This window comes from Variovorax sp. FW301-JW7, from assembly GCF_058788795.1.
The window spans coordinates 1-53,712 of the sequence record NZ_JBYTBC010000020.1 but is presented as its reverse complement, the minus strand read 5'-3'; the positions used below and the strand labels follow the sequence as shown (position 1 = coordinate 53,712).

General features: G+C 67.9%; 56 protein-coding genes and 1 pseudogene (1 of these 57 only partly in view). 34 read left to right on the top strand and 23 right to left on the bottom strand.

The features are described from left to right. Positions 1-554, top strand: the 3' portion of a protein-coding gene (locus AC3WQM_RS30565) for a flavin-nucleotide-binding protein (protein ID WP_492683667.1). It extends 412 nt beyond the left edge of the window; 554 of the gene's 966 nt are visible here — the last part of the coding sequence; its start codon lies beyond the left edge, outside the window; it ends in the stop codon at positions 552-554. Between the two features lies 1 nt (position 555). Here AC3WQM_RS30565 and AC3WQM_RS30560 read toward each other — a convergent pair whose 3' ends face one another. Further along, a complete protein-coding gene (locus AC3WQM_RS30560; RefSeq protein ID WP_492683666.1) occupies positions 556-1,719 on the bottom strand; it encodes a cytochrome P450 in 1,164 nt (387 codons plus the stop codon). A gap of 83 nt (positions 1,720-1,802) precedes the next feature. Between AC3WQM_RS30560 and AC3WQM_RS30555 the strand changes: the two genes are divergently transcribed. Then, the gene (locus AC3WQM_RS30555; RefSeq protein WP_492683665.1) at positions 1,803-2,498 is read left to right on the top strand and encodes an ArsR/SmtB family transcription factor; all 696 of its coding nucleotides are present in this window, start codon (positions 1,803-1,805) and stop codon (positions 2,496-2,498) included. A 154-nt stretch (positions 2,499-2,652) separates the two neighbouring features. Here AC3WQM_RS30555 and AC3WQM_RS30550 read toward each other — a convergent pair whose 3' ends face one another. From AC3WQM_RS30550 to AC3WQM_RS30520, 7 genes are all read right to left on the bottom strand, one after another. Next, on the bottom strand, positions 2,653-3,675 hold the full coding sequence (locus tag AC3WQM_RS30550; RefSeq protein WP_492683664.1) for a Bug family tripartite tricarboxylate transporter substrate binding protein: 1,023 nt from the start codon (positions 3,673-3,675) through the stop codon (positions 2,653-2,655). 124 nt (positions 3,676-3,799) lie between these two features. Further along, entirely contained in the window at positions 3,800-5,317 is a 1,518-nt protein-coding gene (locus AC3WQM_RS30545; protein WP_489061101.1) for an AMP nucleosidase, read from the bottom strand. A gap of 45 nt (positions 5,318-5,362) precedes the next feature. Then, on the bottom strand, positions 5,363-5,911 hold the full coding sequence (locus tag AC3WQM_RS30540; RefSeq protein ID WP_492683663.1) for a TIGR00725 family protein: 549 nt from the start codon (positions 5,909-5,911) through the stop codon (positions 5,363-5,365). Further along, positions 5,862-6,683 carry an ABC transporter permease gene (locus AC3WQM_RS30535; protein ID WP_062481405.1) on the bottom strand — a complete coding sequence of 274 codons (822 nt, stop codon included), beginning with the start codon at positions 6,681-6,683 and terminating at the stop codon, positions 5,862-5,864. The genes AC3WQM_RS30540 and AC3WQM_RS30535 overlap by 50 nt, the downstream gene beginning before the upstream one ends. Positions 6,684-6,692: 9 nt before the next feature. Next, positions 6,693-7,769: an extracellular solute-binding protein gene (locus AC3WQM_RS30530; RefSeq protein WP_062481407.1), complete on the bottom strand. Its 1,077-nt coding sequence runs from the start codon at positions 7,767-7,769 to the stop codon at positions 6,693-6,695. 22 nt (positions 7,770-7,791) lie between these two features. Further along, positions 7,792-8,820, bottom strand: a complete 1,029-nt coding sequence (locus tag AC3WQM_RS30525; protein ID WP_492683662.1) for an ABC transporter ATP-binding protein — start codon at positions 8,818-8,820, stop codon at positions 7,792-7,794. Beyond that, entirely contained in the window at positions 8,817-9,584 is a 768-nt protein-coding gene (locus AC3WQM_RS30520; protein WP_070061918.1) for an ABC transporter permease, read from the bottom strand. Before AC3WQM_RS30520 ends, AC3WQM_RS30525 begins: the two co-directional genes overlap by 4 nt. 187 nt (positions 9,585-9,771) lie before the next feature. On the opposite strand from AC3WQM_RS30520, the gene AC3WQM_RS30515 reads away from it, so the two are divergent. Both AC3WQM_RS30515 and AC3WQM_RS30510 read left to right on the top strand, forming a co-directional pair. Continuing rightward, positions 9,772-10,686: a LysR substrate-binding domain-containing protein gene (locus tag AC3WQM_RS30515; RefSeq protein WP_492683661.1), complete on the top strand. Its 915-nt coding sequence runs from the start codon at positions 9,772-9,774 to the stop codon at positions 10,684-10,686. Between the two features lie 52 nt (positions 10,687-10,738). Then, positions 10,739-11,647, top strand: a complete 909-nt coding sequence (locus AC3WQM_RS30510) for a ketopantoate reductase family protein (protein WP_492683660.1) — start codon at positions 10,739-10,741, stop codon at positions 11,645-11,647. Here AC3WQM_RS30510 and gorA read toward each other — a convergent pair. Next, the gene (gorA, locus tag AC3WQM_RS30505) at positions 11,644-13,002 is read right to left on the bottom strand and encodes a glutathione-disulfide reductase (protein ID WP_492683659.1); all 1,359 of its coding nucleotides are present in this window, start codon (positions 13,000-13,002) and stop codon (positions 11,644-11,646) included. The genes AC3WQM_RS30510 and gorA overlap by 4 nt on opposite strands. A gap of 223 nt (positions 13,003-13,225) precedes the next feature. On the opposite strand from gorA, the gene AC3WQM_RS30500 reads away from it, so the two are divergent. Beyond that, complete coding sequence (locus AC3WQM_RS30500) at positions 13,226-13,507, top strand: double zinc ribbon domain-containing protein (RefSeq protein WP_492683658.1); 282 nt, start codon at positions 13,226-13,228, stop codon at positions 13,505-13,507. A 74-nt stretch (positions 13,508-13,581) separates the two neighbouring features. Then, complete coding sequence (locus AC3WQM_RS30495) at positions 13,582-15,612, top strand: PEP/pyruvate-binding domain-containing protein (protein WP_492683657.1); 2,031 nt, start codon at positions 13,582-13,584, stop codon at positions 15,610-15,612. A 12-nt stretch (positions 15,613-15,624) separates the two neighbouring features. Here AC3WQM_RS30495 and AC3WQM_RS30490 read toward each other — a convergent pair whose 3' ends face one another. Next, positions 15,625-16,536: an MBL fold metallo-hydrolase gene (locus tag AC3WQM_RS30490; protein ID WP_492683656.1), complete on the bottom strand. Its 912-nt coding sequence runs from the start codon at positions 16,534-16,536 to the stop codon at positions 15,625-15,627. Between the two features lie 106 nt (positions 16,537-16,642). Between AC3WQM_RS30490 and AC3WQM_RS30485 the strand changes: the two genes are divergently transcribed. From AC3WQM_RS30485 to AC3WQM_RS30475, 3 genes are read left to right on the top strand one after another with little or no spacing between them, the layout of a single operon-like run. Beyond that, the gene (locus AC3WQM_RS30485; protein ID WP_492683655.1) at positions 16,643-16,966 is read left to right on the top strand and encodes an ArsR/SmtB family transcription factor; all 324 of its coding nucleotides are present in this window, start codon (positions 16,643-16,645) and stop codon (positions 16,964-16,966) included. Positions 16,967-16,968: 2 nt separating this feature from the next. Continuing rightward, positions 16,969-17,406 carry a YeeE/YedE family protein gene (locus tag AC3WQM_RS30480; RefSeq protein WP_489061081.1) on the top strand — a complete coding sequence of 146 codons (438 nt, stop codon included), beginning with the start codon at positions 16,969-16,971 and terminating at the stop codon, positions 17,404-17,406. Positions 17,407-17,421: 15 nt separating this feature from the next. Continuing rightward, positions 17,422-17,862, top strand: a complete 441-nt coding sequence (locus AC3WQM_RS30475; protein ID WP_492683654.1) for a DUF6691 family protein — start codon at positions 17,422-17,424, stop codon at positions 17,860-17,862. Between the two features lie 2 nt (positions 17,863-17,864). Here AC3WQM_RS30475 and AC3WQM_RS30470 read toward each other — a convergent pair whose 3' ends face one another. The 3 genes from AC3WQM_RS30470 to AC3WQM_RS30460 form a co-directional block, all read right to left on the bottom strand. Beyond that, complete coding sequence (locus tag AC3WQM_RS30470) at positions 17,865-19,802, bottom strand: TRAP transporter large permease (RefSeq protein ID WP_492683653.1); 1,938 nt, start codon at positions 19,800-19,802, stop codon at positions 17,865-17,867. After that, a complete protein-coding gene (locus AC3WQM_RS30465; protein ID WP_492683652.1) occupies positions 19,799-20,470 on the bottom strand; it encodes a TRAP transporter small permease subunit in 672 nt (223 codons plus the stop codon). The genes AC3WQM_RS30470 and AC3WQM_RS30465 overlap by 4 nt, the downstream gene beginning before the upstream one ends. 127 nt (positions 20,471-20,597) lie before the next feature. Continuing rightward, the gene (locus AC3WQM_RS30460) at positions 20,598-21,707 is read right to left on the bottom strand and encodes a TRAP transporter substrate-binding protein (protein WP_489061077.1); all 1,110 of its coding nucleotides are present in this window, start codon (positions 21,705-21,707) and stop codon (positions 20,598-20,600) included. A 220-nt stretch (positions 21,708-21,927) separates the two neighbouring features. Between AC3WQM_RS30460 and AC3WQM_RS30455 the strand changes: the two genes are divergently transcribed. Continuing rightward, a complete protein-coding gene (locus AC3WQM_RS30455; protein ID WP_492683651.1) occupies positions 21,928-22,338 on the top strand; it encodes a rhodanese-like domain-containing protein in 411 nt (136 codons plus the stop codon). Positions 22,339-22,362: 24 nt separating this feature from the next. Here the strand turns inward: AC3WQM_RS30455 and AC3WQM_RS30450 are convergent, their stop codons facing one another. After that, on the bottom strand, positions 22,363-22,635 hold the full coding sequence (locus AC3WQM_RS30450; protein WP_489061074.1) for a DUF4242 domain-containing protein: 273 nt from the start codon (positions 22,633-22,635) through the stop codon (positions 22,363-22,365). Positions 22,636-22,764: 129 nt separating this feature from the next. Here AC3WQM_RS30450 and AC3WQM_RS30445 point away from each other — a divergent pair, with 129 nt between their 5' ends. Then, a complete protein-coding gene (locus tag AC3WQM_RS30445; protein WP_492683650.1) occupies positions 22,765-23,718 on the top strand; it encodes an AraC family transcriptional regulator in 954 nt (317 codons plus the stop codon). 19 nt (positions 23,719-23,737) lie between these two features. Here the strand turns inward: AC3WQM_RS30445 and lysM are convergent, their stop codons facing one another. Continuing rightward, positions 23,738-24,199 carry a peptidoglycan-binding protein LysM gene (gene lysM / locus AC3WQM_RS30440; RefSeq protein ID WP_139700443.1) on the bottom strand — a complete coding sequence of 154 codons (462 nt, stop codon included), beginning with the start codon at positions 24,197-24,199 and terminating at the stop codon, positions 23,738-23,740. A gap of 134 nt (positions 24,200-24,333) precedes the next feature. Between lysM and AC3WQM_RS30435 the strand changes: the two genes are divergently transcribed. Then, positions 24,334-25,107 carry a type III pantothenate kinase gene (locus AC3WQM_RS30435; RefSeq protein WP_492683649.1) on the top strand — a complete coding sequence of 258 codons (774 nt, stop codon included), beginning with the start codon at positions 24,334-24,336 and terminating at the stop codon, positions 25,105-25,107. A 3-nt stretch (positions 25,108-25,110) separates the two neighbouring features. Here the strand turns inward: AC3WQM_RS30435 and AC3WQM_RS30430 are convergent, their stop codons facing one another. Genes AC3WQM_RS30430 through AC3WQM_RS30420 form a run of 3 tightly spaced genes read right to left on the bottom strand, consistent with a single transcriptional unit; the run spans position 25,111 to position 28,219 of the window. Further along, the gene (locus AC3WQM_RS30430; RefSeq protein WP_489061070.1) at positions 25,111-26,463 is read right to left on the bottom strand and encodes a serine hydrolase domain-containing protein; all 1,353 of its coding nucleotides are present in this window, start codon (positions 26,461-26,463) and stop codon (positions 25,111-25,113) included. A gap of 50 nt (positions 26,464-26,513) precedes the next feature. Continuing rightward, a complete protein-coding gene (locus AC3WQM_RS30425; protein ID WP_390348147.1) occupies positions 26,514-27,329 on the bottom strand; it encodes a crotonase/enoyl-CoA hydratase family protein in 816 nt (271 codons plus the stop codon). 41 nt (positions 27,330-27,370) lie between these two features. After that, complete coding sequence (locus AC3WQM_RS30420; RefSeq protein ID WP_390348149.1) at positions 27,371-28,219, bottom strand: 3-hydroxybutyryl-CoA dehydrogenase; 849 nt, start codon at positions 28,217-28,219, stop codon at positions 27,371-27,373. 180 nt (positions 28,220-28,399) lie between these two features. Here AC3WQM_RS30420 and purT point away from each other — a divergent pair, with 180 nt between their 5' ends. The 10 genes from purT to AC3WQM_RS30370 all read left to right on the top strand — a co-directional run bounded on the left by purT (position 28,400) and on the right by AC3WQM_RS30370 (position 39,105). Further along, positions 28,400-29,602, top strand: coding sequence for a formate-dependent phosphoribosylglycinamide formyltransferase (gene purT, locus AC3WQM_RS30415; RefSeq protein WP_369645466.1), 1,203 nt, complete (start codon positions 28,400-28,402; stop codon positions 29,600-29,602). 189 nt (positions 29,603-29,791) lie between these two features. Beyond that, a complete protein-coding gene (lipP1, locus tag AC3WQM_RS30410) occupies positions 29,792-30,733 on the top strand; it encodes a LipP1 family hormone-sensitive lipase (RefSeq protein WP_062478799.1) in 942 nt (313 codons plus the stop codon). 113 nt (positions 30,734-30,846) lie between these two features. Beyond that, positions 30,847-31,677, top strand: coding sequence for a helix-turn-helix domain-containing protein (locus AC3WQM_RS30405; RefSeq protein WP_492683648.1), 831 nt, complete (start codon positions 30,847-30,849; stop codon positions 31,675-31,677). Positions 31,678-31,698: 21 nt separating this feature from the next. Next, positions 31,699-32,574 (top strand): branched-chain amino acid ABC transporter permease, encoded by an 876-nt coding sequence (locus AC3WQM_RS30400; RefSeq protein WP_153281760.1) that lies wholly within the window; start codon positions 31,699-31,701, stop codon positions 32,572-32,574. Positions 32,575-32,581: 7 nt separating this feature from the next. Next, positions 32,582-33,658 (top strand): branched-chain amino acid ABC transporter permease, encoded by a 1,077-nt coding sequence (locus tag AC3WQM_RS30395; RefSeq protein WP_139700436.1) that lies wholly within the window; start codon positions 32,582-32,584, stop codon positions 33,656-33,658. After that, positions 33,655-34,473, top strand: a complete 819-nt coding sequence (locus tag AC3WQM_RS30390) for an ABC transporter ATP-binding protein (protein ID WP_095747054.1) — start codon at positions 33,655-33,657, stop codon at positions 34,471-34,473. The genes AC3WQM_RS30395 and AC3WQM_RS30390 overlap by 4 nt, the downstream gene beginning before the upstream one ends. Before the next feature lie 268 nt (positions 34,474-34,741). After that, positions 34,742-35,515: an ABC transporter ATP-binding protein gene (locus AC3WQM_RS30385; RefSeq protein ID WP_056576626.1), complete on the top strand. Its 774-nt coding sequence runs from the start codon at positions 34,742-34,744 to the stop codon at positions 35,513-35,515. A gap of 8 nt (positions 35,516-35,523) precedes the next feature. Then, positions 35,524-37,380 carry an AMP-dependent synthetase/ligase gene (locus AC3WQM_RS30380; RefSeq protein WP_095950252.1) on the top strand — a complete coding sequence of 619 codons (1,857 nt, stop codon included), beginning with the start codon at positions 35,524-35,526 and terminating at the stop codon, positions 37,378-37,380. Positions 37,381-37,412: 32 nt separating this feature from the next. Continuing rightward, on the top strand, positions 37,413-38,576 hold the full coding sequence (locus AC3WQM_RS30375) for an ABC transporter substrate-binding protein (RefSeq protein WP_095950251.1): 1,164 nt from the start codon (positions 37,413-37,415) through the stop codon (positions 38,574-38,576). A gap of 67 nt (positions 38,577-38,643) precedes the next feature. Next, positions 38,644-39,105: an EVE domain-containing protein gene (locus AC3WQM_RS30370; protein WP_492683647.1), complete on the top strand. Its 462-nt coding sequence runs from the start codon at positions 38,644-38,646 to the stop codon at positions 39,103-39,105. A gap of 10 nt (positions 39,106-39,115) precedes the next feature. Here the strand turns inward: AC3WQM_RS30370 and AC3WQM_RS30365 are convergent, their stop codons facing one another. Both AC3WQM_RS30365 and AC3WQM_RS30360 read right to left on the bottom strand, forming a co-directional pair. Further along, positions 39,116-39,769, bottom strand: a complete 654-nt coding sequence (locus tag AC3WQM_RS30365) for a MarC family protein (protein ID WP_489061063.1) — start codon at positions 39,767-39,769, stop codon at positions 39,116-39,118. A gap of 2 nt (positions 39,770-39,771) precedes the next feature. After that, positions 39,772-40,518: an SDR family oxidoreductase gene (locus AC3WQM_RS30360; RefSeq protein WP_492683646.1), complete on the bottom strand. Its 747-nt coding sequence runs from the start codon at positions 40,516-40,518 to the stop codon at positions 39,772-39,774. A 139-nt stretch (positions 40,519-40,657) separates the two neighbouring features. Between AC3WQM_RS30360 and AC3WQM_RS30355 the strand changes: the two genes are divergently transcribed. Both AC3WQM_RS30355 and AC3WQM_RS30350 read left to right on the top strand, forming a co-directional pair. Further along, a complete protein-coding gene (locus AC3WQM_RS30355; RefSeq protein ID WP_139700430.1) occupies positions 40,658-41,257 on the top strand; it encodes a 2-hydroxychromene-2-carboxylate isomerase in 600 nt (199 codons plus the stop codon). A 48-nt stretch (positions 41,258-41,305) separates the two neighbouring features. Continuing rightward, positions 41,306-41,989, top strand: coding sequence for a dienelactone hydrolase family protein (locus tag AC3WQM_RS30350; RefSeq protein WP_492683645.1), 684 nt, complete (start codon positions 41,306-41,308; stop codon positions 41,987-41,989). A 50-nt stretch (positions 41,990-42,039) separates the two neighbouring features. On the opposite strand, the gene AC3WQM_RS30345 is transcribed toward AC3WQM_RS30350, so the two are convergent. Continuing rightward, complete coding sequence (locus AC3WQM_RS30345) at positions 42,040-42,930, bottom strand: LysR family transcriptional regulator (RefSeq protein WP_139700428.1); 891 nt, start codon at positions 42,928-42,930, stop codon at positions 42,040-42,042. A gap of 287 nt (positions 42,931-43,217) precedes the next feature. Here AC3WQM_RS30345 and AC3WQM_RS30340 point away from each other — a divergent pair, with 287 nt between their 5' ends. Beyond that, a complete protein-coding gene (locus AC3WQM_RS30340) occupies positions 43,218-43,586 on the top strand; it encodes a hypothetical protein (protein ID WP_062478764.1) in 369 nt (122 codons plus the stop codon). 84 nt (positions 43,587-43,670) lie between these two features. Here AC3WQM_RS30340 and AC3WQM_RS30335 read toward each other — a convergent pair whose 3' ends face one another. Both AC3WQM_RS30335 and hemB read right to left on the bottom strand, forming a co-directional pair. After that, complete coding sequence (locus AC3WQM_RS30335; RefSeq protein WP_492683644.1) at positions 43,671-44,807, bottom strand: magnesium transporter CorA family protein; 1,137 nt, start codon at positions 44,805-44,807, stop codon at positions 43,671-43,673. A gap of 75 nt (positions 44,808-44,882) precedes the next feature. Next, positions 44,883-45,896 carry a porphobilinogen synthase gene (gene hemB / locus AC3WQM_RS30330; RefSeq protein WP_492683643.1) on the bottom strand — a complete coding sequence of 338 codons (1,014 nt, stop codon included), beginning with the start codon at positions 45,894-45,896 and terminating at the stop codon, positions 44,883-44,885. A gap of 336 nt (positions 45,897-46,232) precedes the next feature. Here hemB and AC3WQM_RS30325 point away from each other — a divergent pair, with 336 nt between their 5' ends. The 9 genes and pseudogenes from AC3WQM_RS30325 to AC3WQM_RS30285 form a co-directional block, all read left to right on the top strand. Next, positions 46,233-46,661 carry a CopD family protein gene (locus AC3WQM_RS30325; RefSeq protein ID WP_062478845.1) on the top strand — a complete coding sequence of 143 codons (429 nt, stop codon included), beginning with the start codon at positions 46,233-46,235 and terminating at the stop codon, positions 46,659-46,661. Between the two features lie 19 nt (positions 46,662-46,680). Beyond that, complete coding sequence (locus tag AC3WQM_RS30320) at positions 46,681-47,805, top strand: VanZ family protein (RefSeq protein WP_492683642.1); 1,125 nt, start codon at positions 46,681-46,683, stop codon at positions 47,803-47,805. Between the two features lie 21 nt (positions 47,806-47,826). After that, positions 47,827-48,180 carry a (2Fe-2S) ferredoxin domain-containing protein gene (locus AC3WQM_RS30315; RefSeq protein WP_489061054.1) on the top strand — a complete coding sequence of 118 codons (354 nt, stop codon included), beginning with the start codon at positions 47,827-47,829 and terminating at the stop codon, positions 48,178-48,180. Between the two features lie 70 nt (positions 48,181-48,250). Then, complete coding sequence (locus AC3WQM_RS30310; protein ID WP_492683671.1) at positions 48,251-48,883, top strand: alpha/beta hydrolase; 633 nt, start codon at positions 48,251-48,253, stop codon at positions 48,881-48,883. Between the two features lie 40 nt (positions 48,884-48,923). After that, positions 48,924-50,093, top strand: coding sequence for a D-alanyl-D-alanine carboxypeptidase family protein (locus tag AC3WQM_RS30305; protein ID WP_492683641.1), 1,170 nt, complete (start codon positions 48,924-48,926; stop codon positions 50,091-50,093). A 203-nt stretch (positions 50,094-50,296) separates the two neighbouring features. Further along, positions 50,297-50,674, top strand: a complete 378-nt coding sequence (gene rpsL / locus AC3WQM_RS30300; RefSeq protein ID WP_013543948.1) for a 30S ribosomal protein S12 — start codon at positions 50,297-50,299, stop codon at positions 50,672-50,674. A 151-nt stretch (positions 50,675-50,825) separates the two neighbouring features. Next, on the top strand, positions 50,826-51,299 hold the full coding sequence (rpsG, locus tag AC3WQM_RS30295) for a 30S ribosomal protein S7 (RefSeq protein ID WP_007829591.1): 474 nt from the start codon (positions 50,826-50,828) through the stop codon (positions 51,297-51,299). A 97-nt stretch (positions 51,300-51,396) separates the two neighbouring features. Further along, on the top strand, positions 51,397-53,499 hold the full coding sequence (gene fusA / locus AC3WQM_RS30290) for an elongation factor G (protein WP_489061049.1): 2,103 nt from the start codon (positions 51,397-51,399) through the stop codon (positions 53,497-53,499). 141 nt (positions 53,500-53,640) lie between these two features. Beyond that, positions 53,641-53,712, top strand: a pseudogene (locus AC3WQM_RS30285) (GTP-binding protein); the annotation flags it as partial.

Below are 53,712 nucleotides of genomic sequence, written 5' to 3'. Positions count from 1 at the left end.
GCAACTGCCCGCGCTACATCCAGGCGCGCGAGCCGGTGTTCGCCGCGCCGCCCGCCAACGAGCCCGCCGTGCAGTGGCTCGACACGCTCGACCTCGCGGCCGAACGGCTCATCGGCGCGGCCGACACGCTGTTCATCGCCACAGCGTATCCCGACGCGGTGGCGGCGGGCGACGCGGCCGATGCGCGCTCGCACGGCGTCGATGTGTCGCACCGCGGCGGACGGCCGGGCTTCGTGCGCGTCGACGCGGGCGGCGTGCTCACGGTGCCCGACTTCAACGGCAACCGCTTCTTCAACACGCTGGGCAACCTGCAGGCGCACCCGCGCGCGGGCCTGCTGTTCGTCGACTTCGACACCGGTGAGTTGCTGCACCTGAGCGCCACGGCGGAGATCGTCACGGAGGGGCCCGAGGTGGCGGCGTTCGAGGGCGCTGAGCGGCTGATGCGCTTTCATGTCACGCGCGCGCTGCGCCGGTCGGCCGCGCTGCCGCTGCGTTGGGGCGAGGCTGCGTTGTCGCCGCACCTGGCGGGCACGGGGCGCTGGGCCGCGCACTGACTCAGTCGAAGACGGGAATGCGCCCGTTGACTGACGGGCGGTAGTGCCAACTGAGCGCATCGAGATCGGGTGCACTTCGTTGGCGCAACAGCGCTTCAAGGCCAGCAGCTGCCAGCGTGCAGGCCAGCGCCTGCCCAGGGCACGCATGCATGCCATGGCCGAAGCCAAGCACGCGGCGCTGGGCGCGGACGGGCATGAAGCGGTCGGGCTCGGGATTGAACGCCGGATCGCGGTGCGCCGAGGCCAGCAGCACCAGCACCGCATCGCCCGCCGCCAGCGAGGTGCCGGCGATCGCGACGGGCTCGATCGCGAAGCGGCGCGTGTTCTGCACCGACGGATCGTGGCGCGACGTCTCCTCGACGATGGCGAGCAGCCCGTCGCGCGTGCGTGCCAGCGGGCGCAGCGCGGGCTCGCGCGCCAGCGCAATGAGGCTGTTGCCCAGCAGGCCCGCCGTGGCATCGCAGGTCTGCGAGAGCAGGCCCACGAGGTTCGCCAGCAGCGCGCGCGAGAGCGGTGCGCTCGCGGCGCTTTCGGCCAGCACCGCCGCCAGCAGCGTGCCGTCGCGTGGCGAGGCGTTCGTGCTCAGGGCTTCGAAGCGGTTCATCAGTTCGCCGGCCGCCACGCTCGCCGCCTGCAGCTGGTCGGCGTTCGACAGCGGCGAAAGGCAGGCGACGAAATCGCGCATCCAGCGGTCCACCTGCGGTAACGCCGCGTCGTCGAAACCCAGCAGGTGCGCCATCGCCCGCACGGGCAGCGAGAACAGCGCGTCTGACAGCGGCGCCTGCGCAGGCAGCTGCCGCGCGACGTCGAGCGCGGCGGCATGCGCCGCATGCGGGTCGAGCCCGGCCAGCGCGCGCTGCAGTGCCGGCCGATGCGCCTGGTGCGCGGGGCCGTCGTTCATGCGCACGAGGTGGCCGAACACCTCGCCCGCCGGGCTGCCCACGATCGCGCGCGGCACGGGCTCGGCGGCGGGGCGCACGCGCAGCGCGCCGTGGGCCTGCAGCACCTGCATGACCACATCGGCGCGACTCGCGACCCACACGCGCAAGCCGGCGTGCCACGCGAGCGGCGGGCCGTCGCGCAACGTGGCGTAGTACGGGTACGGGTCGGCATGCGTGGCGGCGGCGACCGGGTCGGCGGGATGAGTGAGCGTGGCGGTAGTCATGGCGCGCAGTGTGCGTTCGCAGGCGCCGGCACACTTCGGTCGCGAACGAAGTGTGGGATGCGCCGCCGCTTTAGGATGCCCGCATGGACGACACCACTGCTTCCGACTTCCAGCTCGCCCGCCTCGCCGGCGCCATCGCCGAGCCGGCGCGCGCCCGCATGCTGAACTGCCTGATGGACGGCCACGCCCGCACGGCGACCGAGCTCGCCACCGTGGCAGAGGTGGCGGCCTCGACCGCGAGCGCGCACCTCGCGCGCCTGAAAGAAGAGCGGCTGGTCGAGGTGCTCGTGCAAGGCAAGCACCGCTACTTCCGCCTGGCCAGCGACGACGTGGCCGCCGCGCTCGAAAGCCTCATGGTCGTGGCCGGCGCGCCGCGCCCCTCGGCCACCGCCTTCCAGTCCAACACGCCGAGCCGACTGCGCAGCGCCCGCACCTGTTACGACCACATGGCCGGCACCGCGGGCGTCGCGCTGCACGACCGGCTGCATGCGCAGGGCTGGCTCAGCGGCCTTGCGAGCGGCTCGTACGAACTCACGCCCGACGGCGCCATCGCGCTGGAGAGCCTGGGCGTCGAGGTCGACGCCGTGCGCCGCTCGCGCCGCCGCTTCGCCTGCGCCTGCCTCGACTGGAGCGAACGCCGCCCGCACCTGGGCGGCGCGCTCGGGGCCGCGTGGCTGCAGCTGTCGCTGCGGCGCGGCTGGGTGCGGCAGGAACTCGACGGGCGTGCGCTCACGCTGACGCCGAAGGCGCAGCGCGAGATGCCGGAGCTCTTCGCTTGAACGCGTACGGTTGATTCGCCACATGGCTTCGTGCTGGCGCGGCCCAAGAGGCCAGGGACGACGCGGAACCGGCTTTGCCGGGCCGCAGGCGTCGCCCCCGGAAGGGGGTTGGCGCAGCGACACGAAGTGCGCGAAGCCTGGGGGTGAGCCTGTTTCAGGCTTTCAGCTTGAGCAGATAGATCAGCGGCCCGGCCATCGCAATGTCGAGTTCGAGAAAGCTCTCGAAGTCCTTGCCCGCCATCCAGTACGGGTCCCAGTTGTTGCGCTTGATGGTCTTCTGCCAGAGGTCGTGCGTGGTGGCGCGCTGCACGGCGTCGAGCAGCTGGCCGCGGCGGTAGGGCGGCACCTTCTTGCCGGTCATCACGCCGCGCCAGTTGGCCAGGTCGGCGTCCACGCCCTGCTGGCGCACCGACGAAATGCCCTGGAACGGGTGCTTGGACGACACGCCGATGGCGCGCAGCTTGCCGTTCGCGATGTTCTCGGCGAACTCGCTGTAGCCCGAGATGCCGACCGCCGCCTTGCCCGTGTCGAGCGCTTCGACCACCTGCGCGCCGCCCGGGTGCGGCTGGTAGTTCAGCGACGCCGAGGCGCCGGCCACGCGCGCCAGCATGCCGGCGAACATGTGGTCCACGCCGCCGGCCGAGCCGCCCGCGATGACCGTGTTGGCGGCATCGGCGCGCAGTTGGGCAATGAGGTCCTTGGGGGTCTTGATGGGCGAGTCGGCCTTGACGGCGACCACCTCGTAGTCGCTGGTGAGGCGCGCCACGGGCGACACGTGCGCCAGCGTGACGGCGGGCTTTTGCAGCGCCACCGCGCCGACCATCACCATGCCGCTGACCAGCAGCGCCTCGGGGTCGGCGTCGTACTTCTCGACGTACTTGGCCAGCCCGATGGTGCCGCCCTTGCCGCCGATGTTCTCGTAGGTGACGTTGCCCACGGCGCCCGAGGCCAGCAGGGCGGCGCCGAGGGCGCGGCCGGTCTGGTCCCAGCCGCCGCCTTCGTTCGCGGGAATGACGATGCGCAGCTTGCTGCTCAGCGGCGCGTCGGCCGCGCGGGCGTTGCCGGCCCACAGCGCGGCCTGGCCCGCACCGGCGGCAGCGGCCGAGGCTGCCAGCCAGGTGCCGAAACGGCGGCGGGACAGGGGAAGGGCGGCGGCAGGCAGCGAAGACGGGCGCATCGTGTTTCCAGTTGTGTACGTGACAGCCAATGATGTCCGCGAAACATGGCCATCACACCCTCGCCCTCACAGGGAGAAACCCTGAGGGGAAAGCAAAGGAAAAGCAAACGAAACGCGTCGGAGCCTACTGGAAAGCCACTTCCGCGAAGCTTCGCAGCTTGCGGCTGTGCAGCCGGGTCGTGCCTTCCTCGCGCAGGATCTCGATGGCGCGCATGCCGATGCGCAGGTGCTGCTCCACGCGCTCGCGGTAGAAGTGGTTGGCCATGCCGGGCAGCTTGATCTCGCCGTGCAGCGGCTTGTCGCTCACGCACAGCAGCGTGCCGTAGGGCACCCGGAAGCGGAAACCGTTGGCCGCGATGGTGGCGCTTTCCATGTCCAGCGCCACGGCGCGGCTCTGGCTGAAGCGGCGCTGCGGCTGGTTGCCGGGCAGCAGTTCCCAGTTGCGGTTGTCGGTGCTGGCCACGGTGCCGGTGCGCATGATCTTCTTCAGGTCGGGGCCTTCGCACTTCGTGACGTCGGCCACCGCCTGTTCGAGTGCCAGCTGGATTTCCGACAGCGCCGGAATCGGCACCCACAGCGGCAGCTCCTCGTCGAGCACGTGGTCCTCGCGCACGTAGGCGTGGGCCAGCACGTAGTCGCCCAGCTGCTGCGTGTTGCGCAGGCCCGCGCAGTGGCCCAGCATCATCCAGGCGTGCGGGCGCAGCACGGCGATGTGGTCGGTGATGGTCTTGGCGTTGGCCGGGCCGACGCCGATGTTGGTCATGGTGATGCCGCTGTAGTCCTCGCGCACGAGGTGGTAGGCCGGCATCTGCGGCAGGCGCGGCGGCGCGGTGCCCTGGCTGCCGTCCAGCAGGTGGGCGAAGGTGTCGCTGTGGCCCGCGGCCAGCCCGCGCCGGCGCGTGATCACGTTGCCGGGCTCGATGAAGGCGATGTACTCGCTGTTCTCGTCGGCCATGGCCTCGTGGCCCAGGCGCACGAACTCGTCGATGTAGAACTGGTAGTTGGTGAACAGCACGAAGTTCTGGAACCACTCGGGCGCCGTGCCCGTGTAGTGGCGCAGGCGGTGCAGCGAATAGTCGACGCGCGCCGCCGTGAACAGCGACAGCGGCTGCGGCTCGCCGGGCAGCGCCTCGAAGGTGCCGTTGGCAATGCCGTCGTCCATGGCGCCCAGGTCGGGCAGGTCGAACACGTCGCGCATGAGGGCGCGGCGCTCGGCGCTCATGGTGCCTTCGATGTGGTCGTTCTCGGCGAACGAGAAGTGGATCGGAATGGGCTGCGTGCTGGTGCCCACCTCGATCTCGACCTGGTGGTTTTCCAGCAGCAGGCGGAACTGGTCGAGGTAGTAGCGCGAGAACAGGTCGGGCCGCGTCAGCGTGGTCTCGTAGCGGCCCGGGCCGGCCACGAAGCCGTAGCTCAGGCCGGCGTTGGCCGGCGGCGTGTGGCGCGAGACGGTGTGCGTGTGCACCCGCACGAACGGGTAGCAGGCCCGCACCCGGCCCGGCAGCGCCTCGCCGGCGACGAAGCGCAGCATCGATTCGCGCAGGTGGGCCAGGCCGCCCTGGTAGATGGCTTTGACCTGGTCGAGCGCCTCGGCGGCGTCGGTGAAGCGGGCGGGAGCGACAAAGGTGGGCATGTAGGGCATGCCGTCATTGTGCAATGCGCCCGTGTCGGCGGGGAGGCCAGTCGGTCAGTCCAAGAGGCAGGCCAGCACCTTGGCCAGCATGTCGTCCACGTCCGTGGCCTGCACCGCGCCGGGCAGGGCGACGTCGCCGTGCATCACGAACACCGGCTTGCCCCATTTCAGGCCCATGGCCATCTCCGACAGCGTGCCCATGTTGCCGCCGATGGCGACCAGGCACACGCCGCTGCGCGCGATGATGCCGTTGCGCATCTCGCCCATGCCGGTGGGAATGGCCACGCTGAGCCATTCGTTGGCATGGCGGTCGTCGTCCTCGGGCAGGATGCCCACGGCGATGCCGCCGGCCTCCACCGCGCCGCGCGAGGCCGCGGCCATCACGCCGCCGCGCCCGCCGCAGACCACCGTCATGCCCGCGCCGGCCAGCGCATGCGCCACCGCGTAGGCGGCCTCGCATTCGGCCGGGCCGCCGTCGCCCGGGCCGAGCATCGCCACCGGCTGGCGGTGGCGCTGCGGCCCCCACTGCCGTTGCGCCAGGCGCGTCAGCGCCTCAGTGACCGGCGCCGACAGCACCGCGCTCGCGCCTTCGTGTAAAGACATCGCCCACTCCCATCACGACCACACACACCACCATCAGCACCAGCGACAGGGCCGCCGCCACCGCGAAATCAGAACCGCCGTCGCCCACCTGCGCGAGCAGCATCAGCGGCAGGATGTTCAGCTGCGTGCCCACCAGCGCCAGCGCCGTGCCGTAGGTGCCCATGGCAATCGCGGCCACCATGCAGGCGTTCGACAGCACCGAGGGCAGCACCTCGGGCAGCACCGTGTCCCGGAAGGCGCGCGCCTTCGACGCACCCAGCGTGCGCGCCGCCTGCGCCGGGCGCAGGTCGAGGTTGGCGAACACGGGGTACAGCGACAGCGCCACGCGCGGGATCAGGTAGTAGGCATAGGCCAAACCCAGGCCCGACACGCTGTAGATCCAGCTGCCGATCACGGCCGGGTCGGCGCCCAGCCCCGCGAGCAGCTGCGTCACGAAGCCCGCGCGGCCGAAGGCGAGGATGAAGCCGTAGGCGATCACCAGCCCCGAGAACGCGAGCGGCAGGCCCAGCAGCGTCATCATCCATTGGCGCCGGCCTTCGGGCTGGCGCGCCAGTTCGATGGCGATGCAGGTGCCCACCAGCGCCGAGATCGCGCCCGCCGCCAGGCCCAGGCCCAGCGTGTTGCGCAGTGCGCCCAGGAACAGCGGGTTGCCGAACAGCCGCCCGAAGGCACTGCCGCCCTCGCCGAAGGCCTCGGGCAGCAGCGCCGCCAGCGGCACCGCGAAGAAGAGCGCCATGAAGGCCCAGGCGGGCCAGGCGCCAAAGCGTCGCATCACGGCCTCTTACTTGCCCAGCGCGGCCTGCGCCCAGAGCTTGTCGACCTCGGCCTTGCGCTCCGAGGCCTTCACCACGTCGAGCGGCTTGATCTGCGGCGCGGCCGGCATCTTGGCCGCGACATCGGCCGAGAGCGGCGTGCCCGGCACGGCGGGCCGCACGAAGCCCTGCGCGAACAGCGACTGGCCGGCCTCGCTCATGATGAAGTTGAGCCACAGCTTGCCGGCGTTCGGGTTCGGGCCGTTCTTCACCAGGCTGATGGCGTACGGTGCGGCCACGCTGGCTTCCTTCGGGATCACGACCTCGACCGCATCGCCCATGCCGTCGACATGCTTGGCCTTGAGGCCGTCGTTCTCGTAGCTGATCCACACCGGGATCTCGCCCTTGAGGAACTTGGCATACGGCGTGGTGCCTTCCACGCGCAGCACGTTGCCGGCCGCATGCAGCTTGCCCAGGTAGTCGGTGCCGGGCTGCACGTTGTCGACGCTGCCGCCGTTGGCGTAGGCCGCCGCGAAGGTCAGCACCTGGCCGATGCCGGTGGAGCGCGGGTCGAGGTAGACCACCGTGCTCTTGAACTCGGGCTTGAGCAGGTCGGCCCAGCCCGTGGGCACGTTCTTCACCAGCTTCTTGTTCACGAGGAACGCGATGTTGAGCGTGTGGATGGTGAACCAGCGGCCCTCGGCCTCGCGGAACACGGCGGGCAGCTTGTCGAAGTTGACGGGCTTGAAGGGCGCGACCACGTCCTTCTTCGCGGCGTCGACGGCGGAGGCGGCGAAGTAGTAGGCGGTGTCGGCCTGCGGGCGGCGCTTGGTTTTTTCGAGCGCGACCACGGTGGCGGCCGAGCCGATGTCGTTGTAGGTCAGCTCGATCTCGGGGTAGCGCTTCTTGAAGTCGCGGAACAGCGACTTCCAGTTGGCCCATTCGGGGCCGGTGTCGAAGGAGACGCACAGGCCTTCCTTCTGCGCCTCGGCGTACAGCGCCTTTTCACCCGCGTAGAGCTCGGGGCCGTCGAAGGCAAAGGCGGTGCGGGCCAATGACAGCACGGGCAGTGCGCCGGCGGCCTGGATCAGATGTCTGCGTTGCATGGTGGCTCCTTGAGAGGAAAGGTCAGTGGTCGAGCAGGCGAAGGTGTTCGGGGGCGATGGCGATCGCTTGGGCCGCCGGCGCGGCGGACTCGGCGAGGAAGGGCTTGCCCGCGCCCGCCACGTCGAAGTCGTAGCGCGTGAGCGCGCCCAGGTAGCGCTGCGCGCCGGTGCGGCCGGCCAGGCGGTTGACGCTGTCGGGCGCCGGGTCGGGCCGGATGTGTTCGGGCCGCACCAGCACATGCACCGGCGTGCCGAAGGGCCGGCTGCCGGTCTCGGCGAAGAGCTCGGCAAAGCCCATGTCGAGCCGGCCCGGCGAGGCCACCTTGGCGGGCAGGATGGTCGAGAGCCCGACGAACTCGGCCACTGCGCGGCTGGCAGGGTGCTCGTAGATCTCGCGCGGCGTGGCGATCTGCAGCAGCCGGCCGTCTTTCAGCATGGCCACGCGGTCGGCCATCACCAGCGCTTCTTCCTGGTCGTGCGTGACCAGCAGCGTGGTCGCGTTGAAGCGCTGCTGGATCGAGCGGATCTGGTCGCGCAGATGGCCGCGCACGCTGGCGTCGAGGGCCGACAGCGGTTCGTCGAGCAGCAGCGCACGCGGGTCGATGGCGAGCGCACGGGCCAGTGCCACGCGCTGCTGCTGCCCGCCGGAGAGCTGCGCCACGGCGCGCTGCGCGTGGTCGCCCAGCCCCACGATGTCGAGCAGTTCCTGCGCGCGCTGGCGGCGTGGGGCCGTGTCCACCTTGCGCAGCTTGAGCCCGTAGGCCACGTTGTCCAGCACGCTCAGGTGCGGAAAGAGCGCATAGCTCTGGAACACCATGCCGATGTGGCGTTGGTGCACCGGTGTGCGCGACATGTCGTCGCCGCCGAGCACGATGCGGCCCGTGTGGCCGGTCTCCAGCCCCGCCACCAGCTTGAGCAGCGTCGACTTGCCCGAACCGCTGGGCCCGATCACCGCGACGAGCTCGCCCGTGCGCACGTCGAGCGACACGTCGTGCAGGCCGTGCGCGCTGCCGGGGTAGTTGTAGCTGACGTTGTCGAGTAAGAGGCTCATGCGCGCTGCTTCACCAAAGAGGAAGAAAGAAGGGCCGACGCGCTCGCCAGCACGAGAAGGATGACGGTCGCCGCGCAGGCAAAGCCCGTCGCGCCGTAGAAGGCCTGCAGCAGCACCACCGGGTAGGTGCGGTTCTGGAAGCTCGTGAGCAGGTTCGACAGCCCGAACTCGCCCACCGAGATGGCCGCCACCATCACCAGCCCGCTGATCAGGCTCTGGCGCAGGCTGGGCAGCACGATGCCGGTGAACTGCTGCCAGCCCGAGGCGCCGAGCGTGGCCGCGGCCTGCTCGAGCCGCCCGAGGTCCAGGTGGCGCAGGTCGGTCAGCAGCGTGTTGGTGAGGTAGGGCAGTGTGAGGATCGCGTGCGCCGCGATCAGCAGCGGCATCGAGCCCAGCCACGGTGCGAGGTCGGTGTTGAACACGATCATGTAGCCGAAGGCCAGCGTGATGGTCGGCACCGCGACCGGCGTGGCGCTCACGATGCGCGCCGCGATGCTGCTGCCGCGCCGGGCGCCGTGGTACAGCGCATAGGCCAGTGGCAGCGCCAGCACCGTGTTGATCGCGCAGGCCGCCATCGCCACCACGAGGCTGCTCACGAAGGCCTTGCGGAACGAGGTGTCCAGCCACAGGTCGACATACCACTGCCCGGTGACGCCCGTGGGCAGCAGCGTGTTGGTCCAGTTGCCGCCGAAGCTGCCGATCGCCAGCAGGGCGATGGGCAGCAGCAGGTACAGGCCGTAGACGAGCGAGATGCCGCGAATCAAGGGGGTGTCTCCGAAGGTCTTGCGCACCCGGCATACTTTCCGGATGCTCTACTTTTTGCCCACGGCGGATTGCCGCGTTCCAGCGAATTCTAGGAAGCAGATGCACACTTATGGGTGAAAGTTGGATGACGACACTTGAGCAATCGGCAAGTGTTTTTCACACGACTTTCATCAACCGGAGCCAGGCATGAAACGCGACTGCCCCACCATCCAGGAACTGCTGGCCTTCGACGCCGTGGCGCGCCAGCAGAGCATCACGCTCGCGGCCGGTGCCCTGTGCATCACTGTGAGCGCCGTCAGCAAGCAGATCGCGGGGCTCGAGGCTTTCCTGGGCCGCGAGCTGCTGCAGAAGAACGGCCGCGGCGTGCAGCTCACGCCGCAGGGGCGCGTGTACTGGCAGAAGATCTCGGGCGGCCTGCGCGCCATCGAGACCGCGACCTTCGAGGCGCGCTCGGGCGATGCCGGCGCCGGCCTGCTCACGCTGGCCAGCGTGCCCACCTTCCTCACCAAATGGCTCATTCCGCGCCTGCCGGCCTTCAGCCAGAAAAGCCGTCACGTGATGCTGAGCTTCAGCCGCCATCTGGAGCCCAGCGACGGCATCCCGGCCGGCGTCGATGCGGCCATCCGCTACGGCCCTGATGGCTGGCCCGGCGTGGTGTCCGAATACATCGCGGGGCGCGAGTTCGTGCTGATCGTGGCGCGCGCGCTGGTCGAGGGGCGCCACCGCATCGTGCAGCCCATCGACATCGTCGGCCACACCTTGCTGCACCACGAGGGCGCGCCCACCGCCTGGCGCCAGTGGGCCGCGCAGCACGGCGTGCCCGAGGTGCAGACCGTGGCCGGCCCGCGCTTCGCGCAGTACTCGGCGCTGATCCAGGCGGCGCTCAACGGGCTGGGCATCGGCCTCGTGCCCAGGCTGCTGGTGCAGGAAGAACTGGCCGAAGGCGCGCTGCTGAGCCCCTGCGGCACGCCGGTGCGCGTGGACCAGGGCCACTACCTGTGCTACCGGCCCGACCGCCTCGACCTGCCGGCCTTCGCGGCGTTTCGCGAGTGGATCATGGACGAAGGGCAGAAGTCGCGCGGTGTGGAGACCGAGGCATGAAACGGCCGTCTTCGCTACGCTCTGGCCACGGAACAACCAAGGAATCGAATCGATGAAAGTCGCAGTCATGGGTGCCGGCGCGGTCGGCTGTTACTACGGCGCCATGCTGGCGCGCGCAGGCCACGAAGTCGTGCTGATCGGCCGGCCTTCGCATGTGGAGGCGGTGCGTGCGAACGGCTTGCGGCTGGAGACCCAGGCCTTCGATGAACAGGTGCGCCTCGAGGCCAGCACCGAAGCGGGTGCCGTGCAGGGCGCCGACCTGGTGCTGTTCTGCGTGAAGTCCACCGACACCGAATCGGCCGCCGCGCAGATCGGGCCGCACCTCGTGCCCGGCGCGCTGGTGCTCACGCTGCAGAACGGCGTCGACAACGACGCGCGCGTGCGCGCGGCGCTGCCGTCGCACGACGTGGCCGCCGCCGTGGTCTACGTGGCGACCGAGATGGCGGGGCCGGGCCATGTGAAGCATCATGGTCGCGGCGAGCTGGTGATCGCACCCTCGCGCCGCAGCGACGAGGTCGCGCAGGCACTGATCGCCGCCGGCGTGCCCACGCAGATTTCCGACAACGTGCGCGGCGCGCTGTGGGCCAAGCTGGTGCTCAACTGCGCCTACAACGCGCTGTCGGCCGTGTCGCAGCTGCCCTACGGCGAGCTCGTGCAGGGCACGGGCGTGACCGACGTGATCCGCGACGTGGTCGCCGAATGCCTCGCGGTGGCGAAGGCCGAGGGCGTGGTGATTCCGGGCGATGTCGACGCGGCGGTGCGCGGCATCGCGCAGTCGATGCCCTCGCAGTACTCGTCGACCGCGCAAGACCTCGCACGCGGCAAGCGCAGCGAGATCGACCACCTCAACGGGCTGGTCGTGCGGCGCGGCGAGGCCCTGGGCGTGCCGACGCCGGCGAACCGGGTGTTGTTCGTGATGGTGAAGCTGCTCGAAGGCAAGCAGCCCCAGGCCGGCGTCTAGCCGGGCATCGGCTCGCGCATCGTCACGAACTCTTCGGCAGCCGTCGGATGGATGCCGATGGTGCTGTCGAACAGCGCCTTCGTCGCGCCCGCGCGCATCGCCACCGCGAAGCCCTGCACCACCTCGCCCGCGTCCGCGCCCACCATGTGCAGGCCGACAACGCGGTCGCTTTTCTTGTCGACCACGAGCTTCATGAAGGTGCGCTCGCTGCGGCCCGAGAGGGTGTGGCGCAGGGACTTGAATTCGCTGGAGAACACGGTCACTTCGCCGAACTTCGCGCGCGCGTCGATCTCGCTGTAGCCGCAGGTGCCGATGTTGGGGTGGGTGAAGACGGCGGTGGGAATGAACTCGTAGTCCATGCCGCGCTTGCCCTTGCCGAACAGCGCATCGACCACGACCATCGCCTCGGCCAGTGCCACGGGCGTGAGCTGCACGCGGGTCGACACGTCGCCCACCGCGTAGATCGACGGCACCGAGGTGCGGTAATGCGCATCGACCGCGATGGCGCCCTTGTCGTCGAGCTTCACGCCCGCGGCCTCGAGGCCGAGGCCCTGCGTGTTGGGCACGCGGCCGGTGGCGAAGAGCACGGTGTCGGCCTCGATCTGCTGGCCGCGCGCGAGCGTGACCACGAGGCCGTCGGGCCCGCGTGCGATCGACGAGGCTTCGCAGTTCAGCCGCACGTCGACGCCGGCCTTGCCCATCTCGTTCGCGAGGAACTGGCGCACGTCGTCGTCGAAGCCGGTGAGCAGGTGGGCGCGGCGGTGCAGCTGCGTCACCTTGGAACCCAGGCCGTTGAAGATCGACGCGAACTCGCAGGCGATGTAGCCGCCGCCCACCACCAGCAGGCGCTTGGGGAACGGGTCGAGGTCGAACATCGCGTCGGAGGTCACGATGTGTTCGCGGCCTGGAATGTCGGGCACGAAGGGCGTGCCGCCGGTGGCCACCAGCAGGTGGCGCGCGGTGTGGCGCCTGCCTTCGATTTCCACCGTGTGCGCATCGACCAGCTGGGCCCAGCCGGTGACGAGCGTGACGCCCGAGTTCTTCAGCAGCGAGCCGTAGATGCCGTTGAGCCGGCTGATCTCCTTGGCGCGCTGCGCCTTGAGGTGGGCCCAGTCGAACTGCGGCGCCGCGGGCAGCTTCCAGCCGTAGCCTTCGGCTTCCTCGAACGACTCGGCATAGCCGGCCGCATAGCTGTAGAGCTTCTTCGGGATGCAGCCCACGTTGACGCAGGTGCCGCCGAGCTCGGCGGCCTCGGCCAGCGCGACGCGCGCACCGGTCTGCGCCGCCATGCGCGCGGCGCGCACGCCGCCGCTGCCGCCGCCAATGACGAAGAGGTCGAAATCGAATGGTTGCATGTGAAAGACGCTCCTTGCGGCCGACTGTAGCGGCGGGGCGATGGCGGCGCTTCGCGCGCGGGCATGGCCGTGAAGCACCGCGGCCTGCGAGGGTCTTTGCCGGGGGGCGCTTGACCCTGAAGCTGCTTCAGGGAATCCACTGCAGTCAGGCCCGCGGGAATTCATCGCCATCGGCGACGTTGCCACCGGCCTGTTGCACGACGCAAGGGAGAAACACATGGGCATGCTGGAACGACTCTTCGGTGGACATGGCGGCGCGCGCCACGGCGGTGGTGGCGGGCACCATGGTTCGCAAGGTGGCCATGGGTACGGCCGCGACGCACCGCCGCCGCCACCCGGCGGCAGCGCCTGCCCGGCCTGCCGCGCGGTGAACACGGCCGGTGCGCGCTTCTGCCAGCAATGCGGCACGTCGATGCTGCCCGCGGCCTGCCGGCAGTGCGGCACGGCGATGGCGCCCGGCGCGAAGTTCTGCGCGCAATGCGGCCAGTCGACGCAGGCGACGTAGCGCGTCTGACGCGCGAAAAATGGGGCGGACCGCCAGCGAGAATCCGCGCTTGTCGGCAATGAAGGAGGAGCCCCATGAAGAACGATTCCAACAGGCAGAAGAAAAAGGACGGCACGGCACTGGCGTGGCTGCCGGTCCTGGCGCTGTGCGCGATGGCCGTCGCGCCGGCCGGTGCGCAGCTCGCGCGCAAGCCGTCGTACTACCAGCAGCAGAACCAGCCACAGCCCGAAGGGCCCGCCGCGCAGCTCGTGCCGCGCCCCACCGTGCCCGCCTCGCTGCCGGCACTGCGCAGCCAGGGCGATTTCGACACGCTGGCGCGCGTCTACGACGCCGGCACGCCGATGCAGCTGGCCCATGTGCTGTTCGCGATCGACCGGCAGGCGAAGCCGGCGCGCATGCACTACATCGACACGCCGCGCTTCCAGCTGCATGTGCGCTTTTTGCGCGACACGCGGCTCACGCCGAACACGGTCAAGCGCGAGATCGACCGCAACTACCTCGTGCCCGACCGCCGCTTCCTGTTCGGCACGCTGAGCTGGCAGCAGAACATCGGCACCTTCACCTACGAGTTCTGGGAAGGCGACCGGCTCACGGTGCCGCTGCTGCGCGAGGCCGAGGCACAGGTGAAGGCCAGCTTCTTCGCACCGGTGAAGTTCAAGACCAACTCGACGCTGCACGAGCGCATCGCGAAGGAGGCCGGCATCGACTTCGTGAGCCAGGAGGCGCTGATCCGCGAGCAGCCCTTCCTGCCGATGAACCTGGGCACCGCCACCGGCCGCGTGCGCATCGTGAACGACGCCTCGGGCCTGAACGCGCTGCTGCCCGACGACATCGCCGTGCTGCGCGAGGTGCCGATCAACCTGCCGCCGGTGGCCGGCGTGCTCACAGAGCGGCCGTCCACGGCGCTGTCGCACGTCAACCTGCTGGCCAAGGGCTGGGGCATTCCGAACGCCTACGTGCGCGATGCCGCCACGGTGCTGAAGGCGCAGGCGGGCCAGTGGGTGGCGCTGAAGGTGGCGGCCTCGGGCTACCAGCTGCGTCGCCTCACGCCGGAAGAAATCGCCGCGCTGCCGCCGCGCGCCGTGCGTGCCGCCGCCACCGGCGCGCTGCCCGGCAGCAAGGCCGCGAAGCCCGACCTGCGCGAAACGCGCCTGCTGCCCTTGGCCTCGCTGCGTGCGCGCCACAGCGTGCAATGCGGCTCGAAGGCGGCCAACCTCGGCGCCGTGCTGGCCGCGCGCATTCCCTCGACCACCGTGCCCGACGGCTTCTGCATTCCGTTCGCGCACTACGACCGCTTCATGCGATCGAACGGGCTGGCCGAGCGCATTGCGCGCATGCAGCAGCAGCCCGGCTTCGCGGGCGACCCGCAGGTGCGGCAGAAGGCGTTGGCGCAGCTGCGCGACGAGATCGTGCAATGGCCCGTCGAGCCCGCCACCGCGGCGGCCTGGCGCGCGGCGTGGCAGGCGCAGCTGGGCGGGGGCGGCGTGTTCGTGCGCAGCTCGTCCAACTCGGAAGACCTGCCGGGCTTCAGCGGTGCGGGGCTTTACACGACGGTGCCCAACGTGAAGACTGGCGACGCGCTCGAGCTCGCGGTGAAGAAAGTCTGGGCCTCGGTGTTCAACCCCGAGGCCTGGGAGGCGCGCAGCGCCGCGGGCTTCGGTGCCGAGTCGGTGCTGATGGGCGTGTTCGTGCAGACCGCCATCGACTCGACCAACGCCGGCGTGATGATCACGCGCGACCCCTTCGACGCGGGCCACCCGCACGTCACCTACATCTCGGCCAAGCGCGGCATCGGCATCCGCGTGGTCGAGGGCAAGCGCGTGGCGGAGCAGGTGATGTACTCGAGCTGGTCGAAAGCCATCCAGGTGCTCAGCCGCTCGGCCGAAGAGACGGCGCTGCAACTTGACAAGGACGGCGGCGTGAAGGAAGTGCCCGTGGAAGTGGGCCGCCACGTGCTGACCGACGAGCTGGTGGTGCGGCTCGCCAACGTGGGCGCGGCGGTGAAGCGCACCTTCAACGCGGTCGACCAGGACATCGAGTGGGCGACCGTGGGCGACAAGATCGTGCTGCTGCAGGCGCGGCCGTATGTGGAGCGGCGGCGCTAGTTCACAGCGCCCTCAGCCCGGCATGGCACGCGGGCGGTGGCCCGGCAGCGTGTTCAGTGGAATGCGCAGGTAGGCCACGCCGTTGTCGTCGGGCGGCGGCAGGCGGCCGCCGCGCACGTTGACCTGCATGGACGGCAGGATCAGCGTCGGCACTTCGAGCGTGGCGTCGCGCGCGGTGCGCATGCGCACGAACGCGTCTTCGCCGATGCCGTCGCGCACGTGGATGTTGTGGGCGCGCTGCTGCGCCACCGTGCTCTGCCAGCGCGGCTCGCGCGTGGCGGGCGGGTAGTCGTGGCAGACGTACAGCGTGGTCTCGGGCGGCAGCGCGAGCAGCCGGCGCATCGAGCGGTAGAGCTCGCGCGCGTCGCCGCCCGGAAAGTCGGCGCGCGCGCTGCCCAGATCGGGCATGAAGAGCGTGTCGCCCACGAAGACCGCGTCGTCCACGAGGTAGGCCATGTCGGCCGGCGTGTGGCCGGGCACGCGCAGCGCCTGCGCCTCGATCTCGCCGATGTGAAAGCGCTCGCCGTCCTTGAAGAGGTGATCGAACTGGCTGCCGTCGGGCAGGAAGTCGCGCTCCAGGTTGTAGAGGCTGCGGAAGGTGGCCTGCACCGTGCGGATGTGCTCGCCGATGGCGATGCGCCCGCCGGCCTGCGACTGCACATGGCGCGCGCCCGAGAGGTGGTCGGCGTGCGCGTGGGTCTCCAGGACCCAGTCGACCTGCAGCGCCTGCGCGCGCACGTACGCCAGCAGGCGGTCGGCCGAGGCGGTGTCGGTGTGGCCGGAGCGGAAGTCGTAGTCGAGCACCGGGTCGATGACGGCGGCGCGCTTCGTGGCGCGGTCCCAAGTCACGTAGGACACCGTGCCCGTCGCGGGATCGAAGAAGGCCTGGGTGGTGGCGCGTGGGGGCATGGCGGTCGGGGTCATTGGCGCTCCTTCTGCGGTGCCTGGAGATCAGGCCGTCGTTCAATCAATCAAGCGACAAATATTATATGAATTAATATAATGTTATTTCGCTAATTGTCATTTCCCCATGAAGACCTCGACCCCCGCCATCGACCCCGAACGGCTGCGCAGCGCCGCCGGCCAGGCCGTCGCCGTGCTCAAGCTGCTGGCCCACGAGGCCCGGCTGCTGCTGCTGTGCCAGCTCTCGCAGGGCGAGATGTGCGTGAGCGACCTTGAAAGCACGCTGGGCATCCGCCAGCCCACGCTGTCGCAGCAGCTGTCGGTGCTGCGCACCGAAGGCGTGGTGGACACCCGCCGCGAGGGCAAGAACATCTACTACCGCGTGGCCGACCCGGCCCTGCTCGAGATCCTGGCGGTGCTGTACCGCCTCTACTGCCCGAAGGAGAACTGAAGATGCCCACCATCGACTGGCCTCATTTCACGCCGTGGGCCGCACTGGCCGGCGGCGTGCTCATCGGCCTGGCCGCCGCGATGTTCGTGCTGCTCAACGGGCGCGTCGCCGGCATCAGCGGCGTGCTGGGCGGCCTGCTGCGTCCCGCGAAAGGCGACGTGGCCTGGCGCGCGGCCTTCGTGCTCGGGCTGGTCGGCGCGCCGCTCGTGTATGGGCTCTTCGCCGTGCTGCCCGCGGCGCAGATCGACGCGGGCTACGGCACGCTCGCGCTGGCCGGCCTGCTGGTGGGCGTGGGCACGCGCTACGGCGCGGGCTGCACCAGCGGCCACGGCGTGTGCGGGCTGGCGCGGCGCTCGCCGCGTTCGCTGGTCGCCACGCTGGCGTTCATGGCCGCGGGGTTCGCCACGGTGTTCGCGGTGCGCCACCTGTTGAACTTCTGAACCGGGAGACCTGCCATGTGGACCGCCATTGCTTCCTTGCTCGCCGGCCTTGTCTTCGGGCTCGGCCTCATCGTCTCCGGCATGGCCAATCCGGCCAAGGTGCTGGGCTTTCTCGACCTGGGCGGGGCCTGGGACCCGTCGCTCGCCTTCGTGATGGCCGGCGCGGTGGCTGTGAGCACCGTCGGCTTCCTGCTCGCGGGCCGTCGCAAGGCCTCGCTGCTCGGCGGGCCGCTCGCGCTGCCCAGCCTGCGCCACATCGACCGCCGCCTGGTCGGCGGCAGCCTGCTGTTCGGCGTCGGCTGGGGCATCGCGGGCTTCTGCCCCGGCCCCGCGCTGGTCTCGCTGGGCACGGGCCAGGTCAAGGCGCTGGTCTTCGTGGGCGCCATGCTGCTGGGCATGGGCCTGTTCGAGCTGCTGGAGCGCCGCCGTTTCGCGCGGCACCCGGCCTCAGCCTGAGATCAACCGTACAGGTACTGCGGCAGCCACAGCGTCAGCCCCGGCCAGATGTACATGAACACCATGCACAGGATGACGATCAGCATGTACGGCATCATCCCCGCGAAGATCTGGTTGATCGTCACGTGCGGCGGTGACACCCCCTTCAGGTAGAAGGCCGACATCGCCACCGGCGGCGACAGGAACGCCGCCTGCAGGTTCACGAACACCAGCACGCCGAACAGCAGCGGGTCGATCTGGAAGTGCGCCAGCAGCGGCAGGAAGATGGGCACGAAGATCACGATGATCTCGGTCCACTCCAGCGGCCAGCCCAGCACGAAGATGATCGCCTGCGACAGCAGCAGGAACTGCAGCGGCGACAGGTTCATGCTCAGCACCCACTCCTCGACGATGCGCTGGCCGCCCAGCAGCGCGAACACCGCCGAGAACAGCGCCGAGCCCACGAACAGCCAGCAGACCATCGAGGTGGTCTTGAGCGTGAGGAACACCGCCTCCTTGATCTTCTTGAAGTTCAGCGTGCCGGCCTGCCACGCCATCAGGAAAGCGCCGGCCGCGCCGACCGCCGCCGACTCGGTGGCGGTCGTGATGCCGAACAGGATCACGCCCAGCACCACCAGCGTGAGCGTGGCCAGCGGCATCACCGACGACACCAGCATGCGCAGGATCTCGAACTGCTCCGCGTCCATGCGCCAGTAGTACCAGCCCAGCAGCGCGAGCGTGAAGAGGCAGGCCACCCAGAAGCCGGTGTAGAAGGCCTCGGGCACCGCGGCGGTCTTGGGTGCCTCGACCGCGTCGCCCAGCTGCTGCAGGCCGTCTTCACTGGCAGGGGCGGCGGCCGGTTCGCTGCCGGGAGGTTCCTCGACGCCGCCGGGGGGCTCCTGCAGGCCGCTGCTTTCCGTGTTGTTCGCAGGTTCGTCGGTGCTCGGCGGCTCGGCCAGACCGGTGCCGGACGGTTCGGCAGCAGCCGGCGCGGCGGCTGCGGGCTCGCCGGTCTTCTGCGTCGCCTGCTGCGTGGCCACCGGGGCCGCCGCGTTGTTGTCCTTCTGCGAGTAGATGGTCACGTACCACCACACCGAGCCCAGCGTGACGGCGGCCAGCGCCAGCGGCACCAGCGCGCTCAGCAGGCCGCGCAGCAGCATCCACCAGGTGAGGCGCACGCCCTCGACCGCGCCGCGCAAGGCACGCCCCGGCGACACCACGGCCGCGGCGAGCGCGGGCAGCATGCGTGGCGAGTAGCTGGCCGCGATATGGGCCACCCACGACGTGATGGGCGCGCGCTGCTGGTCGATCGGCAGCTTGGGCGCCACCTTCGGTTGCAGCATGGCCCAGCCGATCACGTAGATCAGATAGAGAAACGCCAGGAAGAAGCCCGGGAACATCGCCGCCGCATAGAGCTTGACCACCGACTGCCCGGCCACGGCCGCGTACACGATGATCATCACCGAGGGTGGAATGAGGATGCCCAGCGTGCCGCCGGCCGTGATCACGCCGGCTGCCAGGCGCGTGTCGTAGCCCGCGTTGAGCATCGGGCGCATGGCGATCACGCCCATCAGCACCACCACCGCGCCCACCAGGCCGCTCGCGATGCCCCAGAAGGTGCACACGATGAGCGTGGTCACCGCCAGCGAGCCCGGCACGCGTCGGAACGCGAGCTGCACGCTGTGGAACATCTTGTCGACCAGCGCGCCGCGCTCCATCACGTAGCCCATGAGAACGAAGAGCGGAATGGACAGCAGTGTCTCGTTGGTCATGGCCCCGAAGGCGCGCTGCACCATCAGGTCGAAGACCTTGTTGTCGAGCCAGGGCGAGGCGGGGTCGTAGAAGGCGATGAAGCCGAAGAACATGCCCAGCCCCATCAGCGTGAACGCCGTCGGGAAGCCGAGCATGATCACGAAGACGATCAGGCCCAGCATCAGCAGGCCGAGTGCGGGTTCGCTCATGCCGCACCCCCGTTGCCCGTGTCGCTCTTTCGCTGCTGCGCGGCCTGTTCGATGGCGTGGGCCTTCTCGATCACCTCGCGCTTGTCGGCCTCGTTCACGTAGCTGCTGCCGGCGAGCTGGTCGCCGACCACGTCCATTTCTTCCGCATCCTTCAGGCGCGGCGTCCACACGCCGGTCTTCAGGCACAGCGCGCAGCGCACCATCTCGGCGATGCCCTGTAGCAGCAGCACCGCACCGGCCACCGGGATCACGAACTTGAAGGGGTACACCGGAATGGGGTCGGCGTTGAAGGTCTGTTCGTGCATCGCGAGCGACTCACCGAAGTAGGTCCAGCCCGACCAGGTGAGCGCCACCACGCCGGGCAAAAAGAAGAGGGCGAACAGCACGAGGTCGAGCGCGGCCTGCGTGCGCGGCTTCATGCTGCCGTAGAAGAAATCGCCGCGCACGTGGCCGGCCTGCGAGAGCGTGTAGGCGCCGCCCATCATGAACAGCGTGCCGTACAGCATGTTGTTGGCATCGAAGATCCAGGCCGTGGGTGCGTTCAGCGCATAGCGCTTGAACACCTCGCCGCACACCAGCAGCATCAGCGCGACGATGAGCCACGAGAAGGTCTTGCCCACCAGCATGCTGAACCGGTCGACGGCGTGGAGGAAGCGTTGGATGGTCATGGCGGCAGCAGCATGGGCGAAGCCCGTTCATGGAACACCGTGGCGCCGGCGTGCCGGGCCACCGGTGTTGCCCCCTGCATGGGGAGGAAGGCGCGCGCAGCAACGGCGTGCGCGCCGACGGGAAGCCTCAGCTCTTCTTTTTCCCGAAGTAGTGGTTGTAGGCCATCTTGAAGTCGACGCCATAGTCGTTCTGCCACTGCAGCGCACGCTCGGCGAACACGCGCTGCGACTCCAGCACCTTCTTGAAGAGCGGGTTCTCGCCGGCCTTCTTTTCGATCGTCTTGTCCCAGGCCGCGAGCTGTGCGCGCAGCACGGCGTCGGGCGTCTTGTAGAACTTGATGCCGGCCTTCTTCATGTCGGCGTAGTCCTGCGAATTGCGCTGCACCGCCTTCCAGCTCATGTCGGCGCTGGCGGCCTGCACGGCGTAGTCGATGATGGAACGCAGCTCCTGCGGCATGGCGCTGTACTTGCCCTTGTTGAACAGCACCTCGAACTGCTCGCCCGACTGGTGGAAGCTCTGCAGCATGCAGTTCTTCACCACGTCGGGAAAGCCCAGCACGCGGTCGCTCGAGGCGTTGTTGAACTCGGCCGCGTCGATCAGGCCGCGGTCCAGCGCGGGCACGATCTCGCCGCCGGGCAGCGGGTTCACCGCGGTACCCATCTCGGTGAACATGTCCACGGCCAGGCCCACGGTGCGGAACTTCAGGCCCTTCATGTCCTCGACCTTGGCCACCGGCTTCTTGAACCAGCCCAGCGGCTGCGTGGGCATGGGGCCGTACAGGTACGACACCACCTCCATGTTCAGCGTCTTGTAGATCTCGTCGAGCAGCGCCTTGCCGCCGCCGTAGTTGTGCCAGGCCAGCACGGTGTTGGCGTCCATGCCGAAGCCGGGGCCCGACCCCCACAGCGCCAGCGCCGAGTTCTTGCCGTAGTGGTAGGCCACCACGCCGTGGCCGCCGTCGAGCGTGCCCTTGTTCACCGCTTCGAGCAGCTGGAAGGCGGGCACGACGGCGCCCGAGGGCAGCACCTCGATCTTCAGGCGCCCGCCGGCCATGTCGTTCACCTTCTTGGCGAAGTCGTTGGCGTACTCGTGGAAGATGTCTTTCGCCGGCCAGGTGCTCTGGAAACGCAGCGACGTGGTTTGGGCCATGCTGACCATCGGCGCGGACATGGCGCCTGCGGCCACTGCCGCGCCTTTGAGGAGGCTGCGACGGCGGGGCGATTTGCTGTCTGTCATGTGTCTCTCTCCATCCAGTTCTCTGATCGGAACACCCAGGCCGTCGTCTTGGCGTTATGGTTTCGACTGGCCGCGACCGCCATCTTTGGCGCGCCACACCTTGTGACAAACAGGGTTTTCACGAACCGGTGAAAAATTCCATCATCCGGCGTGCAGATCGATCGCCCTCAGCCGCCAAAGGCTCCGGGCTTACCCTAGAGATTCGAGAGAGAAAGCAACCATGAGTGAACCCGTTGGAGAAAAAGGCTACGCCGGCGACGTGACGCCCGAGCAGGCGGCGCAGTGGATGGCGAGCGGCGAGGCCGTGCTGGTGGACGTGCGCACCGACGCCGAGCGCGAGTGGGTCGGCTACGTGCCCGGCGCCGTGCCGCTGGCCTGGAAGCAGTGGCCGGGCATGGCGCTGAACCCGGCCTTCGACGACGGCGTGCGCGCCGCCGCAGAGGGCGGCAAGAAGCTGGTGCTGCTGTGCCGCAGCGGCGTGCGCTCGATCGCGGCGGCCAAGCGCGCGACCGAGCTGGGCGTGCAGGCCTACAACATCCTCGAAGGCTTCGAGGGCAACCCGGACGAGAACGGGCACCGCGGCCTGACCGGCGGCTGGCGCCGGCGCGGGCTGCCCTGGCGCCAGAACTAGAGAGGGCTGGAGAGGCCGCGCGCCTCACTCGGCCGTGGCCGGGTCGATCACGCTGTACACCCGGTCCACGCGGTTGGCCGGGAAGCCGCCGAGCTCCGCGTGCCGGCGCACGAGGGCCTCGTCGGTCGCTTGATAGACGCAGTAGACCCGGTCGCCGGTCACGTAGCTGTGGATCCACTGGATGTCGGTGCCCATGCTGCTGAGCACGCCGCAGGATTTTTGCGAGATGGCTTTCAGGTCCGCCGCGGTGAACTGGCCGGCGCCGGGGATGTCTCGCTCGATGACGAACTTGGGCATGGCGGTACTCCTGTCTAGAATCGGTCGAAGGTGACCAGGACCTATGGTGCCGACGCGAAGCCGCCCCGTATTGCCCGCCTCGCCGGACTTGTTGACCGAAACCCCGCCCTCGCTTGCCGGGAGGTGACCATGGATGTCTTGTCGGACGTGCTGCGGACCATCCGCCTGGAGGGCGCGCTGTTCCTGAACGGGGACATGTATGCACCCTGGTGTTTCAAGGTACCCAAGGGAACGGACATCGCGCAGCTGCTCAGGCCCGGCGCGCAACGCCTCGCCATCTGCCACCTGGTGCTGCAAGGCGAATGCTGGGCCCAGGTCGACGGTGAGGCACCGGTCCGTGCGTGCGCCGGCGACGTGATCGCCGTGCCGCATGGCGACTCGCATGCGCTGGGCAGTGGCCTGCACCATGCGGCCATCGACATGTCGCATGTGGTGAGCCCGCGGGCGCCCGAGCTGGAGCGCATCCGCTACGGCGGCCAGGGCGACCGCACCTTGCTGGTATGCAGCTGGTTCGCGTACGAAGGCGACGCGCCCCATCCCGTCATGGCGAACATTCCGCGTCTGTTCACCACGCCGCTGCGCAGCAGGCCGGCGGGCCCGTGGATCGAGCAGTCGGTCCACTTCGTGTTGGGGGACGCGGTCTCGCACACGCCCGGCTCGGAGATGGTGGCCGCGAAGGTGGCGGAAGTGCTGTTCACCGAAGTGCTGCGCGGCTACATCGAATCCATGCCCGCCAACAACCCCGGCTGGCTGGCGGGCCTGCGCGACCCCCACGTGAGCCGCTGCCTGGCGCTGATGCACGCCGAGCCCGCGCGCAACTGGACGGTCGATGCACTGGCACACGAAACCCACACCTCGCGCAGCGTGCTGGCGGACCGCTTCACCGAACTGGTGGGCGCACCGCCCATGCACTACCTGGCGCGCTGGCGCATGATCCTGGCCGCCGGCATGCTGCGCAAGGACCAGTGCAACCTGGCGCGCATCGCCGAAGGCGTGGGCTACGAATCGGAAGCCGCTTTCAACCGCGCGTTCAAGCGCGAGTACGGCGTGTCGCCAGGGGCCTGGCGGCACAACGGCGCCTAGCGAGGCGCCGTTGCGGGGGTCAGAGTGCCGGAATGCGCAGCTTCTGTCCCGGATAGATCTTGTCGGGGTGCGACAGCATCGGCTTGTTCGCTTCGAAGATCACGTTGTACTTGTTGGCATCGCCGTAGTACTTCTTCGAGATGGCCGAGAGCGTGTCGCCGCGCACCACGTCGTGGTACTGGGCCGGTGGTGCGGCCGGGGCGACGAGGTTGTTGTCCACGCTCGTCACGTTGGCCACGTTGCCCGCGGCGAGCGCGGCTTTCTCGCTGGCTTCCTGCGAGGGCGCCTGGCCCGCGAGGGTGACGACGCCGCTGCTGGCGGTGTAGGTCACTTCCAGTCCGGTGAGGCCGAGGTTCTGGGTCTCGATGTAGGTCTTGATGGCCGCGGCGGCTGCCGTGTTCGCATCGGGCGTGGCCGCCTGGGCCGACGAACCGCCGAACAGTTTTTCACCGGCTTCCTTGATGAAGCTGAGCAATCCCATGGTGTTCTCCTTGTGCCGTGGTGGATGGAAAAGGCGAATGTAGCGGCGGAAGCGGGACGCTCCGCGTAGGCCCGCGCCGCGACTGTCAAAGAGGCGCCAGCAGGAATAACAACAAAGTCGCAATAATCGCGCGCATGTCTTCCCCCTTCCTCGCCATCGACATCGGCAACACCCGGCTCAAGTGGGCGCTTTACGAGGGGGCCTTCCCCGGTGCGGCACTGCAGGCCCATGGTGCCGAGTTTCTCGACCACATCGAACGCCTGGCCGACGGCCCCTGGGCCGACCTGCCGGCGCCCGGGTCCATGCTGGGCTGCGTCGTGGCCGGCGACACCTTGCGGCGGCGCGCCGAAGAGCAGATCACCGAACGCTTCGACTGCGCCCCGCGCTGGGTGGTGTCGAGCGCGGGCGAGGCCGGCATCGTCAACGGCTACGACCATCCGACGCGGCTGGGCGCCGACCGCTTCGTGGCGATGATCGGCGCGCGCCACCGCATGCTGTCGCAAGGGCCCGAGCGGCCGATGGTGGTGGTGCTGATCGGCACGGCCGTCACCGTGGAGGCGATCGATGCCAGCGGCAAGTTCCTGGGCGGCCTCATCTTGCCGGGCCACGGCATCATGCTGCGCGCGCTCGAGTCGGGCACGGCGGGCCTGCACGTGCCCACCGGCGAGGTGCGCGAGTTTCCGACCAACACCAGCGACGCGCTGACCAGCGGCGGCACCTACGCCATCGCGGGCGCGGTCGAGCGCATGGTGCAGCACGTGCGCTCGCACTGCGGCGCCGAGCCGGCCTGCTTCATGACCGGCGGCGCGGGCTGGAAGATGGCGCCCGCCATGAACGGCCACTTCGAGCTGGTCGAGAGCCTGATCATGGACGGCCTGCTCGTCATCGCGAAGCAGCGCGCCGGCTGAGCCTCAGGGCTTCATCAGCGCCTCGCCCATGGCCTGGAAGGCGGGCAGGGTGAGCGGGTCGTTGCCCGCGTTGGCGGCGATCGGGTGCGCGGCGTAGCGCACGATCACCATCTCGGCCTTCGGATCGACATAGATGCTCTGGCCGTGGATGCCGCGCGCCATGTACGCGCCGTGCGGGTTGTGCGAGACCCACCACATGTTCCGGTAGCTCCAGCCCGGCAGCAGCGCGTAGCCCGCCTTCGCGAACTTGGCCGGATCGGCGCCGCGCTGGATGTCGTCGACCACCGCCTTGGCGATCGCCTGCTGCCCGTTGGGCGCGCGCCCGCCGTTGCGCAGCGTCTCGCCGAAGCGCGCGATGTCGCGCAGCACGGTGTTCAGGCCGCCGCCGCCCGACTCGGTGCCGATGCGGTCGACCATGAAGTACGCGTCCTGCTCGGCGCCGATGCGGCGCCAGATCTTTTCGCTCAGCAGGTCGGCCAGCGAGCGGTTGGACGCGCGGCGCACGATCCAGGCCAGCACCTCGGCGTTGACCGTCTTGTAGGCAAAGGCGTCGCCGTGCGTGCCTTCCTTCTTGAGCGTGACCAGGAACTCGTAGAACGACTTCGGGCCCGCGTAGTTGGCGCCCTGCGTGAGCATGCCGCCGGCGCGCGCGTAGTCCCAGACCTCGGCCTTCGGGTCGGCGTAGTTCTCGGAGTAGCGCACGCCGATGGTCATGTCCATCACCTGGCGCACGGTGGCGTCGCCGTAGGCCGTGTCCTTGAGTTCGGGCAGGTACTTGGTGACCGGCGCCGACGGGTCGAGCGTGCCTTCCTGCGCGAGGATGGCCGCCAGCGTGCCCACGAACGACTTGGTGACCGACATCGCCAGGTGCGGCCGCTCGGGCGTGAGCGCGCCGAAGTACTTCTCGTAGACCACCTGGCCGCGGTGCAGCACCAGGATGCCGTCGGTGTAGGTGCGCGCGATCATCTGGCCGAAGGTCTGCGCCTCGCCGCCGCCCATGGGCTGGAAGCGCACGGCCTCGATGTCGATGCGCGGCGTGGCCGCCGGCAGCGGGCTGGCGGCGCCGGGGCCGCGCCACACGTTGGCCGTGGGCACCGTTTCGCGCACGTGCGAGAAGCTCCAGCGGATGCGCGGGTACACGCCGCCGACCGGGTTGTCGAAGGTGATCTGCTTGTCGGGCGGCGGCGGAAAGCCCTGCATCCAGCCCAGCGCCTCGACCGAGGTGGCGGCGGGATCGGGCAGCGCGGGCGCCGGCGGGGTCTGGGCGAGGCTGGTGTTCACGGCAAGAAGGGTGAAGGCGGCGGCCAGCGCCGTGCGTGGAAAGAAGAAGGGCACGAGGGAACGGAAAGCATGCATGCAGCGGGCTCCAGTGGACGACGGAAAGGGAACGGGCACCGACAGCGGCTTCAGCGGCCGCTGAAACGCGCAGGCCGGCGCTCGATGAAGGAGCGCACGCCCTCGGCCGCGTCCTCGCTGTTCGACAGGCGTTTCTGCGTCTCGATGAATTCCGCCACGGCCGCCAGCGGCCCGTGTTCGATCGCCTTGAGCACGTTGAGCCGCGTGGCCTGCACGGCCAGCGGCGCCTGGGCCGCGATGCGCTGCGCGATCTGCAGCGCTTCGTCCAGCTCCTGGCCGGCCGGCACCACCTTCTGCACGAAGTTCAGGCGATAGGCCTCGGCGCTGCCGAACTCGTCGGCCGTGAGCAGGTGCAGCATCGCGTTGCCCAGCCCCGCGCGCTCGGCCATGCGCAGCGTGGCGCCGCCCGTGGCCATGATGCCGCGCTGCACTTCCATCTGCGAGAAGCGGCAGTTGTCGGCCGCCACCACGATGTCGGCGCCCAGCATCAGCTCGATGCCCACCGTGAAGCAGATGCCCTTGACGGCCGCCACCATCGGCTTGGTACGGCGGCGGTAGCCCTCCAGGCCGAAGTCGTGCGGCTCCACCAGCCCGGCCGGAATCGCCTTCTCGCCGCGCTTCATGTACTCGGTGACCGCCGGCAGGTCCAGGCCCGCCGTGAAGTGGTCGCCGAACGCATGCAGCACGCCCACGCGCAGGCTGGGGTCGTCGTCCAGGCGCGTGTAGGCCTCGGCCAGCTGCCTGAACATCGGCGGCGTCCAGCCGTTGCGCTTGGCGGGGCGGTTGATGCCGATCAGCAGCACGTGGTCGAGCACCTGCGTGTCGATGCAGCCTTCGGCGGGCGGGGTGGTGGGGGTCGCAGTCATTCGGTCTTGTCTCCTTGTTGTTGTCGTCGTGGTGCTGCGGATCAGTAGGTGTAGACGCCTCGGCCGGTCTTGCGACCGAGTTGGCCGGCGGCGACCATTTCCTTCAGCAGCGGGCAAGGGCGGTACTTGGAGTCGCCGAACTGCTCCAGGTACACCTCCATCACGGCCAGGCACACGTCCAGGCCGATCATGTCGGCCAGCGCCAGCGGGCCGATGGGCTGGTTGCAGCCCAGCTTCATGCCGGCGTCGATGTCCTCGGCCGTGGCCAGGCCCTCGGCCAGCACGAAGAAGGCCTCGTTGATCATCGGCACCAGGATGCGGTTCACCACGAAGCCCGGCGCGTTCTTCACCGTGATCGGCGACTTGCCCAGCTTCTCGGCCAGCGCCTTCACGGCGTCGTGCGTGGCGTCGCTCGTGAGGTAGCCGCGGATCAGCTCGACCAGCGCCATCATCGGCACCGGGTTGAAGAAGTGCATGCCGATGAAGCGGTCGGCGCGCGAGGTGGCGGCGGCCAGCTGCGTGATCGAGATCGACGAGGTGTTCGACGCGATGATCACCTCGGGGCCCACCAGCTCGTCCACCTGCTTGAGGATCTTGAGCTTGAGCGCGTGGTTCTCGGTGGCGGCCTCGATGACCAGCTGCGCGCCCTTGAGGTCGTTGTAGTCGGTCGAGCCCTTGACCAGCGCCAGCGCCGCGGCCTTCTGCTCGGCCGTGAGCTTTTCTTTCTTGATCAGGCGGTCGAGGCTGCCCGAGATGGTGGCGATGCCCTTGTCGACGGCGGCCTGGGCCACGTCGATCATCACCACGTTGACACCCGACACCGCGCAGGCCTGGGCAATGCCGTTGCCCATGGTGCCGGCGCCGATGATGCCCACAGTCTGAATCGTCATGAAAAATGCTCCTTGAAACAAAAAAAGAAAACGCAGGCGAGGGCGGGCGCGGGGCCGCCGTCGCGCAATGTCGGCAATTGTGAATCAGCCCGGAGGGGCCGCCGTTCCCGTGGGCGACACCGGCCCGGGGTGGCTTACAGTGCTGCGATTGTTTTCAACCCCATTTTTTCGAGCCCTCGCATGACCACCCTCGGCACCCCCCTGTCCCCTTCCGCCACCCGCGTGATGCTGCTCGGCTCCGGCGAGCTCGGCAAGGAGGTGCTGATCGCCCTGCAGCGCCTGGGCGTCGAGACCATCGCCGTCGACCGCTACGAGAACGCCCCCGGCCAGCAGGTGGCGCACCACGCGCGCACCATCACCATGAGCGACCCTGAACAGCTGAAAGCGCTGATCGAGGCCGAGAAGCCCACGCTGGTGGTGCCCGAGATCGAGGCCATCGCCACGCCCATGCTGCAGCAGCTGGAAGACGCGGGCGTGGTGCGCGTCATTCCCACGGCCCGCGCCGCCCGCCTCACGATGGACCGCGAAGGCATCCGCCGCCTGGCCGCCGAGACGCTGGGCGTGCCGACCAGCCCCTACAAGTTCTGCGATTCGCTGGCCGAGCTGCAGGCCGCCATCGACGGCGGCATTGGGTATCCCTGCATCGTCAAGCCCGTGATGAGCAGCTCCGGCAAGGGCCAGAGCAAGATCGACGGCCCCGCCGACGTGCAGAAGGCCTGGGACTACGCCATGGCCGGCGGCCGCGTGAGCCATGGCCGCGTGATCGTCGAGGGCTTCATCGACTTCGACTACGAGATCACGCTGCTGACCGTGCGCGCGAAAGACGCGGCGGGCGCCGTCGAAACGAAGTTCTGCGACCCCATCGGCCACGTGCAGGTCAGCGGCGACTACGTGGAAAGCTGGCAGCCCCACCCCATGGCGCCGGCCGCGCTGCAGAAGGCGCAGCAGATCGCGCAGGCCGTCACCGCCGATCTCGGCGGGCAGGGCCTGTTCGGCGTGGAGCTGTTCGTGAAGGGCGACGAGGTCTGGTTCAGCGAGGTCAGCCCGCGTCCGCACGACACTGGCATGGTCACCATGGCCACGCAGTGGCAGAACGAGTTCGAGCTGCATGCGCGCGCCATCCTCGGCCTGCCGGTCGACACCTCGCTCAAGAGCCCGGGCGCCAGCGCCGTGATCTACGGTGGCGTCGACGCCACCGGCATCGCCTTCGACGGCGTGGCCGAGGCGCTGCAGGTGCCCGGCAGCGACATCCGCCTGTTCGGCAAGCCCGAGAGCTTCGTCAAGCGCCGCATGGGCGTGGCGCTGGTGCATGCGGCCGACACCGACACGGCCCGCCAGCTGGCCAAGGAAGCCGCTTCGCGCGTGAAGCCCCGCACGGCCTGAGCGACCGAATCCTCCGGGTGAACCCGCGAGCCGGGCCCCGGTAGCCAGTTTTCGCAAGCGACCCCGCAGCGGTGCGGGCATGGTGCGGGTCTTGTCGCCAGGACGCCGGTCGGGTGCGGGTGCATGCGGATAGCCCGCAGGCGCCCCGCCCTCCACACTGAGCGCTCCGTTCGATTCACCGGAGACACCATGCTGCATCCCCAGGCGCGCGCCTTGCTGGATTTCATCGAAGCGCGCGGCATTCCGCCGACCCACACCCTGTCGCCCGCCGACGCGCGGGCCTACTACCGCGAGCGCCGCACCGCCACGCAGCCGCTGCCGGCCGAGGTCGCCGAGGTGCGCGACCTCGCCGCCGACGGGCCGCACGGCACCATTGCGGTGCGGCTGTACAAGCCGCTCGGCGCAGGCCCGGGCCCGCTGCCCGTGCTGGTGTACTACCACGGCGGCGGCTGGGTCATCGGCGACCTCGACACGCACGACGTGCTGTGCCGCGAGCTGGCCAACGGCGCGGGCTGCGCGGTGGTCGCGGTCGACTACCGCATGGGCCCCGAGCATCGCTTTCCCACCGCCGTGGACGACGTGCTCGCCGCCACGCGCTGGGTGCGCCGCGAAGCTGCCGCACTGGGGCTCGATGCCAGCCGCCTCGCGGTGGGCGGCGACAGCGCGGGCGGCAACCTCGCGGCCGTGGCGTCGATCGCGGCGCGCGATGCGGGCGACCTGCCGATCGTGTTCCAGCTGCTGATCTACCCGGCCACCGACATGCGCCGCGGCCATCCGTCGCACCAGGCGAACGGGCAGGGCTACCTGCTCACGCGCGACACGATGACCTACTTCCACGACCACTACATCACCGACGCGAAGCACGACCTCGACTGGCGCGCCTCGCCGCTGCTGCACACCGACCTGTCGGGCCTGCCGCCGGCGCTCGTGCTCACGGCCGGCTACGACCCGCTGCGCGACGAAGGCGCGGCGTATGCCGAGGCGCTCACGGCCGCCGGCAACCGCGCCAACTACGTGTGCTTCGAGCGCCAGATCCATGGCTTCATCACCATGGGCAAGGTGCTCGACGAGGCCCACACCGCCGTCGCGCTGTGCGCGGCGGAACTGCGCCGCGCGTTCGCGTCGGCCTAGGGAAAGTCCCCGCGCAAATGGATGCCGCGCGCAAGGCCCCCGCCGCTACGATCCAGCGAACGCGGCGCCACCCCCCGGTCGGACGTCGTCGACCGATGCAGGAGACAGACACCATGCAGCGAACCAGGACGTCGACGCCTTCGGGCGGCGATGCACGGCAGGGCGAACGCCTCATGTGGCTCACGCCGCAGCGCGTCTTCTACGCCGGGCTGCTCGGCGCCGCCGCCGAGCGCGCCATGGGCGGGCACGGCGTGTACGTGTCGCCCGCCGGTGCGCCGCCCAACCGCATCCGCATCGGCGGCGGGGCCTGGCAAAGCGGCGAGTTCATCGTGGTGCCGCCGCACGTGCCGCACCAGGTCGAGAGCGCCTGCCCGCTGATCTTCAACCTGCTGATCGAATCGGAGTCGGTCGACCCCGCGCGCATGCCGGCCTTCCTGCAGCATTGCGGCCCGGTCGATGCGCCGGCCTTCGTGCAGCGCATGCGCGAGGTCCACGCCCACCTGCTGGCGTCATCGGCGCGCGGCATCGACTTCGACGGCTTCGACTTCGACGCGCTGTTCTTCGACGGCCCGCTCGTGCCGCGCCCGCTCGACGCGCGCATCCGCAAGGTGGTCGACATGCTCGTGGCCGACCCGGCCGCGCCCGCTTCGGCGGAAGACTGCGCGGCCTCGGTGCACCTGTCGTTCTCGCGCTTCTTGCATCTGTTCAAGCAGGAGACCGGCATGGCGTTTCGCGGCTTCCGGGCCTGGAAGCGCGCGCGCAGCCTGCTGCGCTACGTGCATCAGAGCGGCACGCTGACCGACATCGCGCTGGACACCGGCTACCCCGACTCCACGCACTTCAGCCATTCGATCCGCCAGGTCTACGGGCTCAAGCCCAGCGACATCGTGGCGGGCTCGCGCCGCCTCGCGCTGCACGATGCGGCCGGCGGGTTCCGGCAGTAACGGCGGGCGGGACGGCGTCGCATGCAGATCCTCCAACTCCTGCTCTCGGGCATTGCGCAAGGTTGCATCTACGGCCTCATCGCGCTGGGCTTCGTGCTGATCTACAAGGCCACCGAAACGGTGAGCTTCGCGCAGGGCGACCTGATGATGCTGGGCGCGTTCGGTGCCTTCGCGGGCATGTCGCTGTTCGGCATGCCGTTCTGGCTCGCGGCGTTGCTGGCCGTGGTGGCCATGGCGGCCTTCGGCGTGCTGCTCGAGCTGGTGGTGATCCGCCCGATCCTCGGGCAGCCGCAGTTCTCGATCGTGATGCTGACCATCGGCATCGCCTACGTGGCGCGCGGCCTCATCACCATGGTGCCGGGCATCGGCACCGACACCCACACGCTGGCCGTGCCCTACAAGGACCAGATCTGGAAGCTCGGCGAGCTGGTGGTGAACCTCGAGCAGCTCGTGATCATCATTGCGACCGCCATCCTGTGCGGCCTGCTGTTCGCGATGTTCCGTTACAGCAAGCTGGGCATCGCGATGCAGGCCTCGTCGCAGAACCAGCTCGCGGCCTACTACATGGGCATTCCGGTGAAGCGGCTCAACGGGCTGGTGTGGGGGCTCGCTGCTGCGGTGGCCGCCATCGCGGGCATGCTGCTCGCGCCCATCACCTTCGTGCACGCCAACATGGGCTTCATCGGGCTCAAGGCCTTTCCTGCCGCGGTGGTCGGTGGCTTCGGCAGCTTGCCGGGCGCGATCGTCGGCGGGCTGGTGATCGGCATCGTCGAGTCGTTCGCGGGCTTTTACCTGCCCGACGGTTTCAAGGACACGGCGCCGTACATCGTGGTGCTGCTGATGCTCATGATCAAGCCGAACGGTCTGTTCGGCGAGAAGCTGCGCAAGAAGGTCTGAACATCCCATGCGCTTCATCTTCAAGACCAGCTACGACCAGGACATCCGCCTCGCGCGGCACGGCGGCCACGTGCTCTGGTACAGCCTGCTCGTGGCCTTCCTGCTCGTCGCGCCGTGGGTCATCGACGAGTACTGGCTCGCGCAGCTGACCTTCGTGCTGATCTACGGCATCGTCGGGCTGGGGCTGATGCTGCTGGCGGGCTTCACGGGGCAGTTCTCCATCGGGCATGCGGCGTTTCTCGGAACGGGCGCGTACACGCAGGGCGTGCTGACGAACATGGGCGTGCCGTTTCCGCTCGCGCTGCTCGCGTCGGCCGCGCTGTCGGCGGTGGTGGGCGTGGTGGTGGCGATGCCGGCGCTGCGCGTGAAGGGCATCTACCTGGGCATCGCGACGCTGTCGTTCGGCTTCATCGTCGAGGAGGTGTTCGCGCGCTGGGAAAGCGTGACGGGCGGCAACGCGGGCCTGCATGTGAAGTCGCCGCAGCTGTTCGGCTGGTCGCTGGGCTCGGGCGAAGGCTTCTACTTTCTCTGCCTGGTGGTCGCGGTGGTGTCCACGCTGGGCATCCTGAACCTGCTGCGCTCGCCGACGGGGCGTGCCTTCGTCGCGATCCGCGATTCGGAGATTTCGGCGCAGAGCATGGGCATCCACCTGGCGCGCTACAAGACGATGTCGTTCGCGATCTCGGCCGCGCTCGCGGGTCTGGGCGGGGCTCTGTACGCGCACAAGCTGAGTTTCATCTCGCCGGACCAGTTCAACATCCTGCAGTCGATCGACCTGCTGCTGATGGTGGTGATCGGCGGACTGGGCTCGGTGCACGGTGCGTTCCTCGGCGCGATTTTTCTCATCGCGATGCCGCAGCTGATCTCGATGGGCAAGGACTGGCTGCCAGCGGTCGTCGGGCAGGCGCCCGGCCTGCAGGGGCTGGTGTACGGGCTGGTGCTGATCGCCTTCGTGCTGTTCGAGCCGCTGGGGCTGTACGGGCGCTGGCTCAAGATCCGCACCTGGCTGCAGCTCTTCCCGTTCTACCGCAAGGGTTTGTTCAAGCGGCAGAAGTCGTTCACCAAATCGGACCGGCTGAGATGAGCAACGACGTCCTTCTTTCCGCGAAAGACCTGAGCGTGCGCTTCGGCGGCGTGCTCGCGGTCAACAAGGTGAGCTTCGACGTGCGGCGCGGCGAGGTGTTCACGCTCATCGGCCCGAACGGCGCGGGCAAGACGACGGTGTTCAACCTGATCAGCCGCATCTACACGCCGACCACGGGCGAGATCACCTGGCATGGCGAGGCGGGCGGGGCGATCGCGCTCACGCAGCAGGCGCCGCATGCGATTGCCGCACTGGGCATTGCGCGCACCTTCCAGAACATCGAGCTGTTCGAGCATGCGACGGTGCTGCACAACCTGCTGATCGGGCGCCACACGCACCGGCAGACAGGCTTCTGGAGCGAGGTGTTCTTCACGCCGGCCACGCGCCGCGCCGAGATCGCGGCGCGCGAGAAGGCGGAGCAGGTGATCGACCTGCTCGACCTGCAGCACTACCGCGATTCGATGGTGGCGGGGCTGCCCTACGGCGTGCGCAAGGTGGTGGAGCTGGCGCGCGCGCTGTGCACCGAGCCCAAGCTGCTGCTGCTCGACGAGCCTTCTTCGGGGCTCAATGTCGAGGAGACGGCGGACATGGCGTTCTGGATTCAGGACATCCAGCATGAGCTGGGGGTGTCGGTGTTGATGGTCGAGCACGACATGTCGCTGGTTTCCAAGGTGTCGGATCGCGTGCTTGCCATGAACCAGGGGGAGGTGCTGGCTACGGGGTCTCCGCGTGAGGTGCAGGCGGATTCGCGGGTCATCGAGGCTTACCTTGGGACTGTGGATGACGTGAGCAGTTTGCGGAGGGTGGTGGCGTGACTTGCTTCTTCGTTACCTCTTTGGAGACGCCCGGTGCACGGCACGGCGCGGTCGCCCCCACTGCGCCGGCCGCTGCGCGGCTCCCCTGCGGTGCTCGCGTTTCGCGGGGTCTCGCAGAACTCGCTTCGCTCAAACAGCTGCGAGCCCTGATCCGCGAAACGCTGCGCTCCTCGGCGGCACAGAGGGGGCGCCCACGCCGCACCGCACACCGGGCTTGGTGGTGGCGTGATGGCTCTGCATGTTTCGCCTTGAATCAGGGAGCAGCGGCATGAGCGACGTCGTGCTTCAACTGCTCAACGTCGAAAGCGCCTATGGCCCCATCAAGGCCATCCGCGGCGTGAGCCTGAAGGTGCGCAAGGGCGAGATCGCGACGGTGCTCGGCTCCAACGGCGCGGGCAAGACGACGATCCTCAAGACCATCTCGGGGATCATCGATCCGCGCAAGGGCAGTATCGAGTTCCAGGGGCAGGACATCACGGCGAAAGACCCGGCTTTCATCGTGCAGCAGGGGCTGAGCCACGTGCCCGAAGGGCGCGAGGTGTTCCCGCTGCTGTCGGTGAAGGACAACCTGCTGATGGGCGCCTACACGCGCAAGGACCGCGACGGCGTGGCACGGGACATCGAGACCGTCTTCACCTATTTCCCGATCCTGCGCGAACGCGCCACGCAGGACGCCGGCCTGCTCTCGGGCGGGCAGCAGCAGATGCTGGCCATCTCGCGCGCCATCATGGCGGCGCCGCACCTCATTCTTCTGGACGAACCCAGCCTGGGCCTGAGCCCCAAGCTCACCAAGGAAATCTTCGAGATCGTGGTGCGCATCAACCGCGAGCGCGGCACCACCATCCTGCTGGTGGAGCAGAACGCGAACATGGCGCTCAACGCCGCCGACCACGGCTACGTGCTGGAGAACGGCCGCATCGTCATGGAAGACTCGTGCGAACGCCTGCGCGAGAAGGACGACATCAAGGAGTTCTACCTCGGTGTCAAGGACGACGGCGTGCGCGGCGAGCGGCGCTGGAAAAAGAAGAAGACCTGGAGGTAGCCGTCGCCATGCAAGGACTCTGGGATCTGCGAACCATCGAACCCGGCCACGACATCCTCGTGCCCGGCGAGACACTCTCGGCCATGTTCTGGAACGCCGTGCGCCAGCGCGGCGACAACATCTGGATGCGGCAGAAGGAGCTGGGCATCTGGCGCAGCTGGAGCTGGCGCCAGACCGCCGAGGCCGTGCGCGAGATCGCGGCCGGGCTGCAGGCCATCGGCTTCACGCGCGGCGAGTGCGCGTCCATTCTTTCGAACACCGTCATCGAGTGGGTGCTGGCCGACTTGGCTGTGCTCAGCTGCGGCGGCGTCTCCAACGGCATCTACCCGACCGACGCCGCCTCGCAGGTGCAGTATCTGTGCGAAGACTCGCGCACCACGGTGCTTTTCGTGGAAGACGACGAGCAGCTCGACAAGGCGCTCGAGGTGCGCGCCCGCCTGCCCGGCCTGCGCCGCGTGGTCGTGTTCGACATGGAAGGCTTGCGCGAACTCGACGACCCGGGCGTGATGAGCCTCGATGCGCTGCGCGCCCTCGGCCGCACGCACCTGGCGGGCGATCCGCAGGCGGTGGAGCGCAGCGTGGCGGCCTGCCGGCCCGAAGACCTGGCGATTCTGGTCTACACCTCGGGCACCACCGGCAAGCCCAAGGGCGCGATGCACAGCCACGCGGGGCTGGTGTACACCGCGCGCGGCTACAACACGCTCATCGCGCAGGACGAGAAGGACGAGCGCATGTGCTTCCTGCCGCTGTGCCACATCGCCGAGCGCATGGGCGGCGAGTACTTCGCGATGTACACCGGCTCGATCCTCAACTTCGTCGAGAACCCCGAGACGGTGCCCGAGAACGTGCGCGAGATCGCGCCGACGGTGTTCACCGGCGTGCCGCGCGTCTGGGAGAAGTTCTATTCGGGCGTGATGATCGCGCTGAAGGAGGCCAGCCCGCTGCAGCAGGCCGCCTACCACTGGAGCATCGGCGTGGGCGAGACCATCGCCAACAAGGTGCTCGCGGGCCAGGAGATCGGCACGGGGCTGCGCCTGAAGTTCCGGCTGGCGCGGCTGCTGGCGCTGGACAACGCGCGCAAGCTCATCGGCATCCATCGCGCGCGCTTTCTCGTGACTGGCGCGGCGCCCATTTCGCCCGAGCTGGTCAAGTGGTACCTCGCGCTGGGCGTGCCCATGCTCGAGGTGTGGGGCATGACGGAGTCGTGCGGTGCGTCCACGGCCGTGCCCGTCACCCGCATCAAGCCGGGCTCCATCGGGCCGGCCACGGGCTACAACGAGGTGCGCATCGATCCGGCCACCAGCGAGATCCTGGTGCGCGGCCCCAACGTCTTCATGGGCTATTTGAATCTGCCGGAGAAGACCGCCGAGACCATCGACGCCGACGGCTGGCTGCACACGGGCGACGTGGGCGTGATGGACGAGGACGGGTATTTCCGCATCACCGACCGGATGAAAGACATCATCATCACGGCAGGCGGCAAGAACGTGACCCCGAGCGAGCTGGAGAACGAGCTCAAGTTCAGCCTCTACATCACCGATGCCGTGGTGATCGGCGACAAGAGGCCCTACCTCACGGTGATCGTCATGATCGACCAGGAGAACGTCGAGAAATTCGCGCAGGACCACGACGTGCCGTTCAGCAACTACGAGAGCCTGACGCGCACGCAGGAAGTGCAGGACCTGATCCAGGGCGAGATCGATCGCGTCAACGCCAAGTTCGCGCGCGTCGAGCAGATCAAGAAGTTCTTCCTGCTCGAGACGCAGCTCAGCGCCGAGGACGAGGAGCTCACGCCCACGATGAAGCTCAAGCGCAAGCTGGTGCAGACCAAGTACGCGCAGCGCATCGACGCCATGTACCGCTGACCTCTTTTTTGCCAACCCGAGGAGACAACGCTATGACGAAGCTCAAGACATTGACGACGCTGGCTGTGCTGGGCCTGATCGCGACGCTCGCGTCGGCGCAGCAGGGCGTGACCAAGGACGAGATCCGCATCGGCACCATCCAGGACCTGTCGGGTCCGCTCGCGGGCTTCGGCAAGCAGGCGCGCAACGGCATGCAGCTGCGCGTGGACGAACTCAACGAGCAGGGCACGCTCAACGGCCGCAAGCTCAAGCTCTTCGTCGAAGACTCGGGCTACGACCCGAAGAAGGCGGTGCTGGCGGCGCAGAAGCTGGTCAACCAGGAAAAGATATTCATCATGGCCGGCCACATCGGCACGGCGCAGAACATGGCGGCGATGCCGGTGCAGTTCGACAAGAACGTCATCAACTACATGCCCATCACGGCGGCGCGCGAAATGTACGAGCCGCTGAACCGGCTGAAGTATTCGTTCGCGGCCACCTACTACGACCAGATCCGCCTGGCGCTGCCCAAGATGATCAAGGACAAGGGCGCCAAGAAGGTCTGCACGATCTACCAGGACGACGAGTTCGGCCTCGAGGTGCAGCGCGGCGCCGAGGCCGGCCTGAAGGCCGCGGGCATGGAACTGGCCGAGAAGACCTCGTTCAAGCGCGGCGCCACCGACTTCAGCTCGCAGGTCGCCAAGATGAAGGCCGCCAACTGCGACCTCGTGGTGCTCGGCACCATCATCCGCGAGACCATCGGCACGGTGGGCGAGTCGCGCAAGACCGGCTTCAACCCGACCTTCCTGGGTTCGAGCGCGGCCTACACCGACCTGATCCACAAGCTGGGCGGCAAGGCCATGGACGGCGTGTACGCCACCATGACGGTGCAGAACCCCTACACCGACGAGCAGTCGCAGCCGCTGCGCTTCTGGGCCAACAAGTACAAGACCAAGTTCAACGAAGACCCGACCGTGTTCTCGGTGTACGGCTACGTGATCATCGACTCGTTCATCAAGGCCGCCACCAAGGCCGGCCCGAACCTGACGACCGACAGCTTCATCAAGGCGATGGACAGCATCACCTTCGAGCCCGACATGTTCGGCAGCCCGAAGAGCACCTACACCGCCACCAAGCGCCTGGGCAACGACCAGTCGCGGCTGTCGCAGATCAAGGACGGCAAGTGGGTGGTGGTCTCCGATTACGTGACGCCGTAAACGAGGGCCGCCCCGGAATGGGGCGAGCGGCTATATTCCGCGAAATCCCCTTCGCGAGACTGCCGCCATGCCCCAGTACTGGTTGATGAAATCCGAGCCCGACGAGGTCTCGATCGACGATGCCCTCGCCGCGCCCGGTGCCACCGTGGCGTGGACCGGCGTGCGCAACTACCAGGCACGCAACTTCATGCGCGACGGCATGAAGGTCGGCGACGGCGTGCTGTTCTATCACTCGAGCTGCCCCGAGCCCGGCATCGCCGGCATCGCGCGCGTGGCCTCGGGCATCCAACCCGATCCGACGCAGTTCGATCCGAAGTCGCCGTACTACGACGCCGGCGCGAAGAAGGAAGACCCGCGCTGGCTGCTGGTCGATGTGCAGGCGGTGCGCAAGACCCGGCTGCTGGCGTTGCCCGAGCTGCGCGCCAAGCCCGAGCTGGCCGATCTGGTCATCCTGCGCAAGGGCAACCGGCTGTCGATCACGCCGGTGGAGCCGGCGCACTGGAAGGTCATCGAGAAGATGCTGGCCTGAACGAACCTGTTCAGGCGACTTTCGACAGGATCGGGAACAGCTTGCCGAGCCCGTCGGCCATCACTTCGACCGCGAGCGCCGCGAGGATCAGGCCCATCAGCCGCGTCATGATGTTGATGCCGGTCTTGCCGAGCACCCGCGCGATCGGTTGCGCGAGCGAAAAGGCCAGCGCGGTCGCCAGCGCCACCACCACGCCATAGCCGACCAGCACCGCCAGCTCCCACAGGTGGCGCGCCTTGTCGGCGTAGATCACCACGGTGGAGATGGCGGCCGGGCCGGTGAGCAGCGGAATGGTGAGTGGCACCACCGCGATGGAGGCGCCCATCGACGCCTTCACTTCGACCGCGCGCAGCTCGTCGACGTTGGTCTTGCTCTCGGCCGGTTGCGCGTTGAGCATCGAGATCGAGCTCATGAGCAGCAGCAGCCCGCCGCCGACCTGGAAGCTCGCGATCGAGATGCCGAAGAAGGACAGCAGCTGCAGCCCGATGAGCGCGCTCACGGCAATCACCACGAAGGCGCTGAACGCCGACATGCGCACCGTGCGCTTGCGCTGGGCGTCGGAGTAGTCCTGCGTGTAGTGGATGAAGAAGGGCACGATGGCCAGCGGGTTGACGATGGCCACCAGCGTGACCAGCGGCTTGATGAGGTCCATGGAGGTGCTCATCGTTATCGTCCTCCGGTCACGTCGAGCAGGGCCATGGTGGTGTAGCTGGCCTCGGGCGAGAGCAGCCACAGGATGGCGCCCGCGATTTCCTCGGGGCTGCCGGTGCGCTGCATCGGCACGGTGGGCGCGAGTTCGGCGGCGCGGTCGGGCATGCCGCCCGAGGCGTGGATCTCGGTGTCGATGAGGCCGGGGCGCACGGCGTTCACGCGGATGCCTTCGGTGGCCACTTCCTTGGCCAGGCCGATGGTCAGGGTGTCGATGGCGGCCTTGCTGGCCGCGTAGTCGACGTACTGGCCCGGCGAGCCCAGGCGCGCGGCGCCGCTGGAGATGTTGACGATGGCGCCGCCCGCGCCGCCGTACTTCGTGCTCATGCGCTTCACGGCCTCGCGCGCGCAGACGAAGCTGCCGATCACGTTGATGCGGAACATGCGCTCCAGGCGCGCCACGCTCATGGCGTCGACGCGCGCCTGCACGTCGACCACGCCGGCGTTATTCACGAGCGCGGTGAGGCGCCCGAGCCTGGCGTCGACCTTCGCGAACATCGCGAGCACCTGGGCCTCGTCGCCCACGTCGGCCTGCACCGCCATGGCGGTGCCGCCGCCCGCGCGGATGGTGCGCACCACCTCGTCGGCGGCCAGCGAGTTGCTGGCGTAGTTCACGGCCACGGCATAGCCGCGCTTCGCGGCGAGCAAGGCCGTGGCGGCACCAATGCCGCGTCCACCGCCGGTGATCAAGAGCACCTGGTCCAAATCCCACCTCCTGCAGAGAAACTGTGTGTCAGTTAAAACCGTTCGCTTGGATTACATCATCGAGGGCCCGCGCATCGGCGTGAGCGCCGCGCCGCCCCAAGCCAGCTCGCACCGCAGTGCGAAGCACGGAGGTTATTGAATGCACAAGACGATCGACTATTACTTTGCGCCACAGAGTCCGTGGACCTATCTGGGGCATACCCGCTTTGCCGCCATCGCCGCGGCCGCTGGCGCCACCGTGCGCGTGCGGCCCATCGACATGGGCAGCGTGTTCCCCGTGTCGGGCGGGCTGCCGCTGGGCAAGCGCGCGCCGCAGCGCCAGGCCTACCGGCTGCTCGAGCTGGCGCGCTTCTCGAAGCACCTGGGCCTGCCGCTGAACCCGAAGCCGAAGTTCTTTCCGGTGGCTGGCGACGATGCGGCGCGGCTGATCATCGCGGTCGACCTGCACGACGGCACCGAGGCCGCGATGCGCATCAGCGCGGCGGTGTTTGCGGCCGTGTGGGTGCAGGAGCGGAACATCGGCGACCCGAACCTGCTCGAAGCCCTGGTCGCGGAATGCGGCTTGCCGGCCAAGCGCGCCGAGCAATCGCAGAGCCAGGCGGTGCAGGAACGTTACGAGGCTTACACGCAGGAAGCGATCGACATCCAGGTGTTCGGCGCGCCGAGCTACGTGATCGACGGCGAGATCTTCTGGGGCCAGGACCGGCTCGATTTCGTCGAGCGGGCGTTGCGCGCGTAAGGCGCAAGCCCACCCGTTTTTTCATTCCATTGTTTTCAGGAGGACCCCATGGGCCAATTCATCGATCTCACCGCCAAGGACGGCTTCACCTTTCCCGCCTACGTGGCCGAGCCCGCGGGCACGCCGCGCGGTGCCGTGGTGGTGGTGCCGGAAATCTTCGGCGTGAACTCGCACATCCGCTCGGTGGCCGACGGCTATGCGGCCGACGGCTACCTGGCCGTGGCGCCGTCGACTTTCCACCGCGTCAAGCCCGGCGTCGAGCTGGGCTACAGCGACGACGACATGAAGACTGGCTTCAGCTACAAGACCGCGGTCGAGGCGCTGCCCGCGCCCGGCGTGCTGCAGGACCTCGAAGCCGCGATCGCCTACGCCTCGAAGGCGGGCAAGGTCGGCATCGTCGGCTATTGCTGGGGCGGCCTGCTGGTCTGGCGCGCCGCGGCCCTGCTGCCGGGCCTGGCCGCTGCCGCGCCGTACTACGGTGGTGGCATGACGACGCCGGAAGAAAGCGCGCGCCAGCCGAAGGTGCCGGTGCTCGCGCAGTTCGGCAACCGCGACCACTGGATTCCGCTGGACACCATCGAGGCCTTCAAGAAGGCGCACCCCGAGGTGGACGTGCATGTCTACGAGGCCGACCACGGCTTCAACTGCGACCAGCGCGGCTCGTACAACGCCGAGGCGGCGAAGCCGGCGCGTGAACGCGTGCTGGCCTTCTTTGCCAAGCACGTCGGCTGATCCGGCACGCTTCAAGAAAAAAGCCCGGCAGTGCCGGGCTTTTTTCATTTCTATTTCTTGGCGCCGACGCGGGTCTGCAGGAAGTCGAGCAACGCGCGCAGCGCCGCGCTGTTGTGGCGCCGCTGCAGGTAGGCGGCCGACAGCCACATGTCCTTGCGCGCATAGCCTTCGAGCACCGGCACCAGCTCGCCGCTGTCGATGTGTGACTGCACGAGCAGCGAGGGCAGGTAGATCACGCCGAAGCCGCGCATCGCGACGCGGATCAGCGGCGCGCCCTCGGTGCAGTCCATGCGGCTCTTGACCTGCACGTCCAGCGGCTGGCCGTTGTCATCGAAGCGCCACACGGGTTGCGTGCCGAGCAGCGAATGGGTCAGCGCCTCGTGGTGGGCGAGCTCCTGCGGGTGCGCGGGCTTGCCGTGCTTCTTCCAGTAGACCGGCGAGGCGCAGACCACCATGTGGATGAGCCGCAGCTTGCGCACGATGAGGTTGGCGTCTTCGACCGGGCCGCTGCGGATGTCGACGTCGATGCCTTCCTCGGCGAGGTCGACGGTGCGGTTGGTCAGCTGCAGGCTGATGCTCACGTCGGGGTAGTGGCGCATGAAGTCGGCCAGCAGGTCGGGGAACTCGCCGTTGCCCATGCCGTGCGGCGCCGAGATGCGCAGCCGGCCGCCGGGCTGGCTGGCGCGTTCCTGCAGCTCGGCCTGGGTGAGCTCGACCATCTCGAGCATCGGCGTGCTGCGCTCCAGCAGCAGCTGGCCAGCATCGGTGAGGCTGACGGAACGCGTGGAGCGATTGAGCAGGCGCACGCCGAAGCGGGTCTCGAGTTCGGCGACGTACTTGCTGACCGTGGCCTTCGACATGTCGAGCCGCTTGGCGGCCTGGGAGAAGCTGCCGTGCGAGGCGACTTCCCGGAAGGTTTTGATCAGATCGAGACTGTCCATGTCAGTGAAACCCGTTGTTTTTCGCGAGGGAGCGCGGTGTGCCGATTCTCGGGGGTTTTGCCGGATAGGACCGGCGCGGGGTTCTGGTGTAAGCCGGAAGCAGTCAGGCGGCGAACGCCCCGGTTTTTTGCGTGCACGACTTTGTTGACTGATTGTTTCGCTACAGGAAACACCGTGTCTCTGAACCGAGTGTTTTCCCGGAGGAATTCCGGCTGACACTCGCCGCACAGGCGAGCCAACGTGCAAGCCTGGTGGACATCCCATCTAGCCGAACACAAGGAACAGACATGAAGACCTCGCACATTTTCGCAGCCGCCGCCCTGACCCTCCTGGCCGCCACCGGCGCCCAAGCCGAGACGTACCAAGGCGTGACCCAAGTGATCTCGTCCAAGAGCCGCGACGAAGTCAACGCCGAAGCCCAGCGCACCGCCGCAGCCCCGAACCAGAACGTCGTGCGTGGTTCGCGCGGCGCGGAAACCGTGGCCGTGTCGAAGGACCGTTCGATCGTCGAAGCCGAAGCCATCCGCACCGCCTACGCTCCCGACCAGAACGTGACCTCGGGTTCGCGCGTCAACAGCAAGGTCATCTCGACCATGGTGAACCCGATGGACGCACGCGTTCAAGCCCAGCAAGGTTCGGGCGCCGTCGCCAAGTAATTGGCCACGAAGCCAGCCGCCTTCCGGGGCGGCCCGGGCTGACAAAAGAAAGCCACGCATCCGCGTGGCTTTTTTCATGGGCGCTCAGCGCGTGCGGGCGAGGTAGCGCTTGCGCCAGAAAACCAGGACCAGCAGCACCGCGATGACCAGCATGGCCGTCATCGCGATCCAGAAGCCGTCCGCCTTGTGCACCAGCGGAATGAACTCGAAGTTCATGCCGAAGATGCCCGCGATGAGGTTGAGCGGCAGGAAGATGGCGGTGAGCACGGTCAGCACCCGCATGATGTCGTTGGCCCGGTGGCCCTGGACGCTGAAGTGCATCTGCACGGCGGTCTCGGCGTTCTGCTCAAGCCGGTGCACGTGATGCACCACGCGCTGGATGTGCTCCAGCACGTCGCGGCTGCGCACCATGATCAGGTCGCGCTCGCGCTGCGCGGTCTCGCCCTGCGGCACGGGCAGGGTTTCGAGCGAGTCGATCCAGTCCTGCATGGCGGCGCGCTGGTCTTCGCAGATTTCGTCCAGGCGGTGCAGCGACTGGCGCGCCTCCATCAGCGCGCTCCAGTTGGTGAAGCGGCTGCGCGGGTCGATGAGCTCGGTCTGCCAGTGGTCGAGCTGCTTCGTGAGCTCGCGCCGCAGGTCGAGGTAGCCGTCGACGATCAGGTTGACGATGCGCAGCATCAGGTCGGCGGGGCTGGCCGGCAGGCGGGCCGAGGTGGCGCGCACGTCGAGCGCGGGCGTGCCGCGGTCGTCGGACGAGGCGGCCGCCAGCAGCCGGGCGGCGAAGGCGTCGCGCACCGTGCCGTCCTCGGGGTGCACCGACAGCAGCACGCGGTCGAACACCGCGAAGCCGACCGGGCGGGTGTCGATGCGGCGCAGCACCGGCGGGCCGCCGCGCGACGGGCGTTGCTGTGGCGGCGGTTCAGCGCTGTCCTGGCCGTTGCCCGTGGCCAGGCGGCGGAACACCAGCACGTCGTACAGCGAGGTGTAGTCGTAGTGCGAGGGCAACTGGTCGTTGAGCAGGTCGGCCACGTGCAGGTCGACCAGCTGGGTCTGGCACAGCGTCTGCAGGATCTGCTGCACCTCGGGCTGGGCGGCGCGGAATTCGTCGCGCGTCAGCGAAATCCAGAGGTAGCTGGCGGCGGCGCAGGCGCCCGGCACGGCCAGCGGCGCCAGCGAGGCGTGCTCGCTGACCTGCGAGCGGCTGATTTCGAAGATGCGCATGGACAGTCGCCCCCGGTGGTTCTTCTTCCACGCCAGAAGTGCCGTGGAGGTGCGGCAGGCATGCCGCAGTAGCTATTATTTTTGTAGCAATCGGGCGGCGTCAAGCGCGAAGTAGGTCAGCACGCCGTCGGCGCCGGCGCGCTTGAAGGCCAGCAGACTTTCGAGCACCACGGCGTCGTGGTCGAGCCAGCCGTTCTGGGCCGCGGCCTTCAGCATGGCGTACTCGCCGCTCACCTGGTAGGCGAAGGTCGGCACGCGGAACTCGTCTTTCACGCGGCGCACGATGTCCAGGTAGGGCATGCCGGGCTTCACCATGACCATGTCTGCGCCTTCGGCGATGTCGATGGCGACCTCGCGCAGGGCCTCGTCGCTGTTGCCGGGGTCCATCTGGTAGACCTTCTTGTTGCTCTTGCCGAGCGTGGCGGACGAGCCGACGGCGTCGCGGAAGGGGCCATAGAAGGCACTGGCGTACTTGGCGCTGTAGGCCATGATGCGCGTGTGAATGTCGCCGCGGGCTTCCAGCGCGGTGCGGATCGCACCGATGCGGCCGTCCATCATGTCGCTCGGGGCCACAATGTCCACGCCAGCTTGCGATTGTGTGAGTGCCTGCTTCACCAGCACTTCCACGGTGGCGTCGTTGAGGATGTAGCCGGTGTCGTCGAGCAGGCCGTCCTGGCCGTGGCTGGTGTAGGGGTCGAGCGCCACGTCGGTCATCACGCCCAGTTCGGGGAAGCGCGCCTTGAGCGCGGCCACCACGCGGGGAATCAGGCCGTCGGGGTTGAAGGCCTCGTCGCCCGCGGGCGTCTTGAGGCTGGCGTCGATCACCGGGAACAGCGCCATCACCGGGATGCCGGCCTGCACGCACTGCTCGGCCACGGGCAGCAGCAGGTCGAGGCTCAGGCGATCCACGCCGGGCATCGAGGCCACGGCGTCGCGGCGCTTCTCGCCTTCCTGCACGAACACCGGGTAGATCAGGTCGTTTGTCGTCAGCGCATGCTCGCGCACCAGGTTGCGGGTGAAGGCATCGCGGCGCAGCCGTCGCGGGCGGCCGGCGGGGAACATCGCGAGCGGAGAAAATGGTGACGTCATATATCTAAAATTGTGCCTGAAGCGGAAAATCGCAGCCCAGGGCTCCGGGAAGCAAGTTGTCTGACAACTACGGCAATTAATAGAACTTAAGTTCTAGATTTTTGTTGTAAAAGTCAAAGAAACTGCCTCAATCGCTTGAAACCTTGTTTCGTCTTTGTTAAATTCTGAAGCGGGCGGCTTGCCGCTCCCCGCTTTTCCTCCCTGAGCGGGTGCCTTGATGTGTGACAGCAAAAGGGCTTCCCAGCCCGACGTGAAGACGTCGGGCTTTTTTTTGCCCGAAACCTTGGCAAAGGGCCCCAAAAGGGCTCAGTGTGCAGCCACCACTAAACTGCCGCCATGCTCTGGGTCAAATCTCTTCACATTGTTTTCATTGCCAGTTGGTTTGCCGGGCTGTTCTATCTGCCGCGCATCTTCGTCAACCTGGCGATGGTGCCGCCCGAGTCGGTCGCGGAGCGCGAACGCCTGCTGCTGATGGCGCGCAAGCTGCTGCGGTTCACCACCTTCCTGGCGGTGCCGGCGCTGGTGTTCGGCGCGTGGCTCTGGCTGGGCTACGGCATCGGCCGCGGCCCGGGCAACGGCTGGATGCACGCCAAGCTGGCGCTGGTGCTGGTGGCCATCGGCTACCACCATGGCTGCGGCGTGCTGTTGCGCCGTTTTGCGGCCGGCGGCAACCGCCGCAGCGACCGCTGGTACCGCTGGTTCAACGAACTGCCCGTGCTGCTGCTGCTGGGCATCGTGATCCTGGTGGTGGTGAAACCTTTCTGATGCCGTGTCGACGGTAGACATGCCGCACAAGTCTGCCGCGCTCCCCCTGGCGCTGGCCTATGCGGCGCTGATCGTCTATGCCAGCCTGTACCCCTTCGCCGACTGGCGCGACCAGGGGATCGCGCCCTGGGCCTACCTGTCGGCGCCCTGGCCCAAGTACTGGACGGGTTTCGACTTCGGGGTGAACGTGGTGGGCTACGTGCCCTTCGGTTTCCTGTGCGCGCTGACCGTGCTGCGCACGGGGCGCAGTCACAGTGTCTGGCGCGCGCTGCTGCGCGCCACGGTGGCGGGCGCGGCGATCGCCTTTGCCATGGAGACGCTGCAGAGCTATTTGCCGGCGCGCATTCCTTCCAATGTCGACCTGGGGCTGAACACCGCCGGCACGGTGCTCGGCGCGGTGCTGGCCGCGGCGCTGGAGCGGCTGGGGGCGATCGCGCACTGGAGCCGCGTGCGCTCGCAATGGTTCGTCGAGGACGCACGCGGCGGGCTTGTGCTGCTCGCGCTCTGGCCTTTTGCGCTGCTGTTCCCCGCCGCCGTCACCTTCGGTCTCGGCCAGGTGTTCGAACGGCTGGAGACGACGATTTCCGAGTGGCTGCTCGACACGCCTTTCATCGACTGGCTGCCGGTGCGCCAGTTCGAGCTGGAGCCGCTGGTGCCGGCTGTGGAGCTGCTGTGCGTGATGCTCGGGGCGCTGGTGCCGTGCCTGCTGGGCTACCTGGTGGCGCGCAACGTGGTGCAGCGCGCGGTGCTGCTGCCGCTCATCCTGCTGGCGGGCGTCGCGGCCTCGGCGCTGTCGGCGGCCATGAGCTACGGTCCCGCGCATGCGTGGGCCTGGCTCGATCTGCCGGTGCAGGTCGGGCTGGCCGCGGCGGTGTTCGCGGGCGTGCTGCTGCTGTTCGCGCCGCGCCGTTTGTGCGGCGCGCTGCTGCTCATGGGGCTCGTGCTCCAGCTGAGCCTGCTGAACCAGGCACCCGAGAGCGCCTACTTTGCGCAGACCCTGGCCACCTGGGAGCAGGGGCGTTTCATCCGCTTCCACGGCCTGGCCCAGTGGCTGGGCTGGGGTTGGCCCTTCGCGGTGCTGGTCTACGTGCTGGCCGCGCTGTCGCGGCGCAGCCGTCCTGTATCGCCCCCGCCCTCGTCCTGAGCGCGCTCATAAAATCGATCGATGCCCAGCACACCCCCCGCCGCACCGTCCGGCTACTACGGCCGCCACATCTTCTTCTGCCTGAACGAACGCAAGAACGGCGAAGACTCCTGCGCCCTGCACAACGCGCAGGAAGGCTTCGACCGCTGCAAGGCCAAGGTGAAGGAGCAGGGGCTCGCCGGGCCCGGCAAGGTGCGCGTCAACAAGGCCGGCTGCCTCGACCGCTGCGCGGGCGGGCCCGTCGCAGTGGTCTACCCGGAGGCCGTCTGGTACACCTTCGTGGACGCCGAGGACATCGACGAGATCGTCGAGTCCCATCTGAAGAATGGCCAGGTCGTCGAGCGGCTGGTGTTGCCGCCCGACGTCGGCCGCTGAACTTTCCTGCGGACCCCGTGCTCGTACCGTGCACGTTGCCGGCATCGCCGGCCCAGCCAACCCCAGCGCCATGAACTCCCAGACCGAAAAAATCAGCCTCCAGGGCGCCGCGGGCGCGATCGAGGTGCAGCGCGATGTGCCGTCCGGCGACGCGCGCGGCATCGCGGTGATCGCCCATCCGCATCCGCTGTTCGGCGGCACGATGGACAACAAGGTCGTGCAGACCCTGGCCCGCGCCTTCGTGTCCTGCGGCTGGACGGCCGTGCGCTTCAACTTCCGCGGCGTCGGCGCCAGCGAAGGCGTCCACGATGAAGGGCGCGGCGAGCTCGAGGACATGCTGCATGTCGTCGGCCAGCTCGCGCCCGAGGGCCCGCTGGCGATTGCCGGCTTTTCCTTCGGTGCTTTCGTGGCCAGCTGCGCGGCCGAGAAGCTCTGGGCCGCACGCGACGTGCGGCAACTGGTGCTGGTGGGCACGGCCGCCTCGCGTTTCTCGGTGGCCACGCTGCCGGCCGACGCGCACGAGCGCGCGCTGGTGGTCCATGGCGAAGCCGACGACACCGTGCCTCTCGCTGCCGTGATGGATTGGGCGCGTCCCCAGTCACTCCCTGTCACGGTTATTCCCGGGGGCGGCCATTTCTTTCACGGACAATTGCCGCTGCTCAAAAGCCTGGTCGCCCGCCATCTGCGCGCGGGCACCGAATGAAAGCCTTGCAGGCTTGTCCTCGTCTCTTCTTATCTTCCCCATGAATCGTTTTTTCACTGCGCTTCGCGCACTGGTGCTGACCGCTGCTGCCTCGGTTGGCGTGATCGCCGCCGCCCAGATGCCGGCCCCGCCTGAAATCGCCGCGCGCAGCTACCTGCTGCTCGACGTGACCGCGAACCAGATCCTGGCGCAGAAGGACATCGACAGCCCGATCGAGCCGGCCTCGCTCACCAAGCTGATGACCGCGTACGTCGCGTTCGATGCGCTGCGCGCCAAGAAGATCTCGCTGACCCAGACCCTGCCGGTGAGCCCGCGCGCCTGGAAGATGCCCGGCTCGCGCATGTTCATCGACCCCAAGATGCAGGTGCCGGTGGAAGACCTGATCAAGGGCGTGATCGTGCAGTCGGGCAACGACGCCACGGTGGCGCTGGCCGAAGGCGTGGGCGGCACGGTGGAGCACTTCGTCGAGATGATGAACGCCCAGGCCAAGGTGCTGGGCATGAAGAACACCACCTACAAGAACCCCGAAGGCCTCACGGCGCCCGGCCACACGACCACGGCGCGCGACCTGAGCATCCTGGCCACCCGCCTGGTGCGCGACTTCCCCGAAGAAGCCAAGTACTACGCCATCAAGAAGTACCGCTACCCGGGCACGCCGTCGACCAACGACACCAACCGCAACCTGCTGCTGTTCCGCGACCCGACCGTCGACGGCCTGAAGACCGGCCACACCGACGCCGCCGGCTACTGCATGATCGCCACCGCCAAGCGCGACTTCCCGAACCTGACCGGCGGCCGTCGCCTGCTGTCGATCGTGCTGGGCGCCACCAGCGAGACCGTGCGCGCCAACGAGTCGCAGAAGCTGCTGAACTGGGGCTACACGGCCTACGACGCCGTGCGCCTGTTCGAAGCCGGCCAGCCCGCCGCCACGCCCGCCGTCTGGAAGGGCAAGGCCAACGTGCTGAAGCTGGGCCGACCTGAAGCCATCGTGGTCGCGGTGCCGACCGGCTCCGCCAGCAAGATCAAGACGCAGGTGTCGCGCCCCGACCCGCTGGTCGCGCCGTTCACCAAGTACCAGGCCGTCGGCTCGCTCAAGGTCACGCTGGACGACCAGCCCCTGGCCGACGTGCCGCTGGTCGCCCTGGAGCCGGTCGAGCAGGCCGGCGTCTTCGGCCGCGCCTGGGACGCCGTGCGTCTCTGGATCAAGTAAGAGGCGGGCAAAAAGGGCCTTGAAACGGGGGGTGGCGGGCGCTCCAGGCGCCTGACATTGCCATTTCAGACCTGCCTGCTATACTCGTGGGCTTTTCGGAATTTTCCGAAGGGTTTCACGTTTTCGTTATTCCCGGCTTCCTTGAGTCACGACCAAGGGCGGTTTCACTACCAGAGTCGGGTTGTTTTGGGACTAATTCATTCATGCCAACCATCAATCAACTGGTGCGTCAGGGTCGAACGGTCGAAAAGATCAATTCGAAGAGCCCTGCCATGCAGAACTCGCCGCAACGTCGCGGTGTCTGCACCCGCGTCTACACCACGACGCCCAAGAAGCCCAACTCGGCGCTTCGTAAAGTTGCCAAGGTCCGTCTGACCAATGGCTTCGAAGTCATTTCCTACATCGGCGGCGAAGGCCACAACCTGCAAGAACACAGCGTCGTGCTGGTTCGCGGCGGTCGTGTCAAGGACTTGCCCGGTGTGCGTTACCACATCGTGCGCGGTTCGCTCGACCTGCAAGGCGTGAAAGACCGCAAGCAGTCGCGTTCCAAGTACGGCGCGAAGCGTCCCAAGAAGGCTTAAGCCTTCCTGTCGTCAAAAAACAAAGCGGTGTTCGATGGCCTTGGCGGGCTTGTCGAACGAAGTGACCCACTGTCGGGTCGAGTAAGTGAGAGTCCTGACTGACTCTCGCGGTATCGGAAACGATGCCAACTGAAGCAAAGAGGTTAGAAAAATGCCACGTCGTCGCGAAGTCCCCAAACGTGAAATCCTGCCGGATCCCAAGTACGGCAATGTCGAGCTGTCCAAATTCATGAACGTGATCATGGAAGGCGGCAAGAAGGCTGTGGCCGAGCGCATCATTTATGGTGCCCTCGACTTCATCGAGAAGAAGAACCCGGACAAGGACCCCCTCGAAGCGTTCACCGTTGCCATCAACAACGTGAAGCCGATGGTCGAAGTGAAGTCGCGCCGCGTCGGTGGTGCGAACTACCAGGTGCCGGTCGAAGTCCGTCCTGTCCGTCGCCTCGCCCTGTCGATGCGCTGGATCAAGGAAGCTGCCCGCAAGCGCGGTGAGAAGTCGATGGCCCTGCGTCTGGCCAACGAACTGATGGAAGCCACGGAAGGCCGTGGCGGTGCCATGAAGAAGCGCGACGAAGTGCACCGCATGGCAGAAGCCAACCGCGCCTTCAGCCACTTCCGCTTCTAAAAATCACACGTCTCTTGAGCGTTGGGGGTTGAGTGCCGGGCGAAATCGCCCGTGCTCGACGCCCAGCGCTCAACGCATTTAAACCCGAAAGTACACCATGTCCCGCAAGACCCCCATCGAGCGCTACCGCAACATCGGTATCTCCGCGCACATCGACGCCGGCAAGACCACCACCACCGAACGTATCCTGTTCTACACGGGCGTGACCCACAAGCTCGGCGAAGTGCACGATGGCGCGGCAACGACCGACTGGATGGAGCAAGAGCAAGAGCGTGGCATCACGATCACCTCGGCTGCCGTGACCTGCTTCTGGAAGGGCATGGACCACTCGCTGCCCGAGCACCGCATCAACATCATCGACACCCCCGGTCACGTGGACTTCACCATTGAAGTCGAGCGCTCGATGCGCGTGCTGGACGGCGCTGTCATGGTGTACGACTCGGTCGGCGGCGTGCAGCCCCAGTCGGAAACCGTCTGGCGTCAGGCCAACAAGTACAAGGTGCCGCGTCTGGCGTTCGTGAACAAGATGGACCGCATCGGCGCCAACTTCTTCCGCGTTCGCCAGATGATGGTCGACCGCCTGAAGGCCAACCCCGTGCCGATCGTGATCCCGATCGGTGCCGAAGACAAGTTCCAGGGCGTGGTCGACCTGCGTCTGATGAAGGCGATCTTCTGGGACGAAGCCTCGCAAGGCATGAAGTTCGAAACGCGCGAAATCCCCGCCGAGCTGGTCGAGCTGGCCAAGGAATGGCGCGAGAAGATGGTCGAAAGCGCGGCCGAAGCGTCGGAAGAGCTGATGAACAAGTACCTTGAAGAAGGTGACCTGACGCTCGAAGAAATCACCCACGGTCTGCGCACGCGCACGATCGCCGGCGAAATCCAGCCGATGCTGTGCGGCAGCGCGTTCAAGAACAAGGGCGTGCAGCGCATGCTCGACGCCGTGATCGAACTGATGCCTTCGCCGCTGGACATTCCTCCGGTGCACGGCACGGACGACGACGAACAAGACGTCACCCGCAAGGCTGACGACGGCGAGAAGTTCTCCGCGCTGGCATTCAAGCTCATGACCGACCCGTACGTCGGCCAGCTGACCTTCGTGCGCGTGTACTCGGGCGTTCTGAGCAAGGGCGACACCGTCTACAACCCGGTCAAGGGCAAGAAAGAGCGTATCGGCCGTATCGTGCAGATGCACGCCAACGAACGTCTCGAAATCGAAGAAATCCGTGCCGGCGACATCGCCGCTTGCGTGGGCCTGAAGGACGTCACCACGGGCGAAACCCTGTGCGACCCGAACGCCATGATCACGCTGGAGCGCATGGAATTCCCCGAGCCCGTGATCTCGCAGGCTGTCGAGCCGAAGACCAAGGCCGACCAGGAAAAGATGGGCATCGCCCTGCAGCGCCTGGCTTCGGAAGATCCGTCGTTCCGCGTGCGTACCGACGAAGAATCCGGCCAGACCATCATCTCCGGCATGGGCGAACTGCACCTCGAAATCATCGTGGACCGCATGAAGCGCGAATTCGGCGTGGAAGCCAACGTGGGCAAGCCGCAAGTGGCTTACCGCGAAACGATCCGCAAGACCGTCGAAGAAGCCGAAGGCAAGTTCGTTCGCCAGTCGGGTGGTAAGGGCCAGTACGGTCACGTCGTCCTGAAGATCGAGCCGCAGGAAGCCGGCAAGGGCTTCGAGTTCGTCGACGCCATCAAGGGCGGTGTGGTTCCTCGCGAATACATCCCCGCAGTGGAAAAGGGCGTTGTGGAAGCACTGACCCAAGGCGTGCTGGCGGGCTACCCCGTCGTGGACGTCAAGGTCACGCTGCACTTCGGTTCGTACCACGACGTGGACTCGAACGAAATGGCGTTCAAGATGGCCGCCATCTTTGGCTTCAAGGAAGGCGCTCGCAAGGCCAGCCCGGTCATCCTCGAGCCGATGATGGCCGTGGAAGTCGAAACGCCTGAAGACTACGCCGGCAACGTGATGGGCGACCTGTCCAGCCGTCGCGGCATGGTGCAGGGCATGGACGACATGATCGGTGGCGGCAAGCTCATCAAGGCTGAAGTCCCGCTGTCGGAAATGTTCGGCTACTCGACCACGCTGCGCTCGGCCACGCAAGGCCGCGCCACGTACACGATGGAATTCAAGCACTACGCTGAAGCTCCGCGTAACGTCGCCGAAGCCATCGTCGCTGCGCGTTCGAAGTAAATTTCAAGAATGTGGGGCCATGCAGTGCATAGCCCTTCTTGTCTGCGATCCGGTGCCGCCCTGTTCCCGTGCGGGGCGAACCAGCAATCGGATGCAGACATAAAACCAACACACGGGACATGCTCTTTCAAGGATTGAAAAATGGCAAAAGGTAAATTCACCCGCACCAAGCCGCACGTGAACGTGGGCACGATCGGTCACGTTGACCACGGC

What these genes read in the sequence shown, in the direction of transcription:
- AC3WQM_RS30540 (WP_492683663.1), bottom strand. Translation starts at nt 5,911, where the DNA reads ATGTCTTTACACGAAGGCGCGAGCGCGGTGCTGTCGGCGCCGGTCACT.
- lipP1 (WP_062478799.1), top strand. Translation starts at nt 29,792, where the DNA reads ATGCTGCATCCCCAGGCGCGCGCCTTGCTGGATTTCATCGAAGCGCGC.
- rpsL (WP_013543948.1), top strand. Translation starts at nt 50,297, where the DNA reads ATGCCAACCATCAATCAACTGGTGCGTCAGGGTCGAACGGTCGAAAAG.
- AC3WQM_RS30375 (WP_095950251.1), top strand. Translation starts at nt 37,413, where the DNA reads ATGACGAAGCTCAAGACATTGACGACGCTGGCTGTGCTGGGCCTGATC.
- AC3WQM_RS30510 (WP_492683660.1), top strand. Translation starts at nt 10,739, where the DNA reads ATGAAAGTCGCAGTCATGGGTGCCGGCGCGGTCGGCTGTTACTACGGC.
- AC3WQM_RS30425 (WP_390348147.1), bottom strand. Translation starts at nt 27,329, where the DNA reads ATGACTGCGACCCCCACCACCCCGCCCGCCGAAGGCTGCATCGACACG.
- hemB (WP_492683643.1), bottom strand. Translation starts at nt 45,896, where the DNA reads ATGACGTCACCATTTTCTCCGCTCGCGATGTTCCCCGCCGGCCGCCCG.
- AC3WQM_RS30370 (WP_492683647.1), top strand. Translation starts at nt 38,644, where the DNA reads ATGCCCCAGTACTGGTTGATGAAATCCGAGCCCGACGAGGTCTCGATC.
- fusA (WP_489061049.1), top strand. Translation starts at nt 51,397, where the DNA reads ATGTCCCGCAAGACCCCCATCGAGCGCTACCGCAACATCGGTATCTCC.
- AC3WQM_RS30460 (WP_489061077.1), bottom strand. Translation starts at nt 21,707, where the DNA reads ATGACAGACAGCAAATCGCCCCGCCGTCGCAGCCTCCTCAAAGGCGCG.
- AC3WQM_RS30355 (WP_139700430.1), top strand. Translation starts at nt 40,658, where the DNA reads ATGCACAAGACGATCGACTATTACTTTGCGCCACAGAGTCCGTGGACC.
- AC3WQM_RS30515 (WP_492683661.1), top strand. Translation starts at nt 9,772, where the DNA reads ATGAAACGCGACTGCCCCACCATCCAGGAACTGCTGGCCTTCGACGCC.
- AC3WQM_RS30475 (WP_492683654.1), top strand. Translation starts at nt 17,422, where the DNA reads ATGTGGACCGCCATTGCTTCCTTGCTCGCCGGCCTTGTCTTCGGGCTC.
- AC3WQM_RS30335 (WP_492683644.1), bottom strand. Translation starts at nt 44,807, where the DNA reads ATGCGCATCTTCGAAATCAGCCGCTCGCAGGTCAGCGAGCACGCCTCG.
- AC3WQM_RS30500 (WP_492683658.1), top strand. Translation starts at nt 13,226, where the DNA reads ATGCTGGAACGACTCTTCGGTGGACATGGCGGCGCGCGCCACGGCGGT.
- AC3WQM_RS30535 (WP_062481405.1), bottom strand. Translation starts at nt 6,683, where the DNA reads ATGCGACGCTTTGGCGCCTGGCCCGCCTGGGCCTTCATGGCGCTCTTC.
- AC3WQM_RS30560 (WP_492683666.1), bottom strand. Translation starts at nt 1,719, where the DNA reads ATGACTACCGCCACGCTCACTCATCCCGCCGACCCGGTCGCCGCCGCC.
- AC3WQM_RS30380 (WP_095950252.1), top strand. Translation starts at nt 35,524, where the DNA reads ATGCAAGGACTCTGGGATCTGCGAACCATCGAACCCGGCCACGACATC.
- AC3WQM_RS30320 (WP_492683642.1), top strand. Translation starts at nt 46,681, where the DNA reads ATGCCGCACAAGTCTGCCGCGCTCCCCCTGGCGCTGGCCTATGCGGCG.
- AC3WQM_RS30405 (WP_492683648.1), top strand. Translation starts at nt 30,847, where the DNA reads ATGCAGCGAACCAGGACGTCGACGCCTTCGGGCGGCGATGCACGGCAG.
- gorA (WP_492683659.1), bottom strand. Translation starts at nt 13,002, where the DNA reads ATGCAACCATTCGATTTCGACCTCTTCGTCATTGGCGGCGGCAGCGGC.
- AC3WQM_RS30315 (WP_489061054.1), top strand. Translation starts at nt 47,827, where the DNA reads ATGCCCAGCACACCCCCCGCCGCACCGTCCGGCTACTACGGCCGCCAC.
- AC3WQM_RS30400 (WP_153281760.1), top strand. Translation starts at nt 31,699, where the DNA reads ATGCAGATCCTCCAACTCCTGCTCTCGGGCATTGCGCAAGGTTGCATC.
- AC3WQM_RS30385 (WP_056576626.1), top strand. Translation starts at nt 34,742, where the DNA reads ATGAGCGACGTCGTGCTTCAACTGCTCAACGTCGAAAGCGCCTATGGC.
- AC3WQM_RS30450 (WP_489061074.1), bottom strand. Translation starts at nt 22,635, where the DNA reads ATGCCCAAGTTCGTCATCGAGCGAGACATCCCCGGCGCCGGCCAGTTC.
- AC3WQM_RS30495 (WP_492683657.1), top strand. Translation starts at nt 13,582, where the DNA reads ATGAAGAACGATTCCAACAGGCAGAAGAAAAAGGACGGCACGGCACTG.
- AC3WQM_RS30485 (WP_492683655.1), top strand. Translation starts at nt 16,643, where the DNA reads ATGAAGACCTCGACCCCCGCCATCGACCCCGAACGGCTGCGCAGCGCC.
- AC3WQM_RS30470 (WP_492683653.1), bottom strand. Translation starts at nt 19,802, where the DNA reads ATGAGCGAACCCGCACTCGGCCTGCTGATGCTGGGCCTGATCGTCTTC.
- AC3WQM_RS30455 (WP_492683651.1), top strand. Translation starts at nt 21,928, where the DNA reads ATGAGTGAACCCGTTGGAGAAAAAGGCTACGCCGGCGACGTGACGCCC.
- AC3WQM_RS30490 (WP_492683656.1), bottom strand. Translation starts at nt 16,536, where the DNA reads ATGACCCCGACCGCCATGCCCCCACGCGCCACCACCCAGGCCTTCTTC.
- AC3WQM_RS30480 (WP_489061081.1), top strand. Translation starts at nt 16,969, where the DNA reads ATGCCCACCATCGACTGGCCTCATTTCACGCCGTGGGCCGCACTGGCC.
- AC3WQM_RS30545 (WP_489061101.1), bottom strand. Translation starts at nt 5,317, where the DNA reads ATGCCCTACATGCCCACCTTTGTCGCTCCCGCCCGCTTCACCGACGCC.
- AC3WQM_RS30550 (WP_492683664.1), bottom strand. Translation starts at nt 3,675, where the DNA reads ATGCGCCCGTCTTCGCTGCCTGCCGCCGCCCTTCCCCTGTCCCGCCGC.
- AC3WQM_RS30390 (WP_095747054.1), top strand. Translation starts at nt 33,655, where the DNA reads ATGAGCAACGACGTCCTTCTTTCCGCGAAAGACCTGAGCGTGCGCTTC.
- AC3WQM_RS30430 (WP_489061070.1), bottom strand. Translation starts at nt 26,463, where the DNA reads ATGCATGCTTTCCGTTCCCTCGTGCCCTTCTTCTTTCCACGCACGGCG.
- AC3WQM_RS30525 (WP_492683662.1), bottom strand. Translation starts at nt 8,820, where the DNA reads ATGAGCCTCTTACTCGACAACGTCAGCTACAACTACCCCGGCAGCGCG.
- AC3WQM_RS30310 (WP_492683671.1), top strand. Translation starts at nt 48,251, where the DNA reads ATGAACTCCCAGACCGAAAAAATCAGCCTCCAGGGCGCCGCGGGCGCG.
- lysM (WP_139700443.1), bottom strand. Translation starts at nt 24,199, where the DNA reads ATGGGATTGCTCAGCTTCATCAAGGAAGCCGGTGAAAAACTGTTCGGC.
- AC3WQM_RS30305 (WP_492683641.1), top strand. Translation starts at nt 48,924, where the DNA reads ATGAATCGTTTTTTCACTGCGCTTCGCGCACTGGTGCTGACCGCTGCT.
- AC3WQM_RS30395 (WP_139700436.1), top strand. Translation starts at nt 32,582, where the DNA reads ATGCGCTTCATCTTCAAGACCAGCTACGACCAGGACATCCGCCTCGCG.
- AC3WQM_RS30445 (WP_492683650.1), top strand. Translation starts at nt 22,765, where the DNA reads ATGGATGTCTTGTCGGACGTGCTGCGGACCATCCGCCTGGAGGGCGCG.
- AC3WQM_RS30435 (WP_492683649.1), top strand. Translation starts at nt 24,334, where the DNA reads ATGTCTTCCCCCTTCCTCGCCATCGACATCGGCAACACCCGGCTCAAG.
- rpsG (WP_007829591.1), top strand. Translation starts at nt 50,826, where the DNA reads ATGCCACGTCGTCGCGAAGTCCCCAAACGTGAAATCCTGCCGGATCCC.
- AC3WQM_RS30555 (WP_492683665.1), top strand. Translation starts at nt 1,803, where the DNA reads ATGGACGACACCACTGCTTCCGACTTCCAGCTCGCCCGCCTCGCCGGC.
- AC3WQM_RS30530 (WP_062481407.1), bottom strand. Translation starts at nt 7,769, where the DNA reads ATGCAACGCAGACATCTGATCCAGGCCGCCGGCGCACTGCCCGTGCTG.
- AC3WQM_RS30365 (WP_489061063.1), bottom strand. Translation starts at nt 39,769, where the DNA reads ATGAGCACCTCCATGGACCTCATCAAGCCGCTGGTCACGCTGGTGGCC.
- purT (WP_369645466.1), top strand. Translation starts at nt 28,400, where the DNA reads ATGACCACCCTCGGCACCCCCCTGTCCCCTTCCGCCACCCGCGTGATG.
- AC3WQM_RS30350 (WP_492683645.1), top strand. Translation starts at nt 41,306, where the DNA reads ATGGGCCAATTCATCGATCTCACCGCCAAGGACGGCTTCACCTTTCCC.
- AC3WQM_RS30465 (WP_492683652.1), bottom strand. Translation starts at nt 20,470, where the DNA reads ATGACCATCCAACGCTTCCTCCACGCCGTCGACCGGTTCAGCATGCTG.
- AC3WQM_RS30345 (WP_139700428.1), bottom strand. Translation starts at nt 42,930, where the DNA reads ATGGACAGTCTCGATCTGATCAAAACCTTCCGGGAAGTCGCCTCGCAC.
- AC3WQM_RS30340 (WP_062478764.1), top strand. Translation starts at nt 43,218, where the DNA reads ATGAAGACCTCGCACATTTTCGCAGCCGCCGCCCTGACCCTCCTGGCC.
- AC3WQM_RS30325 (WP_062478845.1), top strand. Translation starts at nt 46,233, where the DNA reads ATGCTCTGGGTCAAATCTCTTCACATTGTTTTCATTGCCAGTTGGTTT.
- AC3WQM_RS30420 (WP_390348149.1), bottom strand. Translation starts at nt 28,219, where the DNA reads ATGACGATTCAGACTGTGGGCATCATCGGCGCCGGCACCATGGGCAAC.